Origin of the sequence: Pseudomonas sp. NPDC078416 (genome assembly GCF_050268485.1) — a bacterium.
In the GTDB taxonomy this organism is placed as follows: Bacteria; Pseudomonadota; Gammaproteobacteria; order Pseudomonadales; family Pseudomonadaceae; genus Aquipseudomonas.
The window spans coordinates 1-54,946 of record NZ_JBNNGV010000025.1 but is presented as its reverse complement, the minus strand read 5'-3'; the positions used below and the strand labels follow the sequence as shown (position 1 = coordinate 54,946).

Below are 54,946 nucleotides of genomic sequence, written 5' to 3'. Positions count from 1 at the left end.
ACCGGCTTCAGCCGGGAAGAGGCCGGTTTGAGCGCCACACATTTTGTGGTGTAACACCAAATGCCTTCCAGGCTAAAGCCGGTCCCCACAAGTTTCCATATCCATTGCCGCTGGCCGGGCGCGTGGTGTCGGTCAGGGTTTGCAAAAGGATCAGCGCACGAACAGTTTCTGAATCAGCTTCTGGATTGCCTTTCCATAGGGCGGGTAGATCAGGCGTGCGGCGTTGAAGCGTTGCTTGATCAATACGCCTTTGGCATGGCTGAACGTCAGAAAACCCTCGTGCCCGTGGTAATGGCCCATACCCGACGCGCCGATGCCGCCGAAAGGCAAGTCGTCCTGGGCGACATGCAGCAGGGTGTCATTCAGGCAGACGCCGCCCGAATGCGTCTGCTCCAGCACCCGGTTCTGTTCATGCCGATCGTAGCCGAAGTAGTACAGCGCCAGTGGCCTGGGGCGCTGATTGATGTAGGCGAATGCGTGCTCGATCTGGTCGTAGGGCACGATCGGCAGCAGCGGGCCGAAGATCTCGTCCTGCATGATCAGCATGTCGTCGCTCACATCCAGAATCAGGCTGAACGGCATCCTGCGGTCCTGCCCCTCGGCGAACAGCTGTATCACCCGGGCGCCCTTGGTTTTCGCGTCGGCAAGATATGAATTCAGGCGTGCGACATGCCGCTGATTGATGATCGCGGTGTAATCCGGGTTGTCCCTCAATGTCGGATAAAAGCGTGTGACCGCTTCCTTGTAGGATTCGACGAATTCGTCAATGCGATCCCTGGGCACCAGCACGTAGTCGGGGGCCACGCAGGTTTGTCCGGCGTTGAGGGTTTTGCCGAAAGCGATGCGTTCGGCGGCATCCTTCAGCGGCACGTCGCGGGACACAATGGCGGGGGATTTGCCCCCCAGCTCCAGCGTTACCGGCGTCAGGTTTTCCGCCGCCGCCCGCATGACATGCCGCCCGACGCTGGTGGCGCCGGTGAACAATAAATGATCAAACGGCAGCCTGGAAAAGGCCACGCCGACGTCCGCGTCACCCAGCACAACGGCGACGTGGTCTTCCGTGAACACCCGCGCCAGCAGGGTTTTCAACAGAGCACCGGTGGAGGGCGTGGATTCGCTGAGCTTGAGCATCACACGATTACCCGCCGCCAATGCGCCCACCAGCGGCCCGATGGCCAGGAACAGCGGGTAATTCCACGGCACCACCACGCCAATCACGCCCAGTGGCTGGTAAACGACTTTCGCGCTGGCGGGCTGGAACGCCATGCCAACGCTTCGGCGCGAAGGCCGCATCCATTTCTTCAGATGACGCTGGGCGTGGCGGATGTTGTGCAGGCAGGGCATCAGTTCGGCGAGGAGGGTTTCATCGGCGCTGCGGTGGCTGAAATCAGCGCTGATCGCGTCGATGATCGCCTGGCGCTCGGTGCTGAGCAGCGTGTGCAAGCGGTCGAGCCATTGCTGGCGCTCTTGCACCGCCGGCATCGGATTGGCGGCGAACGCGCGCCGCTGTGCGTCGACTACCAGCTCCAAACTGCTGCGCGGGGAAGGAGCCTCGTCTGCACATGGCAGAGTGATGGATTCGATGAGCATCGCCGCGGTCCTTGTTGAAGTTATGCAGTGCTTTTAGAGTCATTGCTCTACGAAGTCAACGGCCCTTGCGTTCGCTCGCAGGCGCACGCCAGACTGTCCTGGCAAAAACTGAACTTCCGCCCCGCACTACCTGACACGGAGTCTCAATGCGCACGGACTATCTGGCGTTTTTCATTTCGCTGTTCCTCTCCCGCCTCGCCGATCAGGTTCTGCTGTTTCTGGTGCCGCTGATTGTCTTTCAAACCACCAACAGCGCGTCCCTGGCGGGGCTGGCGTTCTTCGTCGAGACGTTGCCGCGCTTCCTTGCCTTCCCGATTTGCGGCGCACTCTGCGACAAATACTCGCCCATCCGGCTGCTGCACATCAGTCAGGTTTACCGGGCTGTTATCTGCCTGGTCGCGATGGGGCTTTACGGGCTGTTTGGCGGCATCGGCTGGCTGATCGGGCTGTCAGCGATCTGCGGCGTCCTGACCACCCAGGGAATCATGGCCAGGGAAGTGGTGATGCCGCACATTTTTCCGGATTACCGCTACGGCAAGACGCTGTCCTACTCTCAAATTGCCGACCAGACCGGCCTGGTGCTCGGCCCACTGCTGGCGGCGCTGGCGCTGGAAATCTGCCCATGGTGGGGCGTCGTCATCGGTGTGGCACTGGTTTTCGTTGCGGCGGATCTCGCCATGGGGGTCTGGCAACGCAAGAGCGATGTCACGCTGGAGCGCTTTGATCAGCACGCCGGCCGCTGGACGCAGCCGTTGAACATCGCTTTCGGACACATCTTCCGATTGGCCGAACTGAAGAAAATCATCTTGTTGGCGGTTGGCGTCAACCTGGTCGTCGGTGTCACCCTGGCCAGCTCGGCCGCCATGGTGATCGGCTCGTTTGGCGAGAGCAAAGACTTCTACGCCGGGCTGCAGGCCGTGGGTGCCTTGCTGACCATCGCGATTTTGTTTGTCCTTGCGCGGATCAGCCTGCCGCTGAAATTGCTCAGTGCGATGTCATACATCGCCTTGCTGCTGGGGGCATTCATTACCGCCACGAGTGCGTCCTCCGAGGTCTACCTTGTCGGCTTTCTGCTGATCGTCGGCTTCGACAAAATGTTCAACGTCTACATGCGCAGCATTCGTCAGCGGGTCATTCCGGCCCGGGACTTTGGTAAAACAGTGGGGGTTATCACTTTGCTGAACAATCTGTCGCAACCGCTGGCCGGTCTGCTGGTCGGGGTGCTGACGGCGCCGATCGGGCTGCGTGGCGTCATTTTGATCAACGCGCTGGCGGCAGGTGTGCTCGGCGTTGGCGTGGCGGCGGTGGCTCGGCTCCGGGTGGCGACCGCCCTGGAGTGATGAAGTCTGCAACGGGGCCGACGCTTGCGTTAAGATCCGGCACATCCCTGTTACGTTTCGACGTTCGAGTTGAACATGGCGCCGCGCATCAAAACCGTACGCATCAACACCCGTGAACGCATCGTGCACAGCAGCCTGGAGCTGTTCAATCAGCAGGGCGAGCGCAGCGTCAGCACCAACCACATCGCAGCGCACATGGAAATGTCGCCCGGCAATCTGTACTACCACTTCCCCAACAAGCAGGCGATCATCGCCGAGTTGTTCACCGAATACGAAACGCTGGTTGACAGCTTTCTGCACCCGCCCAAGGGCCGTCTGCCGGGCGTTGAAGACAAGCGCCATTACTTGATGGCGATTCTTGACGGCATGTGGCGCTACCGTTTTCTGCACCGGGACCTGGAGCATCTGCTTGAAACCGATTCAGAACTGGCAGTGCGTTACCGACGCTTTTCCCAACACTGCCTGATCAAGGCGATGTCCATTTACCGCGGCTTTGTCGACGCACAGATTCTGAGCATGGACAAAGTCCAGATCGAATCGCTGACGCTCAATGCCTGGATCATCCTCACGTCATGGGTACGTTTTCTGTGTACCACGCGGGAAAACGCCGCCCACCTGAATGAGGACGCGATTCGTCGCGGGGTCTATCAGGTGCTGATGCTGGAACTGGCCTACGTCACGCCAGAGGCGCGGGAAGCGGTGAATGCGTTGTGCGCGGAGTTTTATGTGCCATTGGCCAAGGCACTGGAAGACGCTGGCTGAATCGGCCCGGTTGTCTCAATCGATTGTCATATCGCCCTTTTTTACTGCCTGCAGGAGCCTGTCATGTCCATCGCACAATTGATCAGCCCGCAACAATTGTCAGAACGCCTGACAAAGCCCGGGCTTGTGATACTGGATTGTCGTTCATCGCTGGACGATTTGGACTACGGCCAGCGCAGCTACGCAGAGGGTCATATCGAAGGCGCTTCCTACGCTGACTTGCTCAATGATCTCAGTGGGGCCATCACCAAAGGTGTCACCGGTCGCCACCCGCTGCCGGATCCGCAGATGCTGATCGAGCGTTTGCGGTTCTGGGGTGTGAACAATCAGAGCGATATCGTGCTGTATGACGATGGCCCGGGTGCTTATGCCGCCCGAGCCTGGTGGTTGCTGGCGTGGCTGGGCAAGCGCGACGGCGTGTCTGTGCTCGATGGCGGGCTCAAGGCCTGGCATGCGGCGGGTCTGCCGCTGAGTCTTGATCCGCCGCACCAACCCGAGGGTTCGTTCGACGGCGTGCCGGATGACTCAATGGTGATAACGGCCGAGCAACTACAGGCCCGCATCGGCGATCCCGCCATGACGCTGATCGACGCGCGTGCACCCGCGCGCTTCCGGGGTGAGGTCGAGCCCATCGATCCTATCGCCGGGCACATCCCCGGCGCGCAATGCGCGGCGTTCACTGACAACCTCGGGCCGGATGGCCGATTTCTCCCGGTGGAGCAACTGAAGCAGCGGTTTGCCGAGGCCTTGCAAGGCCGTCCTGCCCATGAGCTCGTCGCCTATTGCGGTTCCGGCGTGACGGCCTGTCACAACCTGTTTGCCTTGGCCCTCGCCGGGTATCCATTGGGCGCGCTGTACGCGGGGTCGTGGAGCGAGTGGATCAATGATCCACAGCGAGGCGTTGCGACCGGCGACTAAGGTGGCGGCGTGTGTGCCTCACATCTGCCCCATCGCCCAGCGCAGCAAGAAGAACACCAGCAATCCGCCGCCGATGGTCGCCAGGAGATTGCGGCTGATGGCCGCGATGCCAATGGACACGATCCCGGCCAGCAAATAGGCGTTGTCCAGCGACAGCTGCCAGTGCGCGCCGTCGGGCAGCAACATGCCAGGCACGACGATCGCCGTCAGCACGGCGGTGGGTACGTAATGCAGGCCTTGGCGCACCACTGGCGGGAAGCGCAGGTTCGGCCAGGCGAACAGGCTGTAGCGCATCAGAAAAGTGATCGCGGCCATACCCAGAATCAGCCACCAGTACGTCATGGGCGTACCTCGTTCGGGTTCACGTCGTCCTGCCTTTCAGCCTGCCGTCTTTCCAGAAACACCCCGGCGGCGATCCCACTGAAGGCTGCGGCCATGAGCCCCAGTTTGTAGGGCCACGACCACGTCAGCAGGGCAACCGCGCCCGCGACCAACGCGGCAGCGATCTGCGGCTGGTTGTGCAGCAAGGGCACGACGATACCGATGAACGTTGCCAGCATCGCGAACTCCAGGCCCCAACTGGGCATGTCGGGAAAAGCCTGACCAAACAGCACGCCCACCAGTGAGCTGCTCACCCAGCAGGCATACAGGGAGCTCGCCACGCCCAGCCAATACCAGTGCGCCAGCGGCGTCCGGCCATGAACCAGGTAGTGGCGTTGAACGATGGCGAAGGTTTCGTCCGTCAGCCAGAACGCCAGCAACAAACGCCAGCGCTGGGGCATACCCTGAACCTGCGGTTGCAAGGTGGCGCTGTACAGCACGTGGCGCAGATTGACGATGAACGTCGTCAACAGAATCACCACCGCCCCGGCCCCGGCGCCCATCAAACTGATGACGATGAATTGCGCCGATCCTGCGTAAACGAACATCGACATGCCGACCGCCTGCCAGAGCGTAAGGCCGCCCACACCGGCGAGGGTGCCGAAGATAATGCCGAACGGTGCAATGCCGACCAGCATCGGCACGCTGTCGCGAAGGCCGCGGACGAAGAATTGATTACGGGACATGGTTTTTCTCCTTATGTCCCGATGGTAAGCGGGTGGCGCATACGTGTCTTGAACGATCGTGCAGGTGCTAGCGCTTTATCTGCGCACCATGGACGTCCGTCAGCCACGCCGGAATCCGTTGCTCCAGGTAATACGTCGGCGTTCTGATGGTGCCGCCGACAAAGCCCACGTGCCCGCCTTTTTTCTGCAGGTCGAACTCGGTGCTGGACGACAGCTCAGAGGCTTCAGGGAGGCTGTGCTTGAACACGAACGGGTCGTCCAGGGACTGAATCAGCAGGGTTGGCGTGCGGATGGCGCCGAGGAAGTATCGACTGGACGCGCGCCGGTAATAATCATGGGCGTCCACGAAGCCATTGAGCGGCGCTGTCACGCGCCCGTCGAAATCCCAGAAAGTGCGCATGTCTTTCAGCGAACCCAGGGCTGCCAGTTCTGCCAGCCCATCGCTGAGGCCTTCGTGCTGAAAGCGTCTCTGCTTGTCCTTGATGTACCCAACCATCTCGCGCATGAAGTGCCGTTGATAAACCTTGGAAAACCCCATCCCGATCCGGTCGGCGCATTCGTCCAGACGAAACGGTACCGACACCGCCGCAGCGCCTTGCAGGTGGCTGTCGATCCCGGTTTCGCCGAGGTGCTTGAGCAAGATGTTGCCGCCGAGGGAGTACCCGACAGCGTAAAGGGGCGCCAGTGGTCGGGCCTTGCGCAGATGATCGATCACGGCGGCAAGGTCTTCGCTGGCGCCGGAGTGATAGCTGCGGGGCAACAGGTTCGGCTCCCCTGAACAGCCTCGCCAGTTGAGGGCGACACTCGCCCAGCCACGTTTTTCCATGGCGTGCTGTAGCCCGGCGACATAGGGGGAGTTGGACGAGCCGGTCAGACCGTGCAACACGAGCACGACCGGCACGTTTGCGTCGTGCGGGCCGTGCCAGTCCATGTCGAGGAAATCGCCGTCTTCCAGCCAGACGCGCTCGCGCCGGCGCTCGAGGTGAGTGGTCGGACGCCAGAGCGGTCCCCACAGGGTCTGCAAGTGCGGGTTGCCCAGGCCGAACGCCGGGACGAACCCGGGAAGGTCAGCTCGCGACGGCACTGCGTTCCCATACCGCGTAGTGAACCTGACCGGCTTTCTTTTCACGGTGCAGGCGCCAGTTGGCGGGCATGCCCAGCGTCGACGGCGCGGTTTCGCTTTCGGTGTAGATCCACGCGCTGTCCGCCAGCCAGTTGCGCTCTTCCAGCAGCGTGCAGGCAGGCATCAGCAAGTCCTGGTGGAACGGCGGGTCGAGGAACACCACGTCGAATTGTTCGGCCGGCTGGGTTTCCAGATGGCGGAGCGCGTCGCCGGTAGCGGTTTTGCCGACGGTGCAGCGCAGTGTGCCGAGGTGTTCGCGCAGGCTGGAGATCGCCATCGAGTTGGTGTCCAGCGCCAGACCCATGCTGGCTCCGCGGGACAGGGCTTCTAGGTACAGCGCGCCACTGCCGGCGAACGGATCGAGGACGCGCGCGCCCTCGATGTACGGGGCCAACCAGTTGAACAGGGTTTCACGCACACGATCCGGCGTCGGGCGCAGACCAGGGGCATCAGGGAAACTCAGACGCCGACTGCGCCATTCGCCGCCGATGATCCGCAGTTGGCCGAGGCCCGTGTGGATTTTGTGCCCTTTGTGGATACGCGGCGGCTTTGAAGTCGAGGTCATCAGTGCTCCGGAACGCCAAGCGGTTGCTCGGCGGGTTTGTCAGTAGGGGGCGGCAGTGGCTTCTGCGGGACGGTCGGACCTGCAGTCACGATCACCAGCTTGTCAGCGTCCAGATGTTTGTTCATCACGGTTTTGATCTGCTCGACCGTGACGCTCTGGGACTGCGTCATGAAATCTTCAAGGTAGGTCAGCGGCAGATTATAGAAGCCGACCGCGCCCAGTTGGCCAACGATGGCCGCATTGCTGGCAGTCGCCAGAGGAAAGCTGCCGGCCAGTTCGCGCTTGGCATCGTCGAGTTCTTTCTGGGTGGGGCCGTTGGCAAGGAAGTCACGGGTGATGTCCTTGACCAGCTTGAGGGTGTTTTCGCTCAGTTCGGCCCGGGTCTGCAGGCTGATCATGAACGGACCCTGAGCCTGCATTGGCGTGAAGCCTGAAGACACACCGTAGGTCAGGCCGCGCTTTTCCCGCACTTCGGTCATCAGGCGGCTGCCAAATCCGCCGCCACCGAGGATCGAGTTGCCCAGTGACAGGGCCGCATAGTCAGGGTCGCCTCGAGTGATGCCCAGTTCAGCCAGCATCAGGTGCGTCTGCTTGGACGGAAACTCGATGTGGGTTTCACTCGGCTTGGGTTCGGTCGGTGCGACGGTTTGTGCCAGCGCCGGGCCTTTAGGCAGCGCGGCTGAAACCTGGGACGCAACTGCTTCGGCTTCGGCGCGTGTCAGGTCGCCAACCAGCGCAATCACCGCGTTGCCGGCGGCGTAGGCCTTGGCATGAAAGGCCTTCAACTGAGCCAGGGTCAGAGGCGCGATGCTTTTGGCCGTGCCCATGCTCGGGTGCGCGTAGGGATGATCGCCGTACAACCGCTTGAAAAGCTCGTCGCCTGCCAGCTTGCCCGGGTTCTGCTTTTGATATTCGAAGCTCGCCAGCAACTGGTTTTTGATCCGCGCCAGCGAGTCCGCCGGAAACGTCGGTTTGCCCACCACGTCGGCAAACAGTTTCAACGCGGGCTCGCGCTTGTCGGCGGCGCTCAGGCTGCGCAGCGAAGCGATCGCCATGTCGCGATAGGAGCCGTTGCCGAAATCAGCGCCCAGCCCTTCGAAACCTTCGGCGATGGCGCTGACGTTCTTGCCTTTGACGCCCTCGTTAAGCATCGCATTGGTGACCAGCGCGATGCCGGGGTTGCCGCCGTCCTGACTGCTGCCGGCCGCGAACAGCAGGCGCATGTCGAACATCGGCAGCTCATGGGCTTCGACAAACAGCACGCGAGCGCCTTCGGCGGTATTCCACGACTGGATGTTCAGCGAGCGGCGAGCCGGCGCTTTACCGTCCAGCTCTTTCAGGGATTCCAGCGTGTTCGCGGCCTTGTCGATGGCTTTCGGGGCATCGGTGGCAGTCTCTGCCATTGCCGACGCGGCACCCAACAGACCAAAGGTCACGGCGAGCGCGAACGAGCAGGCCCGCGTTCGCGCAAAGCGGGATTCGTTGCGCTGGCTCATTGGGCTTTCTCCTCAGGCAAAACATGCGCAACGGCGAGGCGCTCGCGGGTGAAATAAGTACGGGCGGCTTTCTGGATGTCTTCCGGCGTCACGCTTTGCAGCGCGGCCAGTTCCTGATCGATGAGCCTCCAGGACAGGCCCACTGTTTCCAGTTCGCCGATGGTGCTGGCCTGACTGGTAATGGAGTCGCGCTCGTACACCAATCCGGCGATCACCTGGGCGCGGACCCGTTCCAGCTCTTCCTTGGCGGGCGGCTTGGTTTTCAGTTCGTCGAGCAGGCGCCAGATGCCGGCTTCAGCGTCGGCGAGGGTTTTCTTCTTCTGCTGATTGGGCGTGGCGCTGATGGTGAACAGGCTGTCGCCGCGGGTGTAGGCGTCGTAGTCGGATGAAGCGCCGGTGACCAGCTCTTCGCCGCGCTCCAGACGCGTGGGGATGCGCGCGCTGTAGCCGCCGTCGAGCAAGGCCGAGATCAGGCGCAGTGCGTTGACGGACTGCGGATCGGTGGCGGTAGCCAGGCTCGGCACGTTGAAGCCATACATCAGGCTCGGCATCTGCGTGGCGACATGCACGGTGATCTGGCGCAGGCCAGGTTCGGCAAGCTCCAGCGGCTTTTTCGACGGCGGCACATCGCGGCGTTGCACCGGGCCGAAGAAGCGCTCAGCCAGGGCTTTCACCTCATCGGGCTTCACGTCGCCGACCACCACCAGCGTGGCGTTGTTGGGCACGTACCAGGATTCATACCAGTGGCGCAGCTCCTCGACCGTCATGCGGTCAAGGTCAGCCATCCAGCCAATGGTGGGCGTGTGGTAGCCGCTGGCGGGGTAAGCGATGGCCTTGAAGCGCTCATAGGCCTTGGCGTTCGGCTTGTCATCGGTGCGCAGGCGGCGCTCTTCCTTGATAACTTCGATTTCCCGCGCGAACTCTTCAGGGGGCAGGCGCAGGGTGGCCATGCGGTCGGCTTCCAGTTCGAAAGCAACGGCCAGTCGATCACGGGCCAGCACTTGGTAATAAGCGGTGTAGTCATCGCTGGTGAACGCGTTCTCTTCCGCGCCCAGGTCGCGCAGAATCAGCGATGCTTCGCCGGGACCCGCCTTCGAGCTGCCCTTGAACATCATGTGTTCCAGCGCATGGGAAAGGCCCGTCTGGCCAGGCGTCTCGTAGCTGGAGCCGACCTTGTACCAGACCTGCGACACCACGACCGGCGCGCGATGATCTTCACGCACGACGACCTTCAGGCCGTTGTCCAGCGTGAATTCGGTGGTGGGTTGTGGGTCGGCAGCCGATGCGGCGAAGGGCAAACAGATTGTGCTGAGCAGCAGGCCTGCGGCACAGCGGGCTAGAGCATTCATTCGTGATTTGAACCTTGGAGACGGCCTGCTTAGCGTCAGCGGGCGCGGGGGTGTTAGGATAGCGGCCAGTTTGCCTGACGACTATGGCTAAGATGTCCGAGCCGTAAACAGACCTTGTAGGACCTGGCCCGAATTCGCATGTAGGACGGTCCGGCGACGGTCCGATTATTTGACGTGGGCAACCTATGAACAAGCGGACATAAAAGCAGTCTGTTTCGCATACAGAATTTTTCAGAGGCGCCGCTCTGGCGCGTCGTTACCGTGAGATAGCCGTCCTCCATGTTTGGTTCCAACGACGACAAGAAGACCCCAGCCCCGGCTGGCGAGAAAAAAGGCCTGTTCGGATGGCTGCGCAAAAAGCCGCAGGAAGTCACTCCCGAGCCGCCTCAGAATGCCCCCGCACCAGCGCCAGAGTCCGTGCCCGATCAGGCCCCGGCTGTTGCTGAGCAGAACAACGCCCCGGTCATCCCGGCCCAGCATGCGTCGCAAACCGCGCCGCAGCCCTTGCCACAAACCGCTACGACTGAGGCGCTTTCGGCCCCGGTCGAAGATCCTTGGCTTCACCTGCCTGTTGCTGAAGAGCCAGTGGCTTTCACCGATGAGCGCGAGCCTCACGTTACGCCGCCCATCCCGGTTCACACCGAGTCCAACGTGGAGTCCGCAGTCGCTCCATCGGCTGAGGTGCCCGCTCAACCGGCGGTCATCGATACGACATCGTTCGAAGCGGCTCCGTCCATCGAGCCGACCCCCGTCGCGCTGCCTGATCCGGTTTCCGGCAATGATCTCCCTGCGCTGACGCCGCCGTTGACGACAGCGCCGATGGTTCCAGCCGCAGCTGCCGTACCCGTTCTGGAAACGAGCGTGCCCCCTGTCCCGTCTGAAGGATCCAGCGCACCCAAGCAGCCTGGTTTTTTCGCGCGCCTGAAGCAGGGCCTTTCGAAAACCAGCGCCAGCCTGGGCGAGGGGATGGCCAGCCTGTTCCTGGGCAAGAAAGCCATCGACGACGACATGCTCGACGAGCTGGAAACCCGACTGTTGACCGCAGACGTCGGCGTGGAAGCAACGTCGGCGATCGTGCGCAACTTGACGCAGAAAGTGGCGCGCAAGCAGCTCACCGACAGCGACGCGCTGTACAAGTCGCTCCAGAACGAGCTGACCGAAATGCTCAAGCCAGTGGAAGCACCGCTGGTCATCACGGCACAGCACAAACCATTCGTGATTCTGGTCGTGGGCGTCAACGGTGCGGGTAAAACCACCACCATCGGCAAGCTGGCCAAGAAGCTTCAGCTGGAAGGCAAAAAGGTCATGCTGGCAGCGGGCGACACCTTCCGTGCTGCAGCCGTTGAGCAGCTGCAGGTCTGGGGCGAGCGCAACAAGATCCCGGTCATCGCCCAACACACGGGCGCTGATTCGGCTTCGGTGATTTTCGATGCCGTTCAGGCCGCCAAAGCGCGCGGCATCGACGTGCTGATCGCCGACACGGCGGGCCGTCTGCACACCAAAGACAACCTGATGGAAGAGCTGAAGAAGGTTCGCCGCGTGATCGGCAAGCTCGACGCCGACGCTCCCCATGAGGTCTTGCTGGTGCTGGACGCCGGCACGGGCCAGAACGCCATCAATCAGGCCAAACAGTTCAACCAGACCGTCCAGCTCACCGGCCTTGCGCTGACCAAGCTCGACGGCACGGCCAAGGGCGGCGTGATCTTCGCCCTGGCCAAGCAGTTCGGCCTGCCGATTCGCTACATCGGTGTCGGTGAAGGCATCGACGATCTGCGAACCTTCGAAGCGGAACCGTTCGTCCAAGCCCTATTCGCCGAGCGGGAGCGCCCATGATTCGTTTCGAACAGGTCGGTAAACGCTATCCGAACGGACACGTCGGCTTGCATGAGCTGAGCTTTCGAGTGCGTCGTGGAGAATTTCTGTTTGTGACCGGTCACTCCGGCGCGGGCAAGAGCACCTTGCTGCGCCTGCTGCTGGCGATGGAACGTCCGACCACCGGCAAGCTTTTGCTGGCGGGTCAGGATCTCGGCCAGATCAGCACCGCGCAGATTCCGTTTCTGCGTCGTCAGATCGGCGTCGTGTTCCAGAATCACCAGCTGCTGTTTGATCGCACGGTGTTCAACAACGTCGCGCTGCCGCTGCAGATACTCGGCTTGTCCAAGACCGAAGTGGTCAAGCGCGTCGACTCGGCCCTTGAGCGCGTGGCGTTGTCTGATAAAGCCGAGCTGTACCCGGGCGACTTGTCCACCGGTCAGCAACAGCGCGTCGGCATCGCCCGCGCCATCGTTCACCGCCCGGCCCTGCTGCTGGCGGACGAACCCACCGGTAACCTTGACCCGCGACTGGCGGCCGAAATCATGGGTGTGTTCGAAGACATCAACCGACTGGGCACCAGCGTGCTGATTGCAAGCCACGACCTGGCATTGATCGCGCGCATGCGCCATCGCATGCTGACGTTACAGCGCGGCCGATTGATCGGCGACGGGGAGGCTGGCGTATGAGTGCCACTCGCAGCCCCAAGGTTTCCGAACGCGTAGCGCCCAAGGCTTCAGACCCGGCGCCGCAAAAGAAAAAGAAGCGCGATGACGATGACGGCCCGAGTTTCGGCGAGTTGTTCAACGCCTGGATCGAAGCCCACCGTTCAAGCCTGCTGGACAGCTTGCGCCGTCTCGGCAAGCAGCCCATCGGCAGCTTTTTTACCTGTCTGGTGATGGCGATTGCCTTGAGCCTGCCGATGGGCTTGTCGTTGTTGTTGAGCAATGTCGAGCGCTTGGGCGGTTCATGGCAGCGTGCGGCGCAGATCTCCCTGTATCTGCAACTGGAAGCGTCGCCGAGCGAAGGCGAAGGCCTGGTTCGTCAGATCAAGGAAATGCCGGGCGTCGCTGATGCCGAGTACATCAGCCGCGATGAGGCGCTGAACGAATTCCAGAAACAGTCCGGCTTGGGCGAGGCGCTGAAGGAGCTGCCTGAAAACCCGCTGCCCGGCGTTGTGCTGGTGACCCCACTGGAAGTTGACAAAGCCGCGCTGGAGGCGTTACGTACGCGTCTGGCCGAGCTGCCTAAAGTGCAGCAGGCCCAACTTGACCTGGTCTGGGTCGAGCGTCTGGCCGCTATCCTCAAGCTGGGAGACCGGTTCGTTTTCGGGCTCACCGTATTGCTGGTCGCGGCGCTGCTGCTGGTCATCGGCAACACCATTCGTCTGCACATCGAGAACCGTCGTACGGAAATCGAGGTCATCAAGTTGGTAGGCGGTACGGACAGCTACGTGCGTCGGCCCTTCCTTTATATGGGGGCGTTGTACGGGCTGGGCGCTGGCGTTCTTTCCTGGGGTGTTCTGGCTTTCGGGCTAGACTGGTTGAACGAAGCGGTGGTCAGGCTGGCCGGGCTCTACGGCAGCAATTTTGCCCTCGCCGGCGTGCCAGTGTCAGACGGCTTGTCGCTCTTGCTTGGAGCGGTGCTGTTGGGGTATATCGGTGCGTGGATTGCGGTAGCGCGCCATTTAAGAGAGTTGGCACCTCGTTAGTGTTGAGTAGCAACCTCGTTAGTAAATTTTGTTTCACCTATTGACTTTTCAGCTCAGGGAACTTGTCTAGCGGTTCCCGGTCAATTTCGCAGTGCTGAACTGCACGAGTTATGTGTCGGAGGTTTTTTCGTATGACCACTTCTTTGCAACCTGCTTATGCCTTGGTTCCGGGTGCAAACCTGGAAGCCTATGTGCATACGGTAAACAGCATTCCACTGCTGACGCCTGAGCAGGAGCGTGAACTGGCCGAGAGTCTCTATTACGAGCAGGATCTGGGGGCGGCTCGGCAGATGGTGCTCGCCCACCTGCGATTTGTCGTGCATATCGCACGCAGTTATTCCGGTTATGGGCTGGCTCAGGCTGACCTGATTCAGGAAGGTAACGTTGGCCTGATGAAGGCCGTTAAGCGCTTCAACCCCGAGATGGGCGTGCGTCTGGTGTCCTTTGCAGTGCACTGGATCAAAGCAGAAATTCACGAGTTCATCCTGCGCAACTGGCGCATCGTGAAGGTCGCGACCACCAAGGCTCAGCGCAAGTTGTTCTTTAACCTGCGCAGTCAGAAGAAGCGTCTGGCCTGGCTGAACAACGAAGAAGTGCATCGCGTAGCAGAAAGCCTGGGCGTCGAGCCCCGTGAAGTGCGTGAGATGGAAAGCCGTCTGACCGGCCATGATATGGCGTTCGACCCGGCAGCAGAAGCTGACGACGACAGCGCTTTCCAGTCGCCGGCCAACTACCTGGAAGACCATCGTTACGATCCGGCGCGTCAGCTGGAAGATTCCGACTGGACTGACAGCTCGACGGCCAATCTGCACGAAGCGCTGAACGTGCTCGACGACCGCAGCCGAGATATTCTCTATCAACGCTGGCTGGCGGAAGAAAAAGCGACGCTGCATGACCTGGCCGAGAAGTACAACGTCTCTGCCGAGCGGATTCGTCAGCTTGAGAAGAGCGCGATGAACAAGCTGAAGCTGTCGATCGCTGCCTGATCGCCGCGCCGAAACGCAAAACGCCCCGATATGATCGGGGCGTTTTTGTTTGTGGGGCCGACGCTAAATCTGGTTGCCTCCAACGACAATCCGTAGGAGCCGGCTTGCTGGCGAACCTCATATGGCATTCGTTAGCTAGTGTCTGAACGCGCGCATTCGCCAGCAAGCCCGCTACGGATTTGCGTGGATTGATCCATAGGCGTCGTGTCAGGCGTGAAGGCCGGCGCCCCGAGAACGCCTTCGCGGGCAAGCGCGCTCCTACGCCCTGCGGGCAGAGGCAGACCGCGTTCCATGCCATGTTATCTCGGGACTTTAGACCTGCGAGATGGTTACCACGGGGATTACCGGCGTGGATGCAGATTGATGGACGACGCAAATCAACTGTAGGAGCGCGCTTGCCCGCGAATGCGGTGTGTCAGTCACCTCTTTATCCACTGACAGGGGGCGTTCGCCAGCAAGCCGGCTCCTACAGGGATCGTGGCTTACCACTTGCGGCTGTGATTCAGCCCCGTCAAATACTCATCCCCACCCAGCTGCCTCATCTGCTGGCGGATCCAGCCTGCGCGGCGTGAGACGTAGCTGCTGGGATGGCTTGCGCTCCATTCCCGGGGGTTGGGCAGGACGGCGGCCAAGTAACTCGCCTGTTGCGTGGACAGCTGGCTCGCATTCACATGAAAGTGATGCTGCGCAGCGGCCTGGGCGCCGAAGACCCCGTCGTCCCATTCCACGCTGTTCAGGTACACCTCGAGAATGCGCTGCTTGGACCAGAACACCTCGATCAGCCCGGTAAACCAGGCTTCAAGACCCTTGCGAAAATAGCTGCGGCCCGACCACAGAAACAGGTTTTTCGACACCTGCTGGCTCAGCGTACTCGCCCCGCGCAGTGAACCGCCGCGTTCGTTGTGAACCAGTGCGGCCTGGATGGCGTCGATATCGAAACCCCAATGCTCGGCGAACTTCTGATCCTCGCCAGCGATGACGGCGATTTTCAGGTCATTGGAGATGTTGTCCCATGATTCCCAGTCGCGCTGCAGGTCAATGGGCTGCCCGTCGAACCAGGATTCGATCTTGCGTTCGACCATCAATGCGGTGAAGGGAGGAGGGACCCAGCGAAAAATCAGTACCAGCACGACACTTGCCGCTGCGAACCAGAGCAGGCCTTTGGTGACACGACGGAGGAGTAATTGCAGCATAGAGATGGCTTGGCCGAACCGGTTGAGCGGGCCATTATACAGACCACGCGTCATTGAACTTGCCTGGAGTTGTACATGTTACGAACCTTTCTGATGCTGGCCTCCTTCTTCGGATTCACCGGCGTTGCCCTTGGCGCGTTCGCGGCCCATGGCCTGAAAAATCGCCTGACGCCCGAGTACCTGGCGGTCTTCCACACCGGCGTGCTCTATCAGCTGATTCATGCGCTGGCGATTTTCGGCGTGGCACTGCTGGCGATGCAGATCCAGGGCCGGCTCGTGACTTACGCAGGGATCTCTTTCACACTGGGCATCATCCTGTTTTCCGGCAGCCTTTACCTGATGACGCTGACCGGCGCGACCAAGCTGGGCATCATCACTCCCTTCGGCGGCCTGTTTTTCCTGATCGGTTGGGCCATTCTTGGCTGGACGGCATGGCGCCTGGGCCTCGACACGCTCTGATCCCGAATGCGTGCGCTTATGTCGAGCGCGCAGCAACCCTCGGCCACGCCTGAGACGAATGGCGTGGCTTTGCCTTGGTCATACCGGCCGATCGGGCTAGAATGCTCGCCCCCTAAAATGATGGCTGCCCCCTCGCATGCGCATTCAGTTGAACGGTGAATCCTTTGAGCTTCCCGACGGCGAGACCGTCGCAGGATTGCTGACACGTCTGGATCTGACCGGGCGCCGAGTCGCCGTCGAGCTCAATCTGGACATCGTCCCGCGCAGCCAGCATGCCGCCACGACGCTGACCGAAGGCGATCAGGTCGAAGTGGTGCACGCCATCGGTGGCGGTTAGCCTTCGACGTGCCGCAGGCCTGATCCGCAAGCACTGCAAGAACCTCAACCGTAAAGAGGAATTCAGATGAGCAACGTTCGCAGCGACAAGCCGTTTACCGTGGCCGGTCGTACTTTTCAGTCGCGCCTGCTGGTCGGCACTGGCAAGTACACGGACATGGAACAGACCCGACTGGCCATCGAAGCCTCGGGCGCCGAGATTGTCACCGTTGCCGTGCGCCGGACCAACCTGGGGCAGAACCCGGGCGAACCGAACCTGCTGGACGTGCTGCCGCCGGACCGCTACACCATCCTGCCGAACACTGCCGGTTGCTACGACGCCATCGAAGCCGTGCGCACCTGCCGTCTGGCCCGCGAGCTGCTCGATGGCCACAATCTGGTCAAGCTGGAAGTCCTCGCTGACCAGAAAACCCTGTTCCCCAATGTCATCGAGACCCTAAAGGCAGCCGAAACGCTGGTTCGGGACGGCTTCGACGTCATGGTCTACACCAGCGATGACCCGATCATTGCCCGTCAGCTCGCCGAAATCGGTTGCTGCGCGGTGATGCCCCTCGCGGGCCTGATCGGTACTGGCCTGGGGATCTGCAACCCGTACAACCTGCAGATCATCCTCGAAGAATCGAAAGTCCCGGTGCTGGTGGATGCCGGTGTCGGGACTGCGTCCGATGCCACTATCGCCATGGAACTGGGATGCGAAGCGGTGCTGATGAACTCGGCCATCGCTCACGCGCAGCACCCGGTGCTGATGGCCGAAGCCATGAAGCACGCCATTCTGGCGGGACGCATGGCTTACCTGGCCGGTCGTATGCCCAAGAAACTCTATGCCAGCGCATCCTCGCCGCTGGATGGTCTGATCAAGTAAGAGCCTGTTGATGATTGATTCGCAAACGCCCGACCCACTTCCGGACGATGAAGTGATGAATGACGAAAATGCCAAAGCGCCAGGCGATGACAGCCATCACCGCCGCATCAAGAGCTTCGTGATGCGCGCCGGTCGCATGACCGAAGGCCAGCAACGCGGCCTGGACCAAGGCAAAGAACGGTTCGTGCTGCCGCTGGCGGACGCCCCGGTGGATTTTGATCAGGTGTTTGGTCGTTCGGCGCCGCGTACCCTCGAAATCGGTTTCGGCATGGGGCACTCGCTGCTGGAGATGGCTGCCGCCGCGCCAGAGCAGGATTTCATCGGCGTGGAGGTGCACCGTCCGGGCGTCGGTGCCTTGCTCAACGGTGTGCTGACCCAGGGGCTTACCAACCTGCGGGTTTATGATTGCGATGCAATCGAAGTGCTCAACCGTTGTGTGGCTGACAACAGCCTGGACCGGCTGATGCTGTTCTTCCCTGATCCGTGGCACAAGTCGCGCCATCACAAGCGCCGTATCGTCCAGGCCGAGTTTGCCGAACTGGTACGCACCAAGTTGAAGCCGGGCGGCGTGCTGCATATGGCGACCGACTGGGAACCGTATGCCGAATACATGCTGGAAGTCATGAATGTGGCCCCGGGTTACCGCAACCTGGCCGAAGACGGTAAATGCGTTCCGCGCCCTGCGGAACGTCCGATCACCAAGTTCGAGCGCCGTGGCGAACGCCTCGGCCACGGGGTTTGGGATCTGAAATTCGAGAAGCTGGCCTGATCACTTCTCGACCAGAGGCGGCCCTTGCGGCCGCTTTTGAGTTTTTACGGCTCATTTCAGCCGCTAATTGCCTCGTATGACGAACCCTTCGATTTCTTCCTAAGAAGGCTACAAGGTCTTCGGAATCGTCCGACATCCATTTTCAGTTCTTATCTTCATAGTCCCCGCCGTTGCATATATCACTATTGATGACGAGGAATGAAGATGAACAAATTTTGGCAAATGGCTGCTATCGCCACGCTGATCGCGACCACCAGCGGCTGTGTCAGCTACAACGTCAGCCAGCCAAGCGCTTCGCTGTCCGGCGATGTGAAGACTGATCTGAAGGCTGATGTCAAAGTCGGTGAAGCCATCAGCGGCGAGTCGTCCACCAATGTGCTGTTCGGCTGGTTGAACATCGGCGGCGACACTCAGTTCGCTGACGGCGTGACCTACGGCGGTGCGAGCGGCGGTGGCATGGGCCTGCCTCTTCCGGACCCGATTTCCTCCACCAAGGCAGCCGCTGCGTTCAAGGCCGTCAAATCGTCCGGTTCCGACCTGATCGTCGCGCCGCGCTATGAGGTTACCGTCAACGATTACTTCATCTTCAAGCAAGTGAACGTGAAAGTGACCGGCAATAAAGGCAGCATCCAGAGCATTCGCTAATGGGCTGATCGCATTCGGCAACAGCGGAGTGTGATGTCTTGAGAGCGCCCTTCCCGCCATGGCGGGCAAGGGCGCTTTTGCATTTCCGGTCGGTTACTTCCGATCGGCCACGACCCCGATCAACACCAGCACCACCACCAACACCGGCGCCAGGCTGTAGTTGTTGAACTGGCTCAAGCCGCGCACGACCCACGGCGTGGCATAAATCAGCGCAGCGCCACTGCCGACGGTGCAGAGCAGCGCCATGATCGGAATGCGCAGAGCGCCGGCAAAGCTGCCGATGCGGCCTTCGATCCAGCCCTTGATGTCCGTCCCGAACAGAATCAGCAGACAGCCCACCAATGCCAGGGAGATTTCCGACAAATTGCTGCGACTCCAGCGCGAGACAGTGGCCAGCAAGTCGAGTACGAATTCCATTCAGTGTCCTTAGTGTTGAGCCTTACAGAAGAAAGTGCTGCAGCAGGTCGTTGAGGAATAACTGGCCGCGAGGGGTCGCCACCAGCCGTGACGGATCGGTTTCCAGCAAGCAGCGTTGTTCCGCCTCAAGACGGGCGCTGGCGAGCGAATCGACGCTTAGACCGGTGCGGCGCTGAAATAATGCAGCGTCCACGCCTTTTGTCAGGCGCAGGGCGTTCATCAAAAACTCAAACGGCATCTCATCCAGTGGCAGCAGCTTTTCGCCAGCTTGATAGGCCTTGGCCGGATTGAGGTAATCCTTGGGCAATCGGGTTTTCCAGGTGCGGATGATGCGCCCGTCCGGGTGGCTGAGCTTGCCGTGGGCCCCCGCGCCGATCCCGATAAAGTCCCCGAAGCTCCAGTAATTCAGGTTATGTCGCGCTTCGCGTCCCGGTTGGGCGTAAGCCGACACTTCGTATTGGGCGTAGCCGTTTTCCCGAAGCAGGGTCTGACCGGCCTCTTGAATGTCCCAGAGGATGTCGTCTTCCGGCAGTGTGGGCGGCTGATTCCAGAAGACTGTATTCGGCTCAAGGGTCAGCTGATACCAGGAAATGTGCGTCGGTGCGAGGGCGATCGCCTGACGCAGATCGCCAAGCGCGTCTTCCTGGGATTGATCCGGCAAGCCATGCATCAGGTCCAGGTTGAAGTTGTCGAAACCTGCCTGACGGGCCATGTCCGCCGCGCGCACGGCCTCATCGCCGTTATGGATACGCCCGAGCGCCTTGAGCTTGGCTTCCTGAAAGCTCTGGATGCCGATGGACAGCCGATTGATGCCCAAGCCCCGATACGCGCTGAATTTCACCTGCTCGAAGGTGCCGGGGTTGGCTTCCAGCGTAATCTCGATGTCGGGCGCGAAGCGGATGCGTTGCTCAACACCGCGCAGCAGACGTCCCAGCGCATCGGCGCTGAACAGGCTGGGCGTACCGCCACCGAAAAAGATCGTGCTCAACTCGCGGCCGTAGACGTGGGGCAAGTCCTGGTCGAGATCGGCCAGCAGCGCGTCGACGTACTCCTGCTCCGGCAATACGGGGCTCGCCGTGTGGGAGTTGAAATCGCAATACGGGCATTTGCGCACGCACCACGGGATATGGATGTACAGCGAAAGCGGCGGCAGATCGGCAAGCGGCGCCCGCGGCTGCTCAGAGGAGAAACCGGCCGCGCCGAGAATCAGCGGCCGGGTCGTGGAATCCTGAGTCATTGCTGATCAGGGCTCAGCCCCAGACGCTGACGCAGGATGGCCATGGCGCGGGCGCGGTGGCTGATCTGGTTCTTGTCGGCCGGGGTGAGTTCGGCGCTTGAGCAGTTGCGCTCCGGCACCCAGAACAGCGGGTCATAACCAAAGCCCTGCTCGCCGCTGGCGGCGGTGAGGATGCGGCCGTGCCACAGGCCTTCGCAGAGGATCGGCAGCGGGTCGTCGGCGTGGCGCACGAGTGCCAGCACGCAGACGAACTGGGCGCCGCGTTGCTCGGCGGGGACGTCCTTGAGGGCGTCCAGCAATTTCGCGTTGTTTGCCGCATCACCCTGGCCGTCGGCGTAACGCGCGGAATAGATGCCCGGCGCACCGCCCAGGTAATCCACCGCCAGCCCCGAGTCATCGGCCAGCGCCGGCAGACCGGAAATACGCGCGGCATTGCGCGCCTTGAGGATGGCGTTCTCGACGAACGACAGCCCGGTTTCTTCTGGCTCCACGGTGCTGAACTCGCCGATCGAGCGCAGATGTACGCTGGCGCCGAGCATGGCCTGAAGTTCTTTGAGTTTGCCGGCGTTGTGGCTGGCCAGTACGAGCTGGGTGAGGTTCATGATGAGTCCGTGAAAATCGGCTGCGTGAAAATCTGCTGATTGAAGCTGAGCGCATTCGCGTCGCTGTCGCCCTTCAGGTTTGGAAGCGAGACGCTGACGCTGGACGAGCGATGATCATTCACCGCTCGGCATTGGGTCACACGGCAATCTGGTGGTCCTGCAAGCCTGGGCTGCTGACCCGATAGATGCCGATTTCCCCCAACAGGTTAGGCCAAAGCTTGCTGGCCCAGCCGTGCCGATGCTGTTGATCGACCGCCAGCCGATCAATGACCTTCGCCGAGCGACCCCGGCACAGCTCTTCGAAATCTTCGAAGGTGCAGAAGTGGATATTCGGCGTGTTGTACCAGGTGTACGGCAGGAACTCGGAAACCGGCATCCGCCCCTTGCTCGCCAGGTACCAGCGGCAACGCCAGTGCCCGAAGTTGGGAAAGGTGATGATGCACTGACGGCCCACGCGCAGCATTTCGTCGAGGATGCGGTCCGGATAGTGCACGGCCTGAAGCGCCTGGGTCATCACCACAACATCGAAACTGTTGCTGGCGAAGTTGCCCAGCCCCTTGTCCAGATCCTGTTCGATGACATTGACGCCCCGCGCCACGCAGCGCGCGATGTTATCGGCGTCGTTTTCCAGGCCGTAGCCCGTCACTTGTTTGTGCTGCTGCAGCCAGGCCAGCAATTCGCCGTCGCCGCAGCCAAGGTCGAGCACACGGCTGCCTGCCGGTATCCAGTCTTGGATGATTTCCAGGTCGGCTCTCATGGTGTCCTCAGAGTGCAATTCGGTTCATGTAGCTGGAGAAGGCCTGCAAGTAGCGCGGGATCGGGATCAGGAAGGCGTCGTGGCCCTGGGGCGCATCAATCTCCAGATAGCAGACGTCCTTTTTCGCCGCCATCAGCGCGTCGACCAACTCACGCGAGCGGGCCGGGGAGAAGCGCCAGTCGGTGGTGAACGACATCACGCAGAACCTGGCGCTGGCATTGGCGAAGGTGGCGGCGAGGTTGTCGTTGAAGTTGGCGGCCGGATCGAAGTAGTCCAACGCCTTGGTCATCAGCAGGTAGGTGTTGGCGTCGAAACGCCCGGAAAACTCCTCGCCCTGATACCGCAGGTAGCTTTCGACCTGGAATTCCACGCTGTGGAAGTCGTAGTTGAGGTTTTCGTTTTTCAGGCCCCGGCCGAATTTCTCACCCATCGAGTCATCGGACAGGTACGTGATGTGCCCGACCATGCGTGCCAGCATCAGGCCGCGCTTGGGGATCACGCCGTGTTCCTGAAACGAGCCGCCGTGGAATTCCGGGTCCGTCAGGATCGCCTGCCGCGCGACTTCGTTGAACGCGATGTTCTGCGCCGACAGCTTGGGCGCGGAAGCAATCGCCAGACAGTGCCGCACACGCTCGGGGTAGGTGATCGTCCATTGCAGCGCCTGCATGCCGCCCAGGCTGCCGCCGACGATGGCGGCCCATTGATCGACGCCCAGCCTGTCGGCCAGACGCGCCTGGCTGTGCACCCAGTCTTCGACCGTCAACACCGGGAAGTCGGCGCCAAAGGGCCTGCCGGTTTCCGGGTTGATGCTGCTGGGGCCGGTGGAGCCGTTGCAGCCGCCAAGGTTGTTCAGGCTGACGACGAAGAACGTGTCGGTGTCGATGGGTTTGCCGGGGCCGATGCAGCTGTCCCACCAGCCCGGCTTGCGGTCTTCGACGCTGTGGTAGCCCGCCGCGTGGTGATGACCCGACAGCGCGTGGCAAATCAGCACCGCGTTGCTCTTGGCGGCGTTGAGCTGGCCGTAGGTTTCGTAGATGAGATCGTAGGCAGGCAACGAACGGCCGCAGGCCAAGGCCAGCGGCTCATTGAAATGCGCCGTTTGCGGCGTGACTAGACCGACAGAATCTTTGGGAAAGACCGTGGACATCGACCTGCTCTCGCTGAAATGAGGCGTAAGTCTAAAGATCGCGCCGGGGTGCGGCAACAAAGTAAATGGCTGATTTCGCGGAGGGTAGCGCTTTGGATTCTGCCCGGAGGGCGTAGGAGCGTGGCTTGTCCCGCGATGGGTTGCGCAGCAATCCTGAAATCACACGGCGCGGTGGTTCAGCCATACCGAATTTTCAGGTTTACGACTGCTGCGCAGCCGATCGCGGGACAAGCCACGCTCCTACGCCGTCAGCAGGCGCGATGGTCGTAAGGCAGGGAAAAGGGCGACGGCAAATGACGTCGTCGCCCTGACTGTCAGATCAAACGCCACAGCTCTTGGGGCATTCCGGCGTAGGCCGCCAGCGCAGGCATGACGTAGGACTGCAGCACCTGAATCGCGATAAAGGCGAAGATCGGCGAGATGTCCATGCCGCCCAGGTTGGGGATGATGCGACGGAACGGCGCCAGGATTGGTTCGCTGATCTGGTAGGCCAGCTCGGCGGCCGGGTTGTGGCTGCCCGGAGCAATCCACGAAACGATGACCATGATGATCATCGCCACCCAGAAAATCTTCAGCAGCAGCGACGTGATACCGATGATCGACCACATCAACAGGTGCGGGATATCGCCGATGGTGCCGTAGGTCATCATCAGCACGAAGGCCATCAACAGCGCCTGAATGACGATCGCCAGCAGCAGCGAGGACGTGTCGAGTCCGAAGACGCTCGGCACGATGCGCCGAATAGGCTTGAGCAACGGCTGGGTCGCACGGACGGCGAACTGGCAGAGCGGGTTGTAGAAGTTGGCTTTGACCAGCTGCAGCACGAAGCGCAGCAGAACGATGGTCAGGTACAGGCTGATGAGCGTCTGGATGACGAAAATCGTGGCGCCGGTGAGTGCATTCATGAGTGGTTCCTTATTTGCCCAGCTGTTCGGCGAGTTCGGCGGAGCGATGTGCAGCGGCGCCCAGCGCCTTCTCCACAATGGCTTCGAAGCCGTCGGCCTGGAACGATTTGATGGCCGCTTCGGTGGTGCCCGCAGGCGAGGTCACACGGCGACGCAGTTCAGCTGCGTCGACGTCGCTGCCGGTCGCCATCAAAGCGGCGCCCAGCGCGGTTTGCAGGGTGAGCTTGCTGGCAACGTCAGCCGGCAGGCCGAGCTTTACGCCTGCGGCGGTCATGGCTTCGATCAGCAGGAAGAAATACGCCGGGCCGCTGCCTGATACCGCAGTCACGGCATCGATGTGCGCTTCTTCATCGACCCACAGTGCAATCCCGACCGCCGACAGCAACGTCTCGGCCTGCTCACGCTGTGCCTGGGTGACATCGGCGGTGGCGTACAGGCCGCTGACACCCTGGCGCAGCAGTGCGGGCGTGTTTGGCATGCAGCGCACGAGGGGTTGCTCGCCCAGCCAGGCCCGCATGCTCGCGCAGGTGATCCCGGCGGCAATGGACACGATCAATTGATGAGGCTTTAGCGCCGGCTTCAGCGCTTCGCACACGGATTTCATCATCTGCGGCTTGACTGCCAACAGCACCACATCGGCGCCTTCAATCGCTTCGGCGTTGTCGGCGACGACTGTGATGCCGTGTTCTTTTGCCACGCGCTCGCGGGTTTCTGCGCCCGGGTCACTGGCACGAATCAGCTCGGCGTCGACGCCCTGTGCGCGCATGCCGCCAATCAGGCTGGCAGCCATGTTGCCGGCGCCGATGAACGCGATACGGGTTTTGCTCATGAACGGTTTCCTGTGGGGCAAAGGTTAAGGCTGCCCATAATTGCGGGCGCCGAAGAGGGCAGTGCCAACCCGCACCCAGGTCGCGCCTTGTGCGATGGCGGCTTCGAGGTCGTGGCTCATGCCCATGGAAAGCGTGTCCAGCGGCAGGCCCAGTTGCGCCTGCAACGTGCTAACGGCGGCGAACGAAGCGTTCTGTTCGTCGCGGTCGTCGGTGGGTTCGGGAATGGCCATCAGGCCGCGCAGTTTCAGATTCGGCAGCGCGCTGATGGCCTGGGCCAGTGCAGGCAGGTCTTCAGGGCTGCAGCCTGACTTGCTGGCCTCGCCACTGACGTTGACCTGAATACAGATGTTCAGGGGTGGCAGCTCGGGCGGACGCTGTTCGGACAGCCGTTGCGCGATTTTCAGACGGTCCACGGAATGCACCCAGGCAAAATTCTCGGCGATGGCGCGAGTCTTGTTGGACTGGATGGGGCCGATGAAATGCCAGATCAAGGGCAGGTCGCTCAATTCGGCCTGTTTGCCGAGGGCTTCCTGAAGGTAGTTCTCGCCGAAATCGCGGAGCCCGGCGTCGTAGGCTTCCCGCAGATCGCTCGCCGGTTTGGTCTTGCTCACCGCCAACAGGCCGACAGAGGCCGGGTCGCGCTGCACCGCTTGCGCTGCGCTACGAATTCGCTCGGCGAGCGTTGAAATGTTCTCTGCTATCGTGGACATTGATTTGCGCCAGCAGGGCTAAAGTCTGCGGCATTCTATGTGATGAGGAGCTGTATGGATATTACCGAGCTGCTGGCCTTCAGTGCCAAGCAAGGCGCGTCGGACTTGCATCTCTCTGCCGGCCTGCCACCGATGATCCGAGTCGATGGCGATGTGCGGCGGATCAACCTGCCCGCATTGGACCAGAAAGAGGTTCAGGCGCTGATCTACGACATCATGAACGACAAGCAGCGCAAGGACTTCGAGGAGGATCTGGAGACAGACTTCTCCTTCGAGGTGCCGGGCGTGGCGCGCTTTCGGGTCAACGCTTTCAACCAGAATCGCGGCGCCGGCGCGGTGTTCCGGACCATTCCATCCAAGGTCCTGAGCATGGAAGAGCTGGGCATGGGCGAAGTGTTTCGCAAGATTACCGACGTGCCGCGCGGTCTGGTTTTGGTCACCGGTCCGACCGGCTCGGGCAAGTCGACCACTCTGGCGGCGATGGTCGATTACCTGAACAGCAACAAGCACCACCATATCCTCACCATCGAAGACCCGATCGAATTCGTCCACGAGTCCAAGAAAAGCCTGATCAACCAGCGCGAAGTCCATCGCGACACTCACGGCTTCGCCGAAGCGCTGCGTTCGGCGCTGCGGGAAGACCCTGACGTGATTCTGGTGGGTGAGCTGCGCGACCTCGAGACCATCCGTCTGGCGCTGACGGCGGCAGAAACCGGCCACCTGGTGTTCGGCACGTTGCACACCACGTCCGCGGCCAAGAGCATCGACCGGATCGTCGACGTGTTCCCGGCGCAGGAGAAGTCGATGATCCGCTCGATGCTCTCCGAGTCGCTCCACGCCATCGTGTCCCAGGCGCTGCTAAAGAAGGTCGGCGGGGGGCGTGTCGCGGCCCACGAGATCATGATCGGCACGTCGGCGATCCGTAACCTGATCCGCGAGGACAAGGTGGCGCAGATGTATTCGTCGATTCAGACCGGGGGATCGCTGGGAATGCAGACGCTGGATATGTGCCTGAAGGATCTGATCAGCAAGGGGCTGATCACGCGCGAGAGTGCGCGGGAGAAGGCAAAGACGCCGGATAACTTTTAACGAGTAGAGAAGGACCCTTGTAGGAGCGCGCTTGCCCGCGATCGCGGTGTGTCAGCCGAAGATGTTCAGCTGACAGATTGCAATCGCGGGCAAGCGCGCTCTTACAGTGAGTCGCGGCGAGATTTTATCGCTGGGCGATACGCACGGTGCCTTTCTGGCTCGGCGGCTGCTTTGGCAGCACACGCTTGGCGACGACGTAATGGCTGTCCCAGTACGGCTTCTTCAGCGTATCGATCGTCACGGATTTGCCACGGCGTGGCGCGTGAACGAATCGGTCGTTGCCGAGGTAGATCGCAACGTGATTCACCGTACGGCTCTTGATGTTGAAGAACAGCAAGTCGCCCGGCTTCAAATCCTTGCGGTCAACCTTCTGCCCGTGACCTTCTGCCATGGCGTTGGAGGTGCGCGGCAAATCGACTTCGCTCACGTCGTTGAAGGCATATTTCACCAGTCCGCTGCAGTCGAACCCTTTTGTTGGGCTGGTGCCGCCCCAACGATAAGGTGTACCGATGGCGTTAACGGCCCGGTTGACCACGGTGCTGCTCTGTTTGGTACCCATCTGCGCCGTGTTGGCCAGGGCGACAGTGTTCTGCGAAATCTTGCGAGTGCTGCGGGAAGATTTCCCTTTAACAGCTTTGGCTCGCTTGCCAGAGGTCTCGAGTGGAGTAGCCGTCTGTTCCAGTGCAGCCATTGCAGCTCGTTGAGCGGCAATGTTGCGTGAAACGGATTCCGGCGACTCGGACCTGGCGGTGAAACCGGTGAAGCTCGGTGGAAGCGTTTGCTCACGATTGGTGGCGTGGGCGGCCAGTGGCATAAATAGACAAATAGTCAGCCATGTCTTGAAAAATGGACGCATTAGGCAGGGCTCTTGTTGGTCAGCGCGCAACTTTATAACAGCTTTTTGCGAAATTCTGAGCCCCCTTGTCGAACAATTTACTGCCCTTAAAGTCAGTTTTGGCTGCAGAATCGTCTTCACACTATGCCGATCACCTTTCAGAACAAGGGTTTGCACGATTGAAAAGAGGTTCAAGCCATACGTCGGACGGCGTCACGAAAGTCACAAAACTTACGCATATTTTTTTCTATTGCAGCAGGCGAGGTCAACAATGAACACCTATCAACCTGACGTTCAGCGTCCGGACACCCACAGCAAGGTCATGGGCTATCTGCTCTGGATCGTGGGATTCACCGGCGCTCACCGGTTTTATTACGGCAAGCCGGTCACCGGTACGATCTGGTTTTTCACGTTGGGGCTGTTGGGCATTGGCTGGCTGATCGATCTGTTCCTGATTCCGGCGATGGATCGGGAGGCGGACCTGCGATTCAACGCGGGGTCGACCGATTACAGTCTCGCCTGGATTCTGCTGACCTTTCTGGGCGTGTTCGGTGTGCACCGGATGTATCAGGGCAAATGGATCACGGGGATCATCTACCTGCTGACAGGGGGATTGGCGCTGCTGGGCGTGCTGTACGACTTCTGGACGCTGAACGACCAGATCTCGATGAAGAATGCGCGCCGATAAATCACTCCCTGGCGACCGCGTAATCGGGTCGCACGCCGCACCCTGTGAATCCCTCCGCAGGGTGTCAGTTGCGTCTTCGCGGGGGCATGAATCTTTTCGCGGGCAAGCGCGCTCCTACACGGGATGTGCGTAGCCTGCGCAATCGGCGTCGAACGCAATACTCTTTGTAGGAGCGCGCTTGCCCGCGAATGCGTCGTGTCAGCCAACACTAATGGTCGGCCTCTGTCGCGTTCGCCAGCAAGCAGGCTCCTACAAGGTTACGGTTGGGAATCTCAACCGTTATAGCTCACCCGCCCATCCACAAACGTGTACTTCACGGCACTCGGCAGGCAATGGCCGAGGAACGGGCAGTTCTCGCCTTTCGACAGCCACTTCTCGCCCGCCACCGTCGACGCAGCAGGGTCGAACAGCACCAGGTCCGCAGGAGAGCCTGCGATCAGCCTTCCCGCGGGCAGGCGCAGCGCTTCGGCGGGTCCCGAACTAAGGCGTGCAAGTAGCGTCGGCAGGTCCAGCAGACCGTCTTCGACCAGCGTCATCGCCAGGGGCAGCAACAACTCCACGCTGCTGATGCCCGGCTCGGTCGCGCCGAACGGGGCCAGCTTCGCATCACGCTCATGGGGCTGGTGATGACTTGAGATCGCCTGTACCACACCCGACTTCACCGCTTCACGCAGCGCGTCGCGGTCTGCACGTGTGCGCAACGGCGGCTGTACGTGATAGAGGCTTGAGAAGCCCGTCAGCGCCTCGTCGGTCAGTATCAACTGATACAGCGCCACATCCGCCGTCACCGGCAGGCCGCGTGCCTGCGCCTGAGCAATCAACGCCACGCCGCGCGCACTGGTCAGCTGCGTGAAATGCGCGCGCACACCGCTTTGCTCGACCAGCAGCAGGTCACGCGCCAGTGCCACCGTCTCAGCCGTTTCCGGAATGCCCGGCAGACCAAGGAAAGCAGCCGTCGGGCCGTCGTGGGCCAGACCGCCTTCAGCGAGATCGTGGTCCTGAGAGTTGAAAATCACGGTCAGATCGAACGTCGCCGCGTATTCGAGGGCACGGCACAACGTGCGGTTGCTGCGGAAATTGACCATGCCGTTGGTGAACGCCACGCAGCCCGCGTCGCGCAGGGCAATCAGCTCGGCCAGTTGCTCGCCTTCCAGACCCTTGCTCAGCGCACCGATAGGGAAGACCTTGCTGTGGCCGGCCTCGCGGGCGCGGTCGAGGATCAGCTCGGCAACGGCAGACGTGTCGAGCACCGGTTTTGTACGCGGCGGGCAGCACAGGCTGGTGACGCCGCCTGCTGCTGCGGCGCGGGTTTCGCTGGCAATGTTGCCCTTGCGGCTATAACCCGGCTCGCGCAACGACACGTTCAGGTCGACCAGGCCGGGTGCGGCGATCAGGCCGGCGGCGTCAATGGTTTCCGTCGGGCTGAAGTCGGCAGGGGCCGCGCCGAGGGCGAGAACCTTGCCCGCTTCAAGATGGATGTCGGTGACTTGATCCAGACCGCTGACAGGGTCGATGACGCGAGCGCCGAGGATGCTGAACTTCACTGGGCGATCTCCTGCTCGAACTGACGTTGTGCGGTTTGGCCACTCATGGCCATGGACAGAACGGCCATGCGCACGGCAATGCCGTAGGTCACCTGATTGAGAATGACCGAGTGCGCGCCGTCGGCCACTGCCGACTCGATCTCCACGCCGCGGTTGATCGGGCCCGGGTGCATCACGATGGCATCGGGCTTGGCGCCGGCCAGGCGTGCGGTGGTCAGGCCGAACAAGCGGTAGAACTCACCCTCGCTCGGCAGCAGGCCGCCCGACATACGCTCGCGTTGCAGGCGCAGCATGATCACTACGTCGACGTCTTTCAGGCCTTCGGTCAGATCGGTGTACACCTTAACCCCGTATTGCTCGACGCCCACCGGCAGCAGGGTTTTCGGCGCGACTACGCGGATGTCCGGGCAGCCCAGCGCCTTGAGCGCGATCATGTTCGAGCGCGCCACGCGGGAATGCAGGATATCGCCGACGATCGCCACCGAGAGGTTTTCGAAATTCCCCTTGTGGCGGCGGATGGTCAGCATGTCCAGCATGCCTTGGGTCGGGTGCGCATGACGGCCGTCGCCGCCGTTGATGATCGCCACCTGCGGGCTGACATGTTCGGCGATGAAGTGTGCCGCACCGGAGTCACCGTGGCGCACGACGAACATGTCGGCGGCCATGGCCTCAAGGTTGCGCAGCGTATCGAACAGCGTCTCGCCCTTGCTGGTCGAGGAGGTCGATACGTTCAGCGTGATGACATCCGCCGATAACCTTTGCGCCGCCAGCTCGAACGTGGTGCGGGTGCGGGTCGAGTTTTCGAAGAACACGTTGCACACGGTCTTGCCGCGCAGCAACGGGACCTTCTTCACCGCCCGGGCGCCGACTTCGAGGAAGGAGTCGGCGGTGTCGAGGATTTCGGTGAGCAGTTCGCGGGGCAAACCGTCGAGGGAGAGGAAGTGCTGCAGCTGGCCCTGATGGTTCAGTTGCAGCGGGCGCTTGGCGTCGAGAGGCGTCATCGCAAAGGACTCTTAGAGGGCGGCGGAATCGGTGGAAAGGTCTTGCAGTTCAAGCGTCAGCGGCGTTGGCCCGGACAGCTTGACCCGTTCATTCGGCCCCAGTGACAGGGTCGCGCCCGTCACGTTCGGCCGGATCGGTAGGTCGGCGGCGTCCAGATCCAGCAGCGACACCAGGGTCACGCTGGCCGGGCGGCCGTAATCGAACAGTTCGTTGAGCGCCGCACGAATGGTGCGCCCGCTCATCAGCACGTCATCGATCAGCACCAGGTGCTGGCCTTCGATTTCAAACGGCAGCTCCGAAGGGCGCACTTGCGGGTGCAGGCCGTTCTGGCTGAAGTCGTCGCGATAAAAGGACACGTCCAGCGTGCCCAGCGGTGACTGGATGTTGAGGGCCTCAAGCAGCGCCTGCGCGACCCACACGCCACCGGTGCGAATGCCGATGAAGCGAGGCTCCTGGATGCCGCGTTTGTTCAGGTGCGCGTCGAGATCAATGGCCATCTGGCTGATCAGTTCGGCAGGATTAGGCAGGCTCATGGTTGCTCCTTCAGGTGCCCCGACGTGCGCTGCACGAACGTCCGGGGTAAAACGAATTCGGTTCAGCGTAGATGGATCAGGTTTCAAACAGCGCGGTGTTGGCTTCCAGCCAGCCTTGCAGCAGCAGCGCTGCGGCGATGGCGTCCACGGGATTGTCCCGGTAGCTGCCGTGCTGGCCGCGAGAGGCGCGTTCGCCTTTGGCTTCAAAGGTGGTCAGGCGTTCGTCGTGGGTGTAGACCGGCAGGTTGAAGCGGCCATTTAGCTTGCGCGAAAACTTCTCGGCACGGGCGCTCATCTCGCTCGGCGTGCCGTCCATGTTCAGCGGCAGGCCGACCACGATGGCATCCGGCTTCCATTCGGTGATCAACGCCTGCACCTTGTCCCAGTCCGGCACGCCGTTCTGCGCTTTCAGTGTGCAGAGCTCGCGGGCCTGGCCGGTGATTACCTGGCCGACCGCCACGCCGATCTGTTTGGTGCCGTAGTCGAATCCCAGTAGCAGACGCAGGCCGGCCATCAGGCGTGGCCCGCCTGGCTGGTCAACAGACTCAGGTTGATGCCCAGTTTGGCGGCGGCGGCGTCGAGGCGGTCTTCGCTTTCGACGTCGAAAAGGATCGCCGGGTCGAACGCGCAGTTGAGCCACGCGTTGGCCGCAAACTCGGCGTCAAGCTGGCCGGCGTCCCAACCGGCATAGCCCAGGGTGATCAGATTTTGATCAGGGCCGTAACCGTCTGCGATGGAGAAGAGGACGTCTTGTGAGGTCGAGAGCGAAATGCCGCCCAGGTCCACGGTCGCCTGAAACACCTGGCCGGAAGGGTGCAGGACAAAGCCGCGATCGGTTTGCACCGGGCCGCCGAGGTGAATGGGCATGTGCTTGCACCGCTCGGGTGGTGGCAACTCGGGGCGCAGTTGTTCGAGAATGTCTGCCAGCGACAGGCTTTGCGGTCGGTTGATGATCAGGCCCATGGCGCCATTGGCATTGTGCTCGACGATGTAGGTCAAGGTCTGAGCGAAGTTCTCATCGTGCATGTGGGGCATGGCGATCAGAAACTGGTGTTTGAGGTACGACGGAGAGACGTTTTTCATGAGCCCTAGTGTGGCGTCGCGGACCTGTTGTGACAACTAGGGGATGAGGCGTATGACGCAAAAACTGTAGGAGCGTGGCTTGTCCCGCGATCGGCGGGGAACCCGTCGCGATGTCAGTGATCGCGGGGTGTCTGACTCAATCAGCAATGGAAGGTGCTGCCGGTGCCCGGCAGATCGCGGGACAAGCCACGCTCCTACAGGGTTGCGGTGCTCAGCGGACAGCGCCTGCCTTTAATTACTCGACAGCTTGTCCCCGCGCGCAAATTTCCAGGTGCGGATGATCTCGAGCCGGTCGATATCGGCCAGATCGCCACTGAACGGCGCAAACGGTGCGGCCAGCCGGACAATCTTCTGCGCCGCCTGATCCAGCAGCGGCTGGCCTGATGACTCCAGAATCAGCACTTCGTACAGCGAGCCGTCTCGATTGATCGACACCATCATCCGCAGGCTGCCGTAGATCTGCTTGCGGCGCGCTTCGTCCGGGTAGTTCAGGTTGCCGATACGCTCGATTTTCTTGCGCCAGTCTTCCTTGTACCAGGCGCCCTTGTCGCGCATGGTCGAGGCCGCACTCAGGCGGTGAATCTTCGGACGCTTGGCGTAGGCCTGCTGCTCATCCGCCAGTTCGGCTTCAAGGCTGGCGATTTCGCTGTTCAGCTGTGTGCTGTCGATGGTCGGTGCGACTTTCTTCTGTTCTTCCGGCTTGACCTCATCGCGCTTGGCGACCGTCTTTTGCGGGGACTGGGCTTTCGTGGCGACAGCGGTCTTCGGCGCGTCCTGCTTGATCACCGGTTTGGCGGCAGGCGGTGGCGTGACCTTGTTGATCTGGTTGTCTTGATACGGAGCGATTTCGGTGGTCTTGGGCACCGCTTTCTTGTCGAGGGTGCCGCTGCCCTGCTGGTTTTCCTGGGCGAGGAAGTCAGCGTCCTTGGGCCTGGTGTCGCTTCTGAAGGGGGCGAGCGTGATCTCGAGGGTCTGGCTGATCTTTTCCGGTTTGACGTAGGTGAAACCGACGCCAAGGATGACCGCCAGATGCACCAGTGCGGCGATCATCAGGGTAAAACCGAGGCGATCGGCAGGGCGCACGCCAGTGCGGGTCAGGGACAGGGGGAGATCATCGTCGACCGCAGCGTTCATCCACGCTCCGGCAGCACATGTGCCAGCATTACTACTCACCTAGCGCAAAAATTCAGGCCGCGCATGATAACGCAATGTCAGGACTTGCCTGGGGTTTGAAACAGCTGGGCCGATTAGTGGGAGGTGCGGTTCCCTTGTAGGAGCGTGGCTTGTCCCGCGGACGGCGGGGCACCCGTCGCAAAACCGGCAAATGCGGTACACCCGATATGCCGTATTCGCCAGATTTGCTGCCGGTTTCCGGCAGATCGCGGGACAAGCCACGCTCCTACAACGTCGCGGCTAGACCTTCTGCAGCTTCTTCTCGATCACATCCATCAACATGCCGCCGATGTCAGTCCCGAACGCGTTGTCGATTTCGCGGATGCAGGTCGGGCTGGTGACGTTGATCTCGGTCAGATGCTCGCCAATCACGTCCAGGCCTACGAAAAGCAGGCCTTTTTCCCGCAGCGTCGGGCCGATTTCGGCAGCGATCCAGCGATCGCGGTCGGTCAGGGGACGGGCTTCGCCACGCCCGCCTGCTGCCAGATTGCCTCGGGTTTCGCCGGCGGCCGGGATGCGCGCCAGGCAATACGGCACAGGTTCGCCGTCGACCATCAGAATGCGCTTGTCGCCGTCCTTGATGGCGGGCAGATAGGCCTGCGCCATGATCTGCTCATGGCCGTGCTTGGTCAGGGTTTCCAGAATCACCGACAGGTTCGGATCGCCGACGCGGTGGCGGAAGATCGATGCGCCGCCCATGCCGTCCAGCGGCTTGAGAATGACGTCGCCGTGCTTCGCGGCGAATTCGCGAATGATGTCCGCGCGACGGCTGACCAGCGTGGGCGGTGTGCATTGCGGGAACAGTGTGGCGAACAGCTTCTCGTTGCAGTCACGCAGGCTTTGCGGCTTGTTGACCACCAGCACGCCGGCGCGCTCGGCTTGTTCGAGCAGATAGGTGGAGTAGACGAACTCCATGTCGAACGGGGGATCCTTGCGCATCAGGATCACGTCGAGGTCGTCCAGACCGCTGTCGACTTCGGCTTCCAGCTCGAACCAGTGGGCCGGGTCGGCGAAGACTTTCAGCGGTTTCATGCGGGCGCGGGCCTGGCCGGCGTCCTGATACAGGTCGTGCTGCTCCATATAGAACAATGACCAGCCGCGGGCTTGCGCTGCCAGGAGCATGGCCAGCGAGCTGTCCTTTTTATAGGAGATGCGCTCGATAGGGTCCATGACGATTCCCAGGCGGATGCTCATGGGTAATATCCTCTGATCGGTAATGGCCACGACAGGCCGAAAATAGGCGTCAGGGTGGCGCCGCGCCGGCTTTGGGTCAAGGGGCAAGGCTTTATGGATTGACCGTGGAGAGTGTGCTAAAAAGGCTCGGCATCCGGTGTCACGCCAGCTGTCTCTGGCGCCTCCCGATGACCCCGACCCAAAACCAGATGCCCGGCAGAAGGCAACCCATCTGATTCGCCGCGGCGATGGTAGAGCAGATATGGAACAGCATTCAGCCCCATTGAAAGTGATGGTCATCGACGACTCCCGGACGATTCGTCGCACCGCCGAGACGCTGCTGAAGAACGTCGGCTGTGACGTGATCACCGCCATCGACGGCTTCGACGCACTGGCCAAGATTGCCGACAATCATCCCAGAATCATCTTCGTCGACATCATGATGCCCAGGCTCGACGGGTATCAGACGTGCGCGTTGATCAAGAACAACCGTGCGTTCAAATCCACGCCGGTGATCATGCTGTCCTCAAGGGACGGGCTGTTCGACAAGGCCAAGGGGCGCATCGTCGGTTCCGATCAGTTTTTGACCAAACCGTTCAGCAAGGAAGAACTGCTCAGTGCGATCAAGGCCCATGTGCCCGGGTTCGTTGCAGTCGAACAACAACTATCTTGATGCCGACCCCCTCGTGCGGGACGGCTGTTTCTATGGGGAAGCACCATGGCTCGAATTCTGATCGTCGATGACTCGCCGACCGAAATGTACAAGCTGACCGGCATGCTGGAGAAGCACGGCCATCAGGTCCTCAAGGCCGAGAACGGTGCCGATGGCGTGGCCCTTGCCCGTCAGGAGAAGCCCGATGCCGTGTTGATGGACATCGTCATGCCGGGCCTCAACGGTTTTCAGGCGACCCGTCAGCTGACCAAAGACGCTGACACCAGCATGATCCCCGTGATCATGATCACCACCAAGGATCAGGAAACCGACAAGGTCTGGGGCAAACGCCAGGGCGCGCGGGATTACCTGACCAAGCCGGTGGACGAAGAAACCCTGATGAAAACCCTGAACGCGGTGCTCGCGGGCTGACCCCCGGCTGACGCTCATGGCTCAGTCACAAACCGCCTTCCAGCTGCTGCTCGATATCGACCAGCGCTGCCGCTCTCTAGCTGCCGGCCTGCCGCTGCAGGAAACCCGACAGCAGGGTTGGGGCGGCATTGGCTTTCGCATGGGCGAGCGCCATTACGTGGCACCCATGGGCGAGATCGACGAAATCCTCCACGAGCCGCGCTGCGCGGTGTTGCCGGGCGCCAAGGCGTGGGTCCGTGGCATCGCCAATCTGCGCGGGCGCTTGTTGCCGATCATTGACCTGTGCGCATTCTTCGGCCACGAGCTCTCGCCCCTGCGCAAACAGCGTCGCGTGCTGGTGATCGACTTTCAGGGTGTGTTTGTCGGCTTGCTCATCGACGAGGTGCTGGGCATGCAGCATTTCAGCGAGCGCAGTCTGATCCTGGAACCGGGGCACGACAGTGAGGCCCGCATTGCGCCTTACCTGCAAGGACGTTTTGTGCGCGAGCAGGCCTGGCAGGTGTTCAGTCCGAGAGCACTGGTCCAGTCGCCGGACTTCATGGACGTAGCGCTCTGATGCCCGCCGGTATTGCCGGGTCAGCGTGCTATATCTTTCCCAGGACCACGCGCGCGCGCACACGCTTGGCACTTACCATTGCTCCAGTCCCTGTAGGAGCCGGCTTGCTGGCGAATGCGGTGGTCCAGTTGCAGATGCGTTGCCTGACACGTCGTGTTCGCCAGCAAGCCGGCTCCTACAGTAGGGGGTGCATGTTCCAATCATCATGTTCCCGGCGACCCTCCCTAAATCGAACATCAGGCGGAGCCCTGAGCAATGAGTAATACCGGCAAGTCACTGGAAGGCGCGCGTAGTCGATCGCAGATCGTCGTGCTGTTCATCTGCCTCATCGTTTTCATCATGCTGCTGTTCGTCAACTTCGCGTACCTCAGCACGCAGTCCAACTACGACAAACAATACATCGGCCACGCCGGCGAGCTGCGCGTGCTGTCCCAGCGCATCGCCAAGAACGCCACGGAAGCGGCGGCGGGCAAGGCAGCGGCGTTCAAGCTGCTGGCCGACGCGCGCAACGACTTCGACACGCGCTGGCAGTATTTGAAGAAAGGTGACAAGAACACCGGCCTGCCTGCTGCGCCCGCTGCGGTGGGCGATGAGCTGAAAGCCGTGCAGACCGACTGGGAAAACCTGCGCAAAAGCACCGACGTGATTCTGGCCCGGGAGCAGACCGTGCTCTCGCTGCACCAGGTCGCGGCGACCCTCGCCGAGACCATCCCGCAATTGCAGATCGAATCGGAAAAGGTCGTCGACATCCTGCTGCAAACCCGTGCGCCGGCGGCTCAGGTGGCGCTTGCGCAACGGCAGTCTCTGCTGGCCGAGCGGATATTGGGCGCAGTCAACACGGTTTTATCGGGCGACGAAACGGCGGTTCAGGCAGCGGACGCTTTCGGTCGCGATGCCAGCCAGTTCGGGCGCGTGCTAAATGGCATGCTCGAAGGCAACGCCACCCTGAAGATCGCTCAGGTCGAAGACCGCGATGCGCGCGCGCGGCTGGCCGAGATCGCCGAGCTGTTCCAGTTTGTGTCCGGGTCGGTCGACGAAATTCTCGAAACTTCCCCGGAGCTGCTGGAAGTTCGCGAAGCGGCAGGCAGTATCTTCAACCTCTCGCAGACGCTTCTCGACGAAGCTTCGGTGCTGGCCAACAGTTTCGAGCACATGGCCGGTGGCCGCGCGGCGTACAGCTATGGCGGGTACATCCTGGGCCTGCTGGCGCTGGCGTCGATCATCCTGATTGGCCTGGTGATGGTGCGCGAAACCAACCGGCAACTGCGCGAAACCGCCGAGAAGAATGAGCGCAACCAGAACGCGATCATGCGCCTGCTCGACGAGATCGAGGACCTGGCGGACGGCGACCTTACCGTGGCCGCTTCGGTCACCGAGGATTTCACCGGCGCGATTGCCGATTCGATCAACTACTCCATCGATCAGCTGCGCGAGTTGGTGTCGACCATCAACCTCACCGCCGAGCAAGTGTTCGGCGCCGTGAAAGACACACAGACAACCGCCACGCAATTGGCCGCCGCGTCCGAGCATCAGGCGTTGCAGATCGCAGCGGCGTCCAACGCCATCAATGACATGGCGACCTCCATCGATCAGGTGTCGGCCAATGCGTCCGAGTCTGTGACGGTGGCCGAGCGGTCCGTGACCATTGCCAACAAGGGCAACGAGGTGGTGCATAACACGATCACCGGCATGGACAACATTCGCGAGCAGATTCAGGACACGTCAAAACGCATCAAGCGCCTCGGCGAGTCTTCCCAGGAGATTGGCGATATCGTTAGCCTGATCGATGACATTGCCGACCAGACCAACATTCTTGCGCTCAACGCTGCGATCCAGGCCTCCATGGCCGGCGATGCCGGGCGCGGCTTTGCGGTGGTGGCCGATGAAGTGCAGCGGCTGGCCGAGCGCTCCTCGTCGGCGACCAAGCAGATCGAAACGCTGGTGCGTGCCATTCAGAACGACACCAACGAAGCGGTGATCTCCATGGAGCAGACCACGGCGGAAGTGGTGCGCGGTGCACGGCTGGCGCAGGATGCCGGTGTCGCGCTCGAAGAAATCGAAGGCGTGTCGAAGATCCTCGCCGCGCTGGTTGAAAGCATCACCAATGCAGCGCAGCAGCAGGCGGCATTGGGTCAGCAGATTTCCTCGACCATGATGGTCATTCAGCAGACCACCACGCAGACCACGTCGGGCACGGCGGCGACCGCCCGGAGCATGGGCAATCTGGCGAAGATGGCCAGCGAGATGCGCCGCTCGGTGTCCGGCTTCACGCTGCCGGCCTCGCGGCACTGATGGCCGGTTTGATGGCTGTTTTGAAAGCCCGTTTGATAGCGCCGTTAATGCACCCGTTAATGCAAATAAAGCAGGGTCAAAGCACAGGCAACCGGAGTCACCATGGCTGACCGTCACGATTACGTGGCCCTGGAGTGGGTCAAAGGCGAAATAGCCGAAACCCTCACACACGCCCGGCAGGCGCTGGACACCTTCGTCGCCCAGCCCCACGACGCCGCGGCGATGGACGAGTGCCTCGAGCTCATCCATCAGGTTCACGGCAGCCTGCAGATGATCGAGTTCTACGGCGCCGCGCTGTTCGCCGAGGAAATCGAACAGCTGGCGCTGGCGCTGAAAGAGGGCCACGTTGCCCAGGAAAGCGAAGCCATTCAGCTGCTGAATCTGGCGATGACCCAACTGCCGGTCTATCTGGAGCGTGTGCATTCCGCTCGCCGTGATCTGCCGCTGGTGGTGCTGCCGCTGCTCAATGATCTGCGCAGCGCCCGGGGCGAAAGCCTGCTGTCCGAGACCAGTCTCTTCTCGCCGCAATTGCTGTCCATCCCGGCCCTGGATGCCGACGCACTGGCCGAGCGCGACAGCCCCGAACTGCCCGCGAAGCTGCGCAAGCTGCGGCAGACGCTGCAAACCGCGCTGGTTGGGCTGCTTCGCGATCAGGACGTGCAGACCCAACTCGGTTACATGGGCAAAGTGTTCGCGCGGCTTGAAGTGTTGTGCGAGGACGCGCCGCTCGAACCGCTGTGGCGCATCGCGTCCGCGCTGGTCGAAACCATGGTCAGCGGCAACTTCACCAACAGCCCGGCGCTGCGCAGCCTGTTCAAGGACGCCGACAAAGAACTCAAACGTCTGCTGGATCAAGGCATCGAAGGCATCAATCAGCCTGCGCCCGACGAACTCCTGAAAAGCCTGTTGTTTTACATCGCCAAGTCCGACAGCGAGGCGCAGAAGATGACGGACTTGAAGGACCAGTATGCGCTGGCCGATGCGCTGCCCCACAGCGCGTTGGTCGCTGAAGAACGTGCGCGCATGGCCGGACCGGATCGCGATGCCATGCGCTCGGTAATCATCGCCCTGTGCGATGAGCTGGTGCGCACCAAGGAGCGGCTGGACGTCTTCGTGCGCGGCGATCGCCAGCACGTCAGTGAGCTGAGTGCGCTGCTGCCGCCACTGCGCCAGATTGCCGATACCCTGGCGGTGCTGGGTTTTGGGCAGCCGCGCAAAGTCATCATCGATCAGATGACCGTGGTGCAGGGCATGGCCCAGGGGCAACGCGCACCCGACGATGCCACGTTGATGGACGTCGCCGGAGCGCTGCTCTATGTCGAATCGACCCTGGCGGGCATGGCCGGAACCGTCAACCAGAGCAGCCCGGAAGAGAGCCGTCTGCCCACAACGGACCTCAGCCAGATCCACCAACTGGTCATCAAGGAAGCGCGCATCGTCCTGCAGCAGGCCAAGGACGTGATCGACGACTACGTCGACGGCGAGCTGGATCGCGCCCGTCTGCTGCCGCTGTCGGAGCAATTGGTTCAGGTGCGCGGCGCACTGGCGATGATTCCGCTGGCGCGGGCATCCGGCCTGCTGGCGGCCTGTAACGACTACATCACCGAGCGCTTGCTGGTCGACACCGAAACCCCGGCTGTTTCGCAGCTCGATCATTTGGCCGACGTGATCATCGGCGTCGAGTATTACCTCGAACGCATGGCCGAAGACCCGGAAGCGCCAGGTGAGCACGTGCTGGATCTGGCTCAGGAAAGTCTCGCCCGGCTCGGTTACTCGCCGGTCCCCGACGCGCTGGACGTGCCGGTGCTCGAAGAAGTCATCAGCGAAGAAGAGCTGCAAGACCTGCATGACCGTCAGGCCCTGGTCAGCCCAAGCCAGACCATCGCCGAGGTGTTGGCCAGCCCGCTGTCGGCGGTCAACCCGCCGGCGCGCAATATGCCGGCCAGCCTGTTGCCGCCGCCGAAGGGCGAGCAGGCGATCGATGACGAGCTGCGCGAAGTCTTCCTCGAAGAAACCGACGAGATGCTCGAAGCACTGCGCGAGTACGTGCCGCGCTGGATTGCCGATCCCGGCAATCTCTCGGCGCTGGGCGAGATTCGTCGTGCGTTTCACACGCTCAAGGGCAGCGGCCGGATGGTGCGCGCGCTGATTCTGGGCGAGCTGGCGTGGTCGGTGGAGAACCTGCTGAATCGCGTACTGGAGCACAGTGTCGAGCCGGACGCGCGGGTCCAGCAGTTGCTCACGGATGTACAGGCCTTGCTGCCGGACGTGATTCGCGATTTCGCCGAAGACGTTCAGCGCCAGCGTGACGATGTTGACCAACTGGCCGCCCAGGCCCACGCGCTGGCCCAGGGCGAAGCGGGTGACGTCGGGCCGACGCATCGGCTGGAGGATGAAGAGGGTTTCGATCCGCAGTTGTTGGAGATTTTTCGTCAGGAAGCCCACACCCACCTGAACACGGTGGGCCGCTACCTCGACGCTGCGCAGGACACTGACGCGCCGGTGTTCAGCAACGATTTGCTGCGCGCGCTGCACACCCTCAAAGGCAGCGCGTACATGGCCGGGGTCTTGCCGATCGCCGAGCTGGCGAGCCCGCTGGATCAATTGGTGCGCGAGTTCAAGACCAACCTGATCGCGGTCGGCCAGGACGAAATCGACCTGCTGCGTGCTGCCGAACCCTTGTTTCATCAGGGCCTGGCTCAGCTGAATGTCGACCCGCTGATGCCCATCGAAGGCGCCGCCGCACTGATTCAACAGGCTCAGGAGCTGCTCGACGCGCGGCTGGCCGATGCGTTGAGCGACGACAGCAATGGCCTGCGCACGCGGCGCAATCCGCAACTGATCGCCAGCTTTCTGGCTGAGGGCATGGACATCCTGCTGGACGCCGACAACTTGCTCAAAGACTGGCGCCAGCACCCCGGCCATCGCCAGGAATTGAATGCGCTGCTCGACGAACTGACCATGCTCGGCCACGGCGCGCACGTAGCCGACCTGCCTCAGGTTGATGAGCTTTGCGAAGCGCTGCTCGACCTGTATGGCGCGGTGGAGGAGAGCAGCCTTGCCGTCAGCGAACGGTTTTTCGACGAGGCCGAAAAGGCCCACGAAGCGCTGATCAACATGCTCGATCAGGTCGCCGCCGGACAGGAAGTTCAGCCGTGCCCCGAGCGTGTAAGCGCCTTGCGCGACCTGCTGGCCGAAGCGCTGGACCCCGGCGCCATGGGCGTTATCAAACGTGATGGCGGTGGGGCGACCAGTATCACGAACATGGAGGAGATTACCGAACATCTCGCTCAACCCGCCCAGCCTGCCCGCGATGATTTCGATCAGGAAATCGTCGAGATCTTCCTCGAAGAGGCGGTGGATATTCTCGACATCGCCGGCCCTGCATTGCAGCGCTGGCTCGACGACCCGGAAAACCCGCTGCCGCTGTCATCGTTGCAACGTGACCTGCACACCCTCAAAGGTGGCGCGCGCATGGCCGAAATCGGCCCGGTGGGCGACCTCGGTCACGAGCTGGAATCGCTCTACGAAGGCCTGATCGACCGACGTTGCGGTTATTCGCCGCAACTGGCCGAGTTGCTGGTGCACAGCCACGATCACCTGTCGCTGATGCTTGAGCAGTTGCAGCACCGCTCGGCCTTGACCAGTCCCGCGCCGCTGATCGAGAAAATTCGCGAGTTTCGTCAGCGCAACTGCTACCTGCTGCCCAATGACGGCCAGACGCGCAACGTCAGCGCGATGATTCACTCGCTGGACGAGCGCGATCCGGAACTGCTGGAAATCTTCCTCGAAGAAGCCGACGACATCATCGAAAGCAGCAGCGCGGCGCTGGTGCGCTGGCAAGCCGATCCCCACAATATGCTGGAAGTCGAAAACCTGCTGCGCGATCTGCACACGCTCAAGGGCGGCGCGCGCATGGTGGAGATCGCACCAATCGGCGATCTGGCCCACGAGCTGGAATCGCTGTACGAAGGGTTGTCGACGGGTGCGCTGAAGAACAGCGCGCTGCTCAACGGCCTGCTGCAGAGCGGCCATGACATGCTCGCCGACATGGTCGATGCCGTTCGCGGTTACGAGCCGTTGCCCAACCCGGCGCTGTTGATCGAGAGCATCGGTCACTACACCGCGTCCGGGACCGCCCGCGAACCTGTCGAAAAACCTCAGGAGGTGCCGGCTCCGCTGCCCGCGCCTGTTGTTGATTCGGCGGCCGCTCAGGCCGAGGCCGACGGCGAGCGTACCGGCCCGGAGATGATCAAGGTCCCGGCCGAGCAACTGGAAGACCTGGCGAATCTGGCGGGAGAAACTTCGATATTCCGGGGCCGGGTCGAGCAGCAGGTCAGCGACGCTCAGGTCACCCTGGTCGAAATGGAAACCACCATCGAGCGGATGCGCGATCAACTGCGCCGACTCGACATCGAAACCCAGGGCCGCATTCTCAGCCGCGACCATCACGTCGATCGGCGTGGTTATGAAGCATTCGACCCGCTGGAAATGGACCGTCATTCGCAGCTGCAGCAGTTGTCCCGCGCGCTGTTCGAGTCCGCGTCCGACCTGATGGACCTCAAGGAAACCCTCGACACCCGCGCCCATGAGGCCGAAACCCTGCTGCTGCAACAGGCGCGGGTGAACACCGAGCTTCAGGAAAGCCTGATGCGTACGCGCATGGTGCCGTTCGAGCGCATGGTGCCGCGTCTGCGCCGGATCGTCCGTCAGGTGTCGGGCGAGCTGAACAAGAAGGTCAAGTTCGACGTCATCAACGCCGAAGGCGAGATGGACCGCAACGTGCTTGAACGCATGGTGGCGCCGCTGGAGCACATGCTGCGCAATGCCGTCGATCATGGCCTGGAGAGCGTCGAGGAACGCCTGGCCGCCGGCAAGTCCGAGTGGGGGCATATCACGCTGAGTCTGGCCCATGAAGGTGGCGACATCGTCATCGAGATGCGCGACGACGGCGCCGGTGTCGACTTCGAGGCCGTGCGGCGCAAGGCGATCAAGCGCGGCATGATCAGCCCGGACGCGGAGCTGAGCGAACACGACATTCTGCAGTTCATTCTGCGCGCAGGCTTTTCCACCGCCGAGACCATCACCCAGATTTCCGGGCGCGGTGTCGGCATGGACGTGGTGTATGCCGAGGTCAAGGACCTGGGCGGTTCGATGGTCATTGATTCCAAAGCAGGAGAGGGCGCGCGTTTCCGTGTCCGTTTGCCGTTCTCGGTGTCGGTCAATCGCGCGCTGATGGTGCAGTGCGGCGAAGAACAGTACGCCGTGCCGCTGAACAGCATCGAGGGCATCGTGCGCGTGATGCCGAGCGAGCTGGAGACGTGTTATCAGTCCGTGCCGCCGCGCTATGAGTACAGCGGGCGGACCTACGAATTGCGATATCTGGGCGAGCTGCTCAATAACGGTCATCCGCCGAAACTGGGCGGCCAGACACAGACCCAGCCGCTGCCCGTGCTTCTCGTGCACGTACACGATCAGTGGGTCGCGGTGCAGGTGGACGCGCTGGCCGGCTCGCGGGAAATCGTGGTGAAAAACCTCGGACCGCAGTTTTCAGCGATACCCGGCATTGCCGGCGCGACCATTCTGGGGGACGGCCGCGTGGTGCTGATTCTCGACCTGTTTGCGCACGTCCGGCGCTTTCACGCCAAGCTGCTCGCCCTGCAGGTCGCCGGTCACGCGCCGGTGCGCCATGTCGAACCCGAACAGGCGCGGCCGTTGCTGGTGATGGTGGTGGATGACTCGGTGACCGTACGCAAGGTCACCGGCCGTTTGCTGGAGCGCAACGGTATGAACGTGCTCACGGCCAAGGATGGCGTCGATGCTATGGCGCTGCTGCAGGAGCACACCCCGGACATCATGCTGCTGGACATCGAAATGCCGCGCATGGACGGCTTCGAGGTGGTCAGCAAGATTCGCGGAGACGACGCATTGAAGCACCTGCCGATCATCATGATCACGTCGCGATCAGGGCAGAAGCACCGCGACCACGCTATGGCGCTGGGGGTGAACGAATACATGAGCAAGCCGTATCAGGAAGCCGCATTGCTGGAAAGCATCGCCCACTGGAGCCACGCCCATGTCTGACACCAAGACCCAAACGGCGCGGCTGACCAGCCTGACCGGATTGCTCATCCCCCTGAGTGACCGGCACCTGCTGTTGCCCAACGTGGCGGTGGCCGAGCTGATCGACTATCAAGATAGCGTCGCGGACCCCGCCGCACCACAGTGGTACCTGGGCCCGATCAACTGGCGCCACCGCAGTCTGCCGCTGCTCAGCTTCGAAGCCGCCTGTGGCAGCCGCGCCCGTGTCGGAGGCCGCGCCCGCATCGTCGTGCTCAACGCCCTCGGCGGGCGGCCTGACCTCAAATTCATCGCCCTGCTGACCCAAGGCATTCCGCGCTCCTGCAAACTCGACAGCCAACTCAGCTACGTCGACGTGCCGCTGGCCGAGCTGGAACTGGCCGCGGTGCAAGTGGGCGAGACCGTCGCGAAGATCCCGGACCTTGTGGCGCTGGAGGAGTGGTTGGTGGAGGCCGGGTTGGTGCAGATGACGCCGGGCCTGTAAGAGCCTCCCAGGCTCTCAAACGCCGCAGGTTGCATGCCGGACACAGCCCCTGTAGGAGTGAGCTTGCTCGCGAAGACATTATTTCAGCCGCTGAAGATTTGGCGGATGTCCCGGCCTATTCGCGAGCAAGCTCGCTCCGACGTGAGAACCGTTAGCTTTGTGATAGCGCGCTGTCATCGATCCGTCCGGTGATGCAGAACCCTCAAGACCTGCACCTGATCACCCTTCAACCGATACGGCGCCACATATGGGTATCGACTCAACACCAGCTCCCTGACGCCCGGGGATTGTGATGGCCGGCCTAGGCCACTGAACGTCATCAATGACTCCAACTGACCAAGCACGTCAATCACGATTCGGTTGGCTACTTCCGAGCCGCATATCGCTGCGTAGTATTCATGCATGCCTTCTAGATCACTCTGCGCTTTGTCAGTCAGGGCTATTGTCAGCACGCTTCACCCATCTCGCTTTCACAGATTCGATGTCGGTAAGGTTTCCTGCGTCGGCATCCGCTAAGCCGTCCGAGATAGCCAGCATCTGGCGCGTCTCGGATTCCAGATAGCGGCTCAGTGCTTGCTGAAGGTGATATTGCCGATCACGCTCAGTGGCGCCGGCCAACTGATCGAGCGTTTGTACTGTTTCTTCATCGGCTTGAAATGATAGGACAGTCGATGACATGAGATCTCCAGGCGCTTGAAAGGCATATATATCGCCTTCAAAGGTAGGAGGCTGGGTCGGAAAAGGCAATTCAGGCAACTGCGACATGGCGCTCGGATATCAGATTTGTGAAGTGGACAGTTTAATCAGTCGAGAAGGATCGATTGCGGTACATATATATCGCTTTCCTCCCCAATCCCGCCTAGCCGATGAGCCGAATAAACCGCATATTCGGCTCATCCGGTGAGCCGAATATAATTGCTAATCGGCTCACACCCCTCCGAGGCGTCCAGTGAAACAGTCAGCAAAATGGATTTGGCAACACCCCAAATGCCCGTCCTTTTTCTGGGACGTGGAGCCGTTGGCGCCGCTGTTGCGGGCCTGCACCCACGGCCAGGGTCAGTTATTGGGGATGATTGGCGCGTCAGGCACCGACGCGAATGTCGAGCGTGCGCTGGACGCCTTGCTGCAGAACGTCATCACCTCATCGGCCATCGAAGGCGAGCAACTGAATGTGGAGTCGGTGCGTTCTTCTCTGGCAAAGCGGCTCGGGCTCGCCAGCGATGAACGCGTGACGGCACGCAGTGAGGGGCTGGCGGAACTGATGCTGGATGCTACTCAACAACACGCCGCGCCGCTGACGTCTGAACGGCTGATGCACTGGCATCGGTTGTTGTTTCCCGAGCCGAGCGCGCTGACGGCATACCCCATTCAGGTCGGGACGTTCAGAGGGCCTGAGCCCATGCAGGTCGTGTCCGGTCGCATCGACCAACCCGTTGTGCATTTCGAGGCGCCTGGACGCGAAGGCCTGGAGCAAAAGCTCGATGACTTCTTCTACTGGTTCAACAGCAGCTGCGCCGATCCAACCCTCGACCCGCTGATCCGCGCGGGCATCGCGCATTTCTGGTTCGTGACGCTGCACCCGTTCGACGATGGCAACGGACGTTTGACCCGCGCGATCACTGACCTGGCCATGGCCCAGGGCGAACATCAGGCCATACGCTTTTACGCGATGTCCGCGAGCATCCTCGCCCGCCGTCAGGACTACTACCGGATTCTGGAGGCGACCCAACGTGGTGGCCTGAACATCACCGATTGGCTCGTCTGGTTTTTACAGACCTTGCTCCACACGCTTGAGCAGGCCATGCAGCGTATCGAGCGAGTGTTGGCGAAGGCGAGATTCTGGCAATTCCATCGGGATGACGGCCTCTCTGTGGAGCAGACCAAGGTGCTCAATCGGTTGTTGAATGGCAACCTGCTGTCCGAGAAGCCGGACGCGGGTTTCGCCGCCGGCATCAGCGCGGCTCAATACCAGGCGGTCGCCAAGGTCAGTAAAGCCACCGCAACCCGGCATCTTCAGGACCTGTTGGAAAAAGGCTGCCTGGTAAAGCTGCCTGGCGGCGGGCGCAGCACCCGTTATCAGATCAATTGGCCTGACTGATCATTACTCTCACGGTAATGATTCACGCATTTGCTTGATTGATGCCGCGCCTGAACCCCTCCTAATCTGCCCCACGACAGCGAACTCGTGGAGTCAGCATGGCCACAACAACGAAACTTGACCCGCGCTGGTCGCGTCGTCGCACTGAAAAACTGCGACGACTCGACCTGGTGCGTTCCTTCGCCGATGGCGTTGTACTGCCGACCGACAAGATTGTTGCGGCGCTTGAGGCGTTGATTGCGCCGGGCGATCGCGTGGTGCTGGAAGGCAATAACCAGAAACAGGCGGATTTTCTTTCACGCTCACTGGTGAAGGCTGATCCCGCCAAGCTTCACGATCTGCACATGATCATGCCCAGCGTTGGCCGGGCCGAGCATCTGGACCTGTTCGAGCGCGGCATCGCCCGCAAGCTGGACTTCTCTTTCGCCGGCACTCAGAGCCTGCGTATCAGCCAGTTGCTGGAAGACGGCCTGCTGGAAATCGGCGCGATTCACACGTACATCGAGCTGTATTCCCGCCTGCTGGTCGACCTGATTCCCAATGTCGTGCTCTCGGCCGGTTTCATGGCTGACCGCGCAGGGAACATCTATACCGGGGCCAGCACCGAAGACACCCCCGCCTTGATTGAACCGGCCGCCTTCAGCGACGGCATCGTCATCGTGCAGGTCAACCAGTTGGTGGATGACGTCAGCGACCTGCCGCGGGTGGACATCCCGGCGTCATGGGTCGACTTCGTGGTCGTCGCCGACAAACCGTTCTACATCGAGCCGCTGTTCACCCGCGACCCGCGCCACATCAAGCCGGTGCATGTGCTGATGGCGATGATGGCGATTCGCGGGATCTACGAAAAACACAACGTCCAGTCCCTCAACCACGGCATCGGCTTCAACACCGCCGCGATCGAACTGATCCTGCCGACTTACGGTGAATCCCTCGGCCTGAAGGGCAAGATCTGCCGCAACTGGACGCTCAACCCACACCCGACGCTGATCCCCGCCATCGAAAGCGGCTGGGTCGAAAGCGTGCATTGCTTCGGCACCGAACTGGGCATGGAAAACTACATTGCCGCGCGGCCTGACGTGTTCTTCACCGGCCACGATGGCTCGATGCGCTCCAACCGGATGATGTGCCAGTTGGCCGGGCAATACGCGGTTGACCTGTTCATTGGGGCTACGCTGCAAGTCGACGGCGACGGCCATTCCTCCACCGTTACGCGCGGGCGCCTTGCCGGCTTCGGCGGCGCGCCGAACATGGGCCACGACCCGCGCGGCCGACGTCACGCCACGCCCGCCTGGCTGGACATGCGCCAGCAGAGCGGTGACGGGCCGGACGCCTATCTTGAGCGCGGCAAGAAGCTTGTCGTGCAGATGGTCGAGACGTTCCAGGAGGGCGGCAAACCCACCTTCGTCGAGACGCTGGACGCCGTGGAGGTCGCGAAGAAAAGCGGCATGCCCCTGGCGCCGATCATGATCTACGGCGACGACGTCACCCATCTGCTGACCGAAGAAGGGATCGCGTATCTGTACAAGGCGCGCAGCCTGGAGGAGCGTCAGGCCATGATCGCCGCCGTTGCGGGTGTGACCTCCATCGGCCTGCGCCACAACCCCAAAGACACCGCCCGCATGCGCCGCGAAGGGCTGATCGCGCTGCCTGAGGATTTGGGCATTCGCCGCACCGACGCCAGCCGCGAACTGCTTGCCGCCAAGAGCATCGCCGAGCTGGTGGAGTGGTCCGGGGGTTTGTACAACCCGCCTGCGAAATTCAGGAGCTGGTGATGCGCGCATTCAACGTAGCTTTCGATGCCTTCGATGCAACGCCGAGCCCTGCATCGCTGGCAGAGCGCCTGGCTGATCTGGCCGTGGATGCGCTGATCGACGAAGCCGACCTGTCGCCAAAACCGGCGCTGGTCGATCGTCGCAGCAGTGGCGCCCACACGGATTTGCACCTGGGCCTGATGCACGCATCAGCGCTGTCGCTGTGGCCCGCGTTCAAACAGATGGCCGACGCCGCCATTGCCATCGGCGAGATCAACCCGCTGTTGCGGGAAACCATCGGCCGCCTCGGTCGCGAAGGTGAAGCCGCGATGATGCGCACCACAAACGGGGTGAATACCCACCGTGGCGCGATCTGGGCACTGGGTTTATTGGTCACTGCTGCAGCGCTGAATCCCGATGACCTTTCCCCGGAGCGGCTGTGCCAACGCGCGGGCCATCTGGCATTGATCGACGATCGTCATCAGGGCGAGAGTCAGAGCCATGGCCAGGCCGTTGCACAGAAGTACGGCGCAATGGGCGCCCGGGAACAAGCGCAAGCAGCCTTCCCTGTCGTGACCCAAACGGGTTTGCCGCAACTCATCCGCAGCCGCGCCGCCGGGCATGGCGAGCAGAACGCGCGACTCGATGCACTGCTGGCGATCATGACCACGCTGTCCGATACCTGTGTGCTGTACCGCGCGGGTGAAGAAGGCCTGCATGCCATGCAACACGGCGCGCAGCGGGTACTGGACGCCGGCGGCAGCGCAACCCTCAGCGGCCGTCGTGCGCTGAATCAGCTGGATCAGCAACTGTTGAGCCTGAACGCTTCTCCCGGTGGCGCTGCCGATTTGCTCGCCGCTTGCCTGTTTATTGATCGCCTGGAGCCTGCGCTCGGCGATGAAACGAGGAACGTCTGACCATGGAAACCCTGTCTTTTGAATTCCCTGCCGGGCAGCCACCACGGGGGCGCGCGTTGGTGGGATGTGTCGGTTCGGGTGATCTAGAGGTGCTGCTTGAGCCGGGCCAGCCGGGCAAGCTGACGATCCAGGTGCTGACGTCGGTGAACGGCAGTTCGGCGCGCTGGGAAAATCTCTTCCAGCGCATGTTCGACGGGCAGACGCCGCCGGCCATGAGCATCGACATTCACGATTTCGGCGCCACACCGGGCGTGGTTCGGCTGCGCCTGGAGCAAGGTTTCGAGGAGGTCGGTCATGACTGACAGCACGCGGCTTTTGCAGCAGCACAGTTTCGTCGAACTCGGTGCCCGGCAACGGGCCCGCGCACTGCTGGATGACGGCAGTTTTCGTGAGCTGATCGACCCCTTCGAGCGCCTGGTTTCCCCTTGGCTGGCCAAGCAAGGCGTCGTGCCACAGGCCGACGATGGCGTGGTAATCGCCAAAGGCACGATCGATGGCAAACCGGTGGTGATCTGCGCCATCGAAGGCGGCTTTCAAGGCGGCAGCATGGGCGAAGTCGGCGGCGCGAAAATGGCCGGCGCGCTGGAACTGGCCGCCGAAGACAATCGCAAGGGCATTCCCACCGCAGCCGTTCTGCTGCTGGAAACCGGGGGCGTGCGCTTGCAGGAAGCCAACCTCGGGCTGGCAGCTATCGCCGACATCCATGCGGCCATCGTTGATCTGCGTCGTTATCAGCCAGTGATTGGTGTGGTGGCGGGCAGCGTCGGCTGCTTCGGCGGCATGTCCATCGCGGCGGCGCTGTGCAGTTATCTGGTCGTCACCCAGGAAGCGCGTCTGGGCCTGAACGGCCCGCAAGTCATCGAGCAGGAAGCCGGCATCGAAGAATACGATTCCCGCGACCGGCCCTTCATCTGGAGCCTGACCGGGGGCGAGCAACGGTTTGCCAGCGGTCTGGTGGACGCCTTTGTCGCCGACGACATCAGCGCCATTCAGCAACAGGTGCACGCGCTGTTGCACAAGGGCAAGCCCGAGCAGGAACGCAGCAGCCGGTACGCCTGGTTCCTCGAGCGTCTGGCCCAAGTGGACACCGGCCAGCAGATAGCGCCCGCTGCCGTGCGCAGCGCGTATGAAGGAGACCGGACATGAGTGATTATTCGATTCGTGGATTGAACTGGTTCAATGCCCTCGCCGCGAACGCCGCTGAAGTGGCGGGGCTGCCGGCGTCAGTGAAAGCGGCTGATGGCACGCTGGGTGATCGTCCGGCGCGATTCCTGGCGGTGGTTGCCGATCCGGATAATCGTTTTCCCCGCGCACAAAACGGCGAAGTTGGCTTGCTCGAAGGATGGGGGCTGGCCCAGGCCGTGGACAGCGCCATCGAGCTGGATCAGGACAGCGAAAACAAGCGGACATTGATCGCGATCATCGACGTGCCGAGTCAGGCCTATGGCCGCCGGGAAGAAGCGCTGGGCATTCACCAAGCGCTGGCCGGTGCCGTTGATGCTTACGCCCGGGCACGTCTGGCCGGGCATCCGGTGATTGGGCTGCTGGTGGGCAAAGCAATGTCCGGCGCGTTTCTCGCACACGGTTATCAGGCCAATCGCCTGATTGCCCTGCGCGATCCGGGCGTCATGGTTCACGCCATGGGCAAGGCCTCTGCGGCTAGGGTCACACTTCGCAGCGTTGAAGAACTGGAAAAACTCGCTGCCAGCGTGCCGCCGATGGCGTACGACATCGACAGCTATGCCAGCCTCGGTTTGCTCTGGGAAACCCTCTCGGTCAGTGAGATCGAGCAGCCCACGGCGTCGGATATCACCCTGGTTCAGGACTGCCTGACGGCAGCGATCAAAGACACCCTCGCCAGCGCCAATGACCTGAGCTCACGCCTCGGCGCGCCGAATCGTGCGGCGTCGTCGAAAGTCCGCGAGCTGTTGCGGGCGCAGTGGTAATGAGCACTTTTCAGCCGCTGCTGCCCCACGATTTGTTGTGGGGTTTGCCGACGGCTGCGTTGCCGATCGACGCACCGGCGTGGGCGTTCGAGGTCATCGGTCTGGGTCATCCGGTGGTAGTGCGCCGCGCCCGTGTCCCGGCTGGCCTGGTGGCGGTGGGCGTGAGAGGTCAGTCCCGGGATCAGCGTTACGCCACTCACATGAAGCTCGACGATGTGCAACAGCGCGTGCGGCCTGAAGCGTTGATCGCCATGGCGCCTGACGCCGATTGGCCAGCGTTGCGCGCCTTGCAGCAGATCCGTCCCGTGATGAACGCGCTTGGCCTGCTGTGGGGCGTGGCGGGTGGCGCCGGTTTTGAACTGGCGAGTGGCGTGCCGGTGCTGCACGCCGGCAGCGATCTCGATCTCATCCTGCGCACCCCGGATTTCTTTGATCGCCAGCACGCCGCTCGTTTGGTCGAGCAGCTTGCCAGCGCGGTGTGCCGCATCGACCTTCAGCTGCAAACCCCGTTTGGTGGCGTGGCGCTGCGCGAATGGGCCGGATCGTCAGGACAGGTGCTGCTCAAAGCCGAAGACGGCGCGCGGCTTGTGGATAACCCTTGGCTGGCGCAGGCGGTTGCGGCATGAGCAGCTTCTGGGCGTTTCCCGGCCAGGGCGCGCAACAGCCGGGCATGCTCCACGGCCTGCCGGATCATCCCTTGGTTGAACAGTGTCTGGCAGAAGCGAGCGCTGCATTGAACGAGGACGTCCTGACGCTGGACTCGGCCACGGCCCTGCAATCCACGCGAGCGGTTCAGCTGTGTTTGTTGATCGCGGGTGTCGCCTGCGCGCGTATGTTAATGGCCGATGACAACATCCCCGACATGGTTGCAGGTTTGTCCATCGGTGCTTATCCGGCGGCGGTCATCGCAGGCGCTCTGGATTTTTCGGATGCCGTGCGTCTGGTGGCCCTGCGGGGCGAGCTGATGCAAAGCGCTTATCCACAGGGTTACGGCATGACCGCGCTGATCGGCCTTGATCAACCCTCGGTCGAAAGCCTGATCGCATGCATTCACAGCGTTGAGACGCCGGTCTATCTGGCCAACATCAACGCCGATAACCAGTTCGTCATCGCCGGGCGAGACGAAGCCATGGCGTCCGTCGCGACGCTTGCAAAAGAACGGGGCGCTGCGGCGGCCAAGCGGCTGGCGGTCAGCGTGCCGTCCCATTGCGAACTGCTGGCAGAACCTGCACAGGCGCTCGCCGACGCGTTTGCCAACGTTTCGCTGAAGGCGCCGACGCTGAAATACCTCAGTGGCAGCACCGCGCGGCCGATGCTCAGCGCCGACAAGGTGCGCGACGACCTCGCGTTCAACATGTGCCGGGTGATCGACTGGCGCAGCACGGTGCAGACGGCTTACGAGCGCGGCGCGCGGCTGCAGATCGAATTGCCGCCGGGCACCGTGTTGACGGGCCTGGCGCGACGCGTCTTCGAACAAGGATCGGCCGTCGCTTTCCAGGGCGCACGGCTGGACACGCTCAGCGCGCTGTCGCGAGAGGAGGAACGCCGCCACTCATAAACCGACTGCTGCTTTCGAAGGAACACAAAAACAACAACTTCGACGATGCAATTTGAGGATAAGAACAATGGTGATTTATGGCGTGGCGTTACTCGCAATCTGCACCCTCGCGGGGGTGATTCTCGGTGATCTGCTCGGCGTTTTGCTGGGCGTCAAATCCAACGTGGGCGGCGTCGGGATCGCGATGATCCTGCTGATCTGCGCGCGGCTGTTCATGCAAAAGCGCGGCGGCATGAGCGAAGGCTGCGAAATGGGCGTCGGCTTCTGGGGCGCCATGTACATCCCGGTCGTCGTGGCCATGGCTGCTCAGCAAAACGTCGTCACGGCGCTCAAGGGCGGGCCTATCGCGGTCATCGCGGCGGTGGTGTCGGTGGTGGTCTGCGGCTGCACGATTGCAGTCATCAGCCGGATCAACAAGGGCGAGCCCCTGCCCAAAGAGGACGAACTCGCGAACCCGCTTCCGGTGATCGCGCCGACTGTTTCGCCAGCAGGAGGCCGCTGATATGTGGGAGCTCATTCAGAAAGACCTGATCAGTCAGGGCCTCGTTACCGCGTTTGCGGTCGTGGGCGTGGTGATGTGGATTTCGGTGGTGCTGTCCAAGCGCCTGACGTTCGGGCGCATCCATGGTTCGGCCATTGCGATCGTCATCGGCCTGGTGCTGGCGTGGGTCGGCGGCACGATGACCGGGGGCCAGAAAGGGCTGGCGGACCTGGCGCTGTTCTCCGGGATCGGCCTGATGGGCGGGTCGATGCTGCGTGATTTCGCCATCGTCGCCACGGCCTTCGAAGTGCAGGCCACCGAAGCGAAAAAGGCTGGCTGGGTCGGTGCGTTCTCGCTGCTGCTGGGCACATTGCTGCCGTTCATTGTTGGTTGCTGCGTGGCGTACGCGTTCGGTTACCGCGATGCGGTAAGCATCACCACCATTGGCGCGGGCGCGGTGACCTACATCGTCGGGCCGGTGACCGGTGCCGCGTTGGGCGCGACTTCGGATGTCATGGCGCTGTCGATCGCGACGGGTCTGATCAAAGCCATTCTGGTGATGGTTGGCACCCCGATGGCCGCGCGCTGGATGGGGCTGGATAACCCGCGTTCGGCGATGGTGTTTGGCGGTCTGGCCGGCACCGTGAGTGGCGTGACAGCAGGGCTGGCGGCGACGGATCGGCGACTGGTGCCTTACGGCGCGCTGACGGCGACCTTCCACACCGGGCTCGGCTGCCTGCTGGGGCCGTCGCTGCTGTACTTCATCGTGCGCGGGATTCTGGGCTGAGGCCAGGTGGCAGCATGTTTTCAGCGCAATTCCCAAAGACAAACCCGGACGATTGTCCGTCGCAAAACCTGTAGGAGCGCGCTTGCCCGCGAACGCTTTGGTTCGGACGATAGAGATGCGTCGGCTGTACCGGCCGGTTCGCGGGGACCACCATTCCGAAACATCAGCCCGCGCACACGGCCACCTACGGCCAGTTGCTC

Annotated in this window: 55 protein-coding genes and 1 pseudogene; 30 read left to right on the top strand and 26 right to left on the bottom strand. The window is 61.8% G+C overall.

The window, feature by feature from the left end; genetic code table 11:
- Positions 1 to 150: 150 nt before the first annotated feature.
- On the bottom strand, positions 151 to 1,590 hold the full coding sequence (locus ACQKEN_RS19575) for a coniferyl aldehyde dehydrogenase (protein WP_427688038.1): 1,440 nt from the start codon (positions 1,588 to 1,590) through the stop codon (positions 151 to 153).
- Positions 1,591 to 1,736: 146 nt separating this feature from the next.
- On the opposite strand from ACQKEN_RS19575, the gene ACQKEN_RS19570 reads away from it, so the two are divergent.
- From ACQKEN_RS19570 to ACQKEN_RS19560, 3 genes are all read left to right on the top strand, one after another.
- Positions 1,737 to 2,930: an MFS transporter gene (locus tag ACQKEN_RS19570; protein WP_427688036.1), complete on the top strand. Its 1,194-nt coding sequence runs from the start codon at positions 1,737 to 1,739 to the stop codon at positions 2,928 to 2,930.
- A gap of 75 nt (positions 2,931 to 3,005) precedes the next feature.
- Positions 3,006 to 3,692, top strand: a complete 687-nt coding sequence (locus tag ACQKEN_RS19565; RefSeq protein WP_427688034.1) for a TetR/AcrR family transcriptional regulator — start codon at positions 3,006 to 3,008, stop codon at positions 3,690 to 3,692.
- A gap of 63 nt (positions 3,693 to 3,755) precedes the next feature.
- Complete coding sequence (locus tag ACQKEN_RS19560; RefSeq protein ID WP_427688033.1) at positions 3,756 to 4,610, top strand: sulfurtransferase; 855 nt, start codon at positions 3,756 to 3,758, stop codon at positions 4,608 to 4,610.
- A gap of 18 nt (positions 4,611 to 4,628) precedes the next feature.
- Here ACQKEN_RS19560 and ACQKEN_RS19555 read toward each other — a convergent pair whose 3' ends face one another.
- The 6 genes and pseudogenes from ACQKEN_RS19555 to ACQKEN_RS19530 all read right to left on the bottom strand — a co-directional run bounded on the left by ACQKEN_RS19555 (position 4,629) and on the right by ACQKEN_RS19530 (position 10,210).
- Positions 4,629 to 4,952 (bottom strand): AzlD domain-containing protein, encoded by a 324-nt coding sequence (locus ACQKEN_RS19555; protein WP_427688031.1) that lies wholly within the window; start codon positions 4,950 to 4,952, stop codon positions 4,629 to 4,631.
- A complete protein-coding gene (locus ACQKEN_RS19550) occupies positions 4,949 to 5,677 on the bottom strand; it encodes an AzlC family ABC transporter permease (RefSeq protein ID WP_427688030.1) in 729 nt (242 codons plus the stop codon). Before ACQKEN_RS19550 ends, ACQKEN_RS19555 begins: the two co-directional genes overlap by 4 nt.
- A 67-nt stretch (positions 5,678 to 5,744) precedes the next feature.
- Positions 5,745 to 6,761, bottom strand: coding sequence for a hydrolase (locus tag ACQKEN_RS19545; protein ID WP_427688028.1), 1,017 nt, complete (start codon positions 6,759 to 6,761; stop codon positions 5,745 to 5,747).
- Positions 6,745 to 7,365 (bottom strand): 16S rRNA (guanine(966)-N(2))-methyltransferase RsmD, encoded by a 621-nt coding sequence (rsmD, locus tag ACQKEN_RS19540; RefSeq protein WP_065991110.1) that lies wholly within the window; start codon positions 7,363 to 7,365, stop codon positions 6,745 to 6,747. Before rsmD ends, ACQKEN_RS19545 begins: the two co-directional genes overlap by 17 nt.
- Positions 7,365 to 8,741: pseudogene (locus tag ACQKEN_RS19535) on the bottom strand (M16 family metallopeptidase); the annotation flags it as partial. The gene rsmD and the pseudogene ACQKEN_RS19535, both read right to left, overlap by 1 nt.
- Positions 8,742 to 8,857: 116 nt before the next feature.
- Positions 8,858 to 10,210 (bottom strand): M16 family metallopeptidase, encoded by a 1,353-nt coding sequence (locus tag ACQKEN_RS19530; protein WP_427688026.1) that lies wholly within the window; start codon positions 10,208 to 10,210, stop codon positions 8,858 to 8,860.
- A 279-nt stretch (positions 10,211 to 10,489) separates the two neighbouring features.
- On the opposite strand from ACQKEN_RS19530, the gene ftsY reads away from it, so the two are divergent.
- From ftsY to rpoH, 4 genes are all read left to right on the top strand, one after another.
- On the top strand, positions 10,490 to 12,043 hold the full coding sequence (gene ftsY, locus ACQKEN_RS19525) for a signal recognition particle-docking protein FtsY (protein WP_427688024.1): 1,554 nt from the start codon (positions 10,490 to 10,492) through the stop codon (positions 12,041 to 12,043).
- Positions 12,040 to 12,711: a cell division ATP-binding protein FtsE gene (gene ftsE, locus ACQKEN_RS19520; RefSeq protein WP_037018829.1), complete on the top strand. Its 672-nt coding sequence runs from the start codon at positions 12,040 to 12,042 to the stop codon at positions 12,709 to 12,711. Before ftsY ends, ftsE begins: the two co-directional genes overlap by 4 nt.
- The gene (gene ftsX, locus ACQKEN_RS19515) at positions 12,708 to 13,733 is read left to right on the top strand and encodes a permease-like cell division protein FtsX (protein WP_427688021.1); all 1,026 of its coding nucleotides are present in this window, start codon (positions 12,708 to 12,710) and stop codon (positions 13,731 to 13,733) included. The genes ftsE and ftsX overlap by 4 nt, the downstream gene beginning before the upstream one ends.
- A 131-nt stretch (positions 13,734 to 13,864) precedes the next feature.
- A complete protein-coding gene (rpoH, locus tag ACQKEN_RS19510) occupies positions 13,865 to 14,719 on the top strand; it encodes an RNA polymerase sigma factor RpoH (protein ID WP_037018833.1) in 855 nt (284 codons plus the stop codon).
- A gap of 482 nt (positions 14,720 to 15,201) precedes the next feature.
- Here the strand turns inward: rpoH and mtgA are convergent, their stop codons facing one another.
- Positions 15,202 to 15,912, bottom strand: coding sequence for a monofunctional biosynthetic peptidoglycan transglycosylase (gene mtgA, locus ACQKEN_RS19505; RefSeq protein WP_427688019.1), 711 nt, complete (start codon positions 15,910 to 15,912; stop codon positions 15,202 to 15,204).
- A gap of 75 nt (positions 15,913 to 15,987) precedes the next feature.
- On the opposite strand from mtgA, the gene ACQKEN_RS19500 reads away from it, so the two are divergent.
- The 5 genes from ACQKEN_RS19500 to ACQKEN_RS19480 all read left to right on the top strand — a co-directional run bounded on the left by ACQKEN_RS19500 (position 15,988) and on the right by ACQKEN_RS19480 (position 18,983).
- Complete coding sequence (locus ACQKEN_RS19500; protein WP_065991125.1) at positions 15,988 to 16,371, top strand: DUF423 domain-containing protein; 384 nt, start codon at positions 15,988 to 15,990, stop codon at positions 16,369 to 16,371.
- A gap of 136 nt (positions 16,372 to 16,507) precedes the next feature.
- Entirely contained in the window at positions 16,508 to 16,708 is a 201-nt protein-coding gene (thiS, locus tag ACQKEN_RS19495) for a sulfur carrier protein ThiS (RefSeq protein ID WP_192172987.1), read from the top strand.
- Positions 16,709 to 16,774: 66 nt separating this feature from the next.
- Positions 16,775 to 17,569 carry a thiazole synthase gene (locus tag ACQKEN_RS19490; protein ID WP_074892362.1) on the top strand — a complete coding sequence of 265 codons (795 nt, stop codon included), beginning with the start codon at positions 16,775 to 16,777 and terminating at the stop codon, positions 17,567 to 17,569.
- Between the two features lie 55 nt (positions 17,570 to 17,624).
- Positions 17,625 to 18,338 (top strand): tRNA (guanosine(46)-N7)-methyltransferase TrmB, encoded by a 714-nt coding sequence (gene trmB, locus ACQKEN_RS19485; RefSeq protein ID WP_427688064.1) that lies wholly within the window; start codon positions 17,625 to 17,627, stop codon positions 18,336 to 18,338.
- 204 nt (positions 18,339 to 18,542) lie between these two features.
- A complete protein-coding gene (locus ACQKEN_RS19480) occupies positions 18,543 to 18,983 on the top strand; it encodes a hypothetical protein (RefSeq protein WP_065991133.1) in 441 nt (146 codons plus the stop codon).
- Between the two features lie 93 nt (positions 18,984 to 19,076).
- Here ACQKEN_RS19480 and ACQKEN_RS19475 read toward each other — a convergent pair whose 3' ends face one another.
- The 8 genes from ACQKEN_RS19475 to ACQKEN_RS19440 form a co-directional block, all read right to left on the bottom strand.
- Positions 19,077 to 19,400 (bottom strand): DUF3392 domain-containing protein, encoded by a 324-nt coding sequence (locus tag ACQKEN_RS19475; protein WP_427688016.1) that lies wholly within the window; start codon positions 19,398 to 19,400, stop codon positions 19,077 to 19,079.
- Between the two features lie 22 nt (positions 19,401 to 19,422).
- Positions 19,423 to 20,637: a radical SAM family heme chaperone HemW gene (gene hemW / locus ACQKEN_RS19470; protein WP_427688014.1), complete on the bottom strand. Its 1,215-nt coding sequence runs from the start codon at positions 20,635 to 20,637 to the stop codon at positions 19,423 to 19,425.
- On the bottom strand, positions 20,634 to 21,242 hold the full coding sequence (gene rdgB / locus ACQKEN_RS19465) for an RdgB/HAM1 family non-canonical purine NTP pyrophosphatase (RefSeq protein WP_427688062.1): 609 nt from the start codon (positions 21,240 to 21,242) through the stop codon (positions 20,634 to 20,636). The genes hemW and rdgB overlap by 4 nt, the downstream gene beginning before the upstream one ends.
- A 133-nt stretch (positions 21,243 to 21,375) precedes the next feature.
- Positions 21,376 to 21,996, bottom strand: coding sequence for a methionine biosynthesis protein MetW (metW, locus tag ACQKEN_RS19460; RefSeq protein WP_037018844.1), 621 nt, complete (start codon positions 21,994 to 21,996; stop codon positions 21,376 to 21,378).
- Positions 21,997 to 22,003: 7 nt separating this feature from the next.
- Positions 22,004 to 23,143 carry a homoserine O-succinyltransferase MetX gene (gene metX, locus ACQKEN_RS19455; protein ID WP_427688012.1) on the bottom strand — a complete coding sequence of 380 codons (1,140 nt, stop codon included), beginning with the start codon at positions 23,141 to 23,143 and terminating at the stop codon, positions 22,004 to 22,006.
- A 314-nt stretch (positions 23,144 to 23,457) separates the two neighbouring features.
- Entirely contained in the window at positions 23,458 to 24,048 is a 591-nt protein-coding gene (locus ACQKEN_RS19450; RefSeq protein ID WP_065991147.1) for a YggT family protein, read from the bottom strand.
- 10 nt (positions 24,049 to 24,058) lie between these two features.
- A complete protein-coding gene (gene proC, locus ACQKEN_RS19445; RefSeq protein WP_427688010.1) occupies positions 24,059 to 24,877 on the bottom strand; it encodes a pyrroline-5-carboxylate reductase in 819 nt (272 codons plus the stop codon).
- Positions 24,878 to 24,901: 24 nt separating this feature from the next.
- A complete protein-coding gene (locus ACQKEN_RS19440; RefSeq protein ID WP_427688008.1) occupies positions 24,902 to 25,588 on the bottom strand; it encodes a YggS family pyridoxal phosphate-dependent enzyme in 687 nt (228 codons plus the stop codon).
- Positions 25,589 to 25,642: 54 nt separating this feature from the next.
- On the opposite strand from ACQKEN_RS19440, the gene ACQKEN_RS19435 reads away from it, so the two are divergent.
- The gene (locus tag ACQKEN_RS19435; RefSeq protein ID WP_074892369.1) at positions 25,643 to 26,677 is read left to right on the top strand and encodes a type IV pilus twitching motility protein PilT; all 1,035 of its coding nucleotides are present in this window, start codon (positions 25,643 to 25,645) and stop codon (positions 26,675 to 26,677) included.
- Between the two features lie 124 nt (positions 26,678 to 26,801).
- Here the strand turns inward: ACQKEN_RS19435 and ACQKEN_RS19430 are convergent, their stop codons facing one another.
- On the bottom strand, positions 26,802 to 27,533 hold the full coding sequence (locus tag ACQKEN_RS19430) for a C40 family peptidase (RefSeq protein ID WP_427688006.1): 732 nt from the start codon (positions 27,531 to 27,533) through the stop codon (positions 26,802 to 26,804).
- Positions 27,534 to 27,783: 250 nt separating this feature from the next.
- On the opposite strand from ACQKEN_RS19430, the gene ACQKEN_RS19425 reads away from it, so the two are divergent.
- Positions 27,784 to 28,200, top strand: coding sequence for an NINE protein (locus tag ACQKEN_RS19425; protein WP_427688004.1), 417 nt, complete (start codon positions 27,784 to 27,786; stop codon positions 28,198 to 28,200).
- A 272-nt stretch (positions 28,201 to 28,472) separates the two neighbouring features.
- Here ACQKEN_RS19425 and ACQKEN_RS19420 read toward each other — a convergent pair whose 3' ends face one another.
- The 7 genes from ACQKEN_RS19420 to gshB form a co-directional block, all read right to left on the bottom strand.
- On the bottom strand, positions 28,473 to 29,744 hold the full coding sequence (locus ACQKEN_RS19420) for a dihydroorotase (protein WP_427688002.1): 1,272 nt from the start codon (positions 29,742 to 29,744) through the stop codon (positions 28,473 to 28,475).
- On the bottom strand, positions 29,741 to 30,745 hold the full coding sequence (locus ACQKEN_RS19415) for an aspartate carbamoyltransferase catalytic subunit (RefSeq protein WP_192135527.1): 1,005 nt from the start codon (positions 30,743 to 30,745) through the stop codon (positions 29,741 to 29,743). The genes ACQKEN_RS19420 and ACQKEN_RS19415 overlap by 4 nt, the downstream gene beginning before the upstream one ends.
- Positions 30,746 to 30,757: 12 nt before the next feature.
- Positions 30,758 to 31,279, bottom strand: a complete 522-nt coding sequence (gene pyrR / locus ACQKEN_RS19410; protein ID WP_133775602.1) for a bifunctional pyr operon transcriptional regulator/uracil phosphoribosyltransferase PyrR — start codon at positions 31,277 to 31,279, stop codon at positions 30,758 to 30,760.
- A 76-nt stretch (positions 31,280 to 31,355) separates the two neighbouring features.
- Positions 31,356 to 31,793: a Holliday junction resolvase RuvX gene (gene ruvX, locus ACQKEN_RS19405; protein WP_427687999.1), complete on the bottom strand. Its 438-nt coding sequence runs from the start codon at positions 31,791 to 31,793 to the stop codon at positions 31,356 to 31,358.
- The gene (locus ACQKEN_RS19400; RefSeq protein ID WP_427687997.1) at positions 31,793 to 32,362 is read right to left on the bottom strand and encodes a YqgE/AlgH family protein; all 570 of its coding nucleotides are present in this window, start codon (positions 32,360 to 32,362) and stop codon (positions 31,793 to 31,795) included. The genes ruvX and ACQKEN_RS19400 overlap by 1 nt, the downstream gene beginning before the upstream one ends.
- Before the next feature lie 231 nt (positions 32,363 to 32,593).
- Positions 32,594 to 33,496 carry an energy transducer TonB gene (locus tag ACQKEN_RS19395; RefSeq protein ID WP_427687995.1) on the bottom strand — a complete coding sequence of 301 codons (903 nt, stop codon included), beginning with the start codon at positions 33,494 to 33,496 and terminating at the stop codon, positions 32,594 to 32,596.
- A 279-nt stretch (positions 33,497 to 33,775) separates the two neighbouring features.
- Positions 33,776 to 34,729 carry a glutathione synthase gene (gene gshB, locus ACQKEN_RS19390; RefSeq protein ID WP_265387938.1) on the bottom strand — a complete coding sequence of 318 codons (954 nt, stop codon included), beginning with the start codon at positions 34,727 to 34,729 and terminating at the stop codon, positions 33,776 to 33,778.
- Positions 34,730 to 34,970: 241 nt separating this feature from the next.
- Here gshB and pilG point away from each other — a divergent pair, with 241 nt between their 5' ends.
- The 6 genes from pilG to ACQKEN_RS19360 all read left to right on the top strand — a co-directional run bounded on the left by pilG (position 34,971) and on the right by ACQKEN_RS19360 (position 45,205).
- Positions 34,971 to 35,381: a twitching motility response regulator PilG gene (gene pilG / locus ACQKEN_RS19385; protein ID WP_427687993.1), complete on the top strand. Its 411-nt coding sequence runs from the start codon at positions 34,971 to 34,973 to the stop codon at positions 35,379 to 35,381.
- Between the two features lie 45 nt (positions 35,382 to 35,426).
- Entirely contained in the window at positions 35,427 to 35,792 is a 366-nt protein-coding gene (gene pilH / locus ACQKEN_RS19380; RefSeq protein WP_065991171.1) for a twitching motility response regulator PilH, read from the top strand.
- 16 nt (positions 35,793 to 35,808) lie between these two features.
- Positions 35,809 to 36,348, top strand: a complete 540-nt coding sequence (locus tag ACQKEN_RS19375; protein WP_427687991.1) for a chemotaxis protein CheW — start codon at positions 35,809 to 35,811, stop codon at positions 36,346 to 36,348.
- A gap of 255 nt (positions 36,349 to 36,603) precedes the next feature.
- Positions 36,604 to 38,640 carry a methyl-accepting chemotaxis protein gene (locus ACQKEN_RS19370; RefSeq protein WP_427687989.1) on the top strand — a complete coding sequence of 679 codons (2,037 nt, stop codon included), beginning with the start codon at positions 36,604 to 36,606 and terminating at the stop codon, positions 38,638 to 38,640.
- Between the two features lie 102 nt (positions 38,641 to 38,742).
- The gene (locus tag ACQKEN_RS19365; protein ID WP_427687987.1) at positions 38,743 to 44,724 is read left to right on the top strand and encodes an Hpt domain-containing protein; all 5,982 of its coding nucleotides are present in this window, start codon (positions 38,743 to 38,745) and stop codon (positions 44,722 to 44,724) included.
- On the top strand, positions 44,717 to 45,205 hold the full coding sequence (locus tag ACQKEN_RS19360) for a chemotaxis protein CheW (RefSeq protein ID WP_427687985.1): 489 nt from the start codon (positions 44,717 to 44,719) through the stop codon (positions 45,203 to 45,205). The genes ACQKEN_RS19365 and ACQKEN_RS19360 overlap by 8 nt, the downstream gene beginning before the upstream one ends.
- 173 nt (positions 45,206 to 45,378) lie before the next feature.
- Here the strand turns inward: ACQKEN_RS19360 and ACQKEN_RS19355 are convergent, their stop codons facing one another.
- Together ACQKEN_RS19355 and ACQKEN_RS19350 are read right to left on the bottom strand one after the other, a co-directional pair.
- On the bottom strand, positions 45,379 to 45,609 hold the full coding sequence (locus ACQKEN_RS19355; RefSeq protein WP_427687983.1) for a type II toxin-antitoxin system RelE/ParE family toxin: 231 nt from the start codon (positions 45,607 to 45,609) through the stop codon (positions 45,379 to 45,381).
- A 25-nt stretch (positions 45,610 to 45,634) separates the two neighbouring features.
- The gene (locus tag ACQKEN_RS19350) at positions 45,635 to 45,970 is read right to left on the bottom strand and encodes a CopG family ribbon-helix-helix protein (RefSeq protein ID WP_427687981.1); all 336 of its coding nucleotides are present in this window, start codon (positions 45,968 to 45,970) and stop codon (positions 45,635 to 45,637) included.
- 184 nt (positions 45,971 to 46,154) lie between these two features.
- Between ACQKEN_RS19350 and ACQKEN_RS19345 the strand changes: the two genes are divergently transcribed.
- The 10 genes from ACQKEN_RS19345 (at position 46,155) to madM (ending at position 54,746) form a co-directional block, all read left to right on the top strand.
- Complete coding sequence (locus ACQKEN_RS19345) at positions 46,155 to 47,303, top strand: Fic family protein (protein ID WP_427687979.1); 1,149 nt, start codon at positions 46,155 to 46,157, stop codon at positions 47,301 to 47,303.
- A 98-nt stretch (positions 47,304 to 47,401) separates the two neighbouring features.
- The gene (gene mdcA / locus ACQKEN_RS19340; protein WP_427687977.1) at positions 47,402 to 49,078 is read left to right on the top strand and encodes a malonate decarboxylase subunit alpha; all 1,677 of its coding nucleotides are present in this window, start codon (positions 47,402 to 47,404) and stop codon (positions 49,076 to 49,078) included.
- Positions 49,078 to 49,974: a triphosphoribosyl-dephospho-CoA synthase gene (locus tag ACQKEN_RS19335; RefSeq protein ID WP_427687975.1), complete on the top strand. Its 897-nt coding sequence runs from the start codon at positions 49,078 to 49,080 to the stop codon at positions 49,972 to 49,974. The genes mdcA and ACQKEN_RS19335 overlap by 1 nt, the downstream gene beginning before the upstream one ends.
- 2 nt (positions 49,975 to 49,976) lie before the next feature.
- A complete protein-coding gene (locus tag ACQKEN_RS19330) occupies positions 49,977 to 50,276 on the top strand; it encodes a malonate decarboxylase subunit delta (RefSeq protein ID WP_133775589.1) in 300 nt (99 codons plus the stop codon).
- Positions 50,269 to 51,120 (top strand): biotin-independent malonate decarboxylase subunit beta, encoded by an 852-nt coding sequence (locus ACQKEN_RS19325; RefSeq protein ID WP_427687973.1) that lies wholly within the window; start codon positions 50,269 to 50,271, stop codon positions 51,118 to 51,120. The genes ACQKEN_RS19330 and ACQKEN_RS19325 overlap by 8 nt, the downstream gene beginning before the upstream one ends.
- Entirely contained in the window at positions 51,117 to 51,920 is an 804-nt protein-coding gene (mdcE, locus tag ACQKEN_RS19320) for a biotin-independent malonate decarboxylase subunit gamma (protein WP_427687971.1), read from the top strand. Before ACQKEN_RS19325 ends, mdcE begins: the two co-directional genes overlap by 4 nt.
- On the top strand, positions 51,914 to 52,546 hold the full coding sequence (locus tag ACQKEN_RS19315; RefSeq protein ID WP_427687969.1) for a malonate decarboxylase holo-ACP synthase: 633 nt from the start codon (positions 51,914 to 51,916) through the stop codon (positions 52,544 to 52,546). Before mdcE ends, ACQKEN_RS19315 begins: the two co-directional genes overlap by 7 nt.
- Complete coding sequence (gene mdcH, locus ACQKEN_RS19310; RefSeq protein ID WP_427687967.1) at positions 52,543 to 53,478, top strand: malonate decarboxylase subunit epsilon; 936 nt, start codon at positions 52,543 to 52,545, stop codon at positions 53,476 to 53,478. The genes ACQKEN_RS19315 and mdcH overlap by 4 nt, the downstream gene beginning before the upstream one ends.
- A 67-nt stretch (positions 53,479 to 53,545) precedes the next feature.
- Positions 53,546 to 53,980, top strand: coding sequence for a malonate transporter subunit MadL (gene madL, locus ACQKEN_RS19305; protein ID WP_065991198.1), 435 nt, complete (start codon positions 53,546 to 53,548; stop codon positions 53,978 to 53,980).
- A 1-nt stretch (position 53,981) separates the two neighbouring features.
- A complete protein-coding gene (gene madM / locus ACQKEN_RS19300; RefSeq protein ID WP_037018905.1) occupies positions 53,982 to 54,746 on the top strand; it encodes a malonate transporter subunit MadM in 765 nt (254 codons plus the stop codon).
- Positions 54,747 to 54,946: the final 200 nt, after the last annotated feature.

Bases quoted from the DNA above. Each gene is read 5' to 3' on its own strand.
- mdcE (WP_427687971.1), top strand. From the start codon at position 51,117: ATGAGTGATTATTCGATTCGTGGATTGAACTGGTTCAATGCCCTCGCC.
- ACQKEN_RS19430 (WP_427688006.1), bottom strand. From the start codon at position 27,533: ATGCGTCCATTTTTCAAGACATGGCTGACTATTTGTCTATTTATGCCA.
- rpoH (WP_037018833.1), top strand. From the start codon at position 13,865: ATGACCACTTCTTTGCAACCTGCTTATGCCTTGGTTCCGGGTGCAAAC.
- ACQKEN_RS19355 (WP_427687983.1), bottom strand. From the start codon at position 45,609: ATGCATGAATACTACGCAGCGATATGCGGCTCGGAAGTAGCCAACCGA.
- ACQKEN_RS19570 (WP_427688036.1), top strand. From the start codon at position 1,737: ATGCGCACGGACTATCTGGCGTTTTTCATTTCGCTGTTCCTCTCCCGC.
- ACQKEN_RS19480 (WP_065991133.1), top strand. From the start codon at position 18,543: ATGAACAAATTTTGGCAAATGGCTGCTATCGCCACGCTGATCGCGACC.
- ACQKEN_RS19350 (WP_427687981.1), bottom strand. From the start codon at position 45,970: ATGTCGCAGTTGCCTGAATTGCCTTTTCCGACCCAGCCTCCTACCTTT.
- rsmD (WP_065991110.1), bottom strand. From the start codon at position 7,365: ATGACCTCGACTTCAAAGCCGCCGCGTATCCACAAAGGGCACAAAATC.
- ACQKEN_RS19435 (WP_074892369.1), top strand. From the start codon at position 25,643: ATGGATATTACCGAGCTGCTGGCCTTCAGTGCCAAGCAAGGCGCGTCG.
- ACQKEN_RS19560 (WP_427688033.1), top strand. From the start codon at position 3,756: ATGTCCATCGCACAATTGATCAGCCCGCAACAATTGTCAGAACGCCTG.
- thiS (WP_192172987.1), top strand. From the start codon at position 16,508: ATGCGCATTCAGTTGAACGGTGAATCCTTTGAGCTTCCCGACGGCGAG.
- ACQKEN_RS19575 (WP_427688038.1), bottom strand. From the start codon at position 1,590: ATGCTCATCGAATCCATCACTCTGCCATGTGCAGACGAGGCTCCTTCC.
- pyrR (WP_133775602.1), bottom strand. From the start codon at position 31,279: ATGAGCCTGCCTAATCCTGCCGAACTGATCAGCCAGATGGCCATTGAT.
- mtgA (WP_427688019.1), bottom strand. From the start codon at position 15,912: ATGCTGCAATTACTCCTCCGTCGTGTCACCAAAGGCCTGCTCTGGTTC.
- madL (WP_065991198.1), top strand. From the start codon at position 53,546: ATGGTGATTTATGGCGTGGCGTTACTCGCAATCTGCACCCTCGCGGGG.
- ftsE (WP_037018829.1), top strand. From the start codon at position 12,040: ATGATTCGTTTCGAACAGGTCGGTAAACGCTATCCGAACGGACACGTC.
- metX (WP_427688012.1), bottom strand. From the start codon at position 23,143: ATGTCCACGGTCTTTCCCAAAGATTCTGTCGGTCTAGTCACGCCGCAA.
- proC (WP_427688010.1), bottom strand. From the start codon at position 24,877: ATGAGCAAAACCCGTATCGCGTTCATCGGCGCCGGCAACATGGCTGCC.
- ACQKEN_RS19555 (WP_427688031.1), bottom strand. From the start codon at position 4,952: ATGACGTACTGGTGGCTGATTCTGGGTATGGCCGCGATCACTTTTCTG.
- ACQKEN_RS19330 (WP_133775589.1), top strand. From the start codon at position 49,977: ATGGAAACCCTGTCTTTTGAATTCCCTGCCGGGCAGCCACCACGGGGG.
- ACQKEN_RS19450 (WP_065991147.1), bottom strand. From the start codon at position 24,048: ATGAATGCACTCACCGGCGCCACGATTTTCGTCATCCAGACGCTCATC.
- hemW (WP_427688014.1), bottom strand. From the start codon at position 20,637: ATGACTCAGGATTCCACGACCCGGCCGCTGATTCTCGGCGCGGCCGGT.
- ACQKEN_RS19375 (WP_427687991.1), top strand. From the start codon at position 35,809: ATGGCTCAGTCACAAACCGCCTTCCAGCTGCTGCTCGATATCGACCAG.
- ACQKEN_RS19370 (WP_427687989.1), top strand. From the start codon at position 36,604: ATGAGTAATACCGGCAAGTCACTGGAAGGCGCGCGTAGTCGATCGCAG.
- ftsX (WP_427688021.1), top strand. From the start codon at position 12,708: ATGAGTGCCACTCGCAGCCCCAAGGTTTCCGAACGCGTAGCGCCCAAG.
- ACQKEN_RS19415 (WP_192135527.1), bottom strand. From the start codon at position 30,745: ATGACGCCTCTCGACGCCAAGCGCCCGCTGCAACTGAACCATCAGGGC.
- pilH (WP_065991171.1), top strand. From the start codon at position 35,427: ATGGCTCGAATTCTGATCGTCGATGACTCGCCGACCGAAATGTACAAG.
- ftsY (WP_427688024.1), top strand. From the start codon at position 10,490: ATGTTTGGTTCCAACGACGACAAGAAGACCCCAGCCCCGGCTGGCGAG.
- mdcH (WP_427687967.1), top strand. From the start codon at position 52,543: ATGAGCAGCTTCTGGGCGTTTCCCGGCCAGGGCGCGCAACAGCCGGGC.
- mdcA (WP_427687977.1), top strand. From the start codon at position 47,402: ATGGCCACAACAACGAAACTTGACCCGCGCTGGTCGCGTCGTCGCACT.
- ACQKEN_RS19565 (WP_427688034.1), top strand. From the start codon at position 3,006: ATGGCGCCGCGCATCAAAACCGTACGCATCAACACCCGTGAACGCATC.
- ACQKEN_RS19490 (WP_074892362.1), top strand. From the start codon at position 16,775: ATGAGCAACGTTCGCAGCGACAAGCCGTTTACCGTGGCCGGTCGTACT.
- ACQKEN_RS19365 (WP_427687987.1), top strand. From the start codon at position 38,743: ATGGCTGACCGTCACGATTACGTGGCCCTGGAGTGGGTCAAAGGCGAA.
- metW (WP_037018844.1), bottom strand. From the start codon at position 21,996: ATGAGAGCCGACCTGGAAATCATCCAAGACTGGATACCGGCAGGCAGC.
- ACQKEN_RS19395 (WP_427687995.1), bottom strand. From the start codon at position 33,496: ATGAACGCTGCGGTCGACGATGATCTCCCCCTGTCCCTGACCCGCACT.
- ACQKEN_RS19550 (WP_427688030.1), bottom strand. From the start codon at position 5,677: ATGTCCCGTAATCAATTCTTCGTCCGCGGCCTTCGCGACAGCGTGCCG.
- ACQKEN_RS19360 (WP_427687985.1), top strand. From the start codon at position 44,717: ATGTCTGACACCAAGACCCAAACGGCGCGGCTGACCAGCCTGACCGGA.
- ACQKEN_RS19425 (WP_427688004.1), top strand. From the start codon at position 27,784: ATGAACACCTATCAACCTGACGTTCAGCGTCCGGACACCCACAGCAAG.
- ACQKEN_RS19335 (WP_427687975.1), top strand. From the start codon at position 49,078: ATGCGCGCATTCAACGTAGCTTTCGATGCCTTCGATGCAACGCCGAGC.
- ACQKEN_RS19400 (WP_427687997.1), bottom strand. From the start codon at position 32,362: ATGAAAAACGTCTCTCCGTCGTACCTCAAACACCAGTTTCTGATCGCC.
- ACQKEN_RS19530 (WP_427688026.1), bottom strand. From the start codon at position 10,210: ATGAATGCTCTAGCCCGCTGTGCCGCAGGCCTGCTGCTCAGCACAATC.
- gshB (WP_265387938.1), bottom strand. From the start codon at position 34,729: ATGAGCATCCGCCTGGGAATCGTCATGGACCCTATCGAGCGCATCTCC.
- pilG (WP_427687993.1), top strand. From the start codon at position 34,971: ATGGAACAGCATTCAGCCCCATTGAAAGTGATGGTCATCGACGACTCC.
- ACQKEN_RS19325 (WP_427687973.1), top strand. From the start codon at position 50,269: ATGACTGACAGCACGCGGCTTTTGCAGCAGCACAGTTTCGTCGAACTC.
- ruvX (WP_427687999.1), bottom strand. From the start codon at position 31,793: ATGGCCGGCCTGCGTCTGCTACTGGGATTCGACTACGGCACCAAACAG.
- ACQKEN_RS19440 (WP_427688008.1), bottom strand. From the start codon at position 25,588: ATGTCCACGATAGCAGAGAACATTTCAACGCTCGCCGAGCGAATTCGT.
- ACQKEN_RS19500 (WP_065991125.1), top strand. From the start codon at position 15,988: ATGTTACGAACCTTTCTGATGCTGGCCTCCTTCTTCGGATTCACCGGC.
- madM (WP_037018905.1), top strand. From the start codon at position 53,982: ATGTGGGAGCTCATTCAGAAAGACCTGATCAGTCAGGGCCTCGTTACC.
- trmB (WP_427688064.1), top strand. From the start codon at position 17,625: ATGAATGACGAAAATGCCAAAGCGCCAGGCGATGACAGCCATCACCGC.
- ACQKEN_RS19475 (WP_427688016.1), bottom strand. From the start codon at position 19,400: ATGGAATTCGTACTCGACTTGCTGGCCACTGTCTCGCGCTGGAGTCGC.